Source organism: Motiliproteus sp. MSK22-1, from assembly GCF_001968815.1.
Lineage (GTDB): Bacteria > Pseudomonadota > Gammaproteobacteria > Pseudomonadales > Balneatricaceae > Motiliproteus.
The window spans coordinates 115344-173014 of the sequence record NZ_MIEQ01000078.1 but is presented as its reverse complement, the minus strand read 5'-3'; the positions used below and the strand labels follow the sequence as shown (position 1 = coordinate 173014).

Sequence of the window (57671 nt, the reverse complement as noted above, 5' to 3'; positions counted from 1 at the left end):
GATATCAGCAGGAGTATCTGCAACCTGCATCAGCAACTGACGCATTCGCTGCATGGGCTCTGCCTTACCAATAATTCGCGGTCCGGGAGAGTTATGTGCCTCTAATTCTTGTCGCAGATTTCTATTTTCCAGCGTCAGGGCACGCTTTTCCTGAGCACGTCTGACAACATCAGTGAGCAAATCAGCAGGAAACGGTTTTTCTATAAAGTCATAGGCACCATCACGCATAGCCTGAACAGCCATGGATATATCCCCATGACCGGTAATTAAAATAACCGGAAGGTCTGGTACCCGTGCCAATGCCTGCTGCATAAAAGAAAGGCCATCGGTACCGGGCATACTGATATCACTGACCACAATACCGGGCCAGTCCGGGCTTAAAAGTTCCAGTGCCTTATCTGCATTATCAAAGGCCGTAACCTGGTAGCCCGCTAACTCCAAAGTCTGGCTGCTGGCAGCTCGAATGTGTTTTTCGTCGTCAATCAAAATAACGGGTTGCGCTTGTTCGGGCATCATACTGGATGAACCACCATCAGGTTACTGGGCTACAAATGTGTTGGGTCGTAGATAAGACTTATCTCTAATAAGCTACCGGATAGTAGACGAAGTTAACCACCGAAAATAGTACACCTGCTTACATATGGCCCACCCAGCAAGACACTAGGTATTGAAAACACGCGCAGCCATATCAAGATCTGCACAGACATGAGCCCTCAACCAGTCATCCAATTGATCCACCAGTTCCTGAGCCTTGTCCGGGTTATCAATCAACGCTATTCGATCCACCTGATAGACCTGCTCAACCGACCAATCATGCATCTGCTTATGGCTGTCATACTCGGGAAAAGCAAGCTCAAGCATCAGTGCCTCTTCCGTAGCAAAGTGCTGAAGAGTCAACTCAATATAGCGATCCAGGAATGGAATCAGCCCTATGGGCGAAGCTCCTTCATCCAGCACTCCCTGCATCCCCTCAAGCAGCTCAGCCAGTTGCCGGTGCAAATTTCTTATATCATCGGGACCTATTTCATCAGAACTAAGCTCCCAGGCAGGTTTGAGCTTATGAGAATGCATGCGGTACTCCATTATCCGTCCAGTTTAGCGATAAGCTTTCAGCACAATGACCTACATCGAGCGTTCTCGCATGACTGCTTTTTTTATTAATGTGCATTCATTTTAGGCCAAATTTTATTCAGCAGGGAAGTCAGATTAAAATGGAATGGAGTTCGTACTACGTCAATAACGGTATAATTTTCCTGACGAGTATCTCGCTCCAGTGCCTTTGGTAAATGTTCTCCATCCACTGAAAGAATGGCAGAGACTGTCGGAAACGGGTGTCCTGACCCCATGCTGGAGACCACCCCTATTTCACCATTGTAAAGAAGAACCCAACTTCCGGGTGGATACATACCCAGAATGGCTACAAGAGCTCGAGCAACAATCGTATCAAAACGAGTCCCTCTATGAATAAATATCTCTTTCAAAGCCTCCTTAGGTGTCAACGCAGGTCGGTCCCCCCGAGGTCGGACTAAAGCCACATAACTATCCGCTACCCGCAGAATGCGTGCAGACTGATGAATCGCTTCACCACTCAACCCCTGTGGATAACCTTTACCATCAGGTTGCTCGTGATGTTGCTCTATGGCCGTCAACCAGAGTTCTGTATTGATATTAGCCCTTTTTATTAACAGTTTTCCGTCATGAGGGTGTCGTTTTATCTGTCTTTTCTGGGAATCAGTGAGAGGATTAGGCTGGCGATCCAAAACATGTTCTTGTAGCTCCAGCATAGCGATATCTTCGGTGAAAGCCGCGCAAATCAGATAAAGGCGGGAAGCAGACCCCATACCCAGCTCTTTCGCCAGCAACTCACAGAGCACTGCGACAAACAACTCCTTGGTTCTTTGATGCACAGTGCTTCGATTCAGTTGCAGCGCCGCTAGAATACCAACCGAATTCTGAGCACAAGCTTTTTGGATTATGTGGGCCAGATAGAGGCACCGTGAAACAACAGTGGAATAAGGCCCCTCTATTATTTTCTGGTGGGTTTCATTAAGGAACCTATGTTGAGCATCAACCCACTCGAACACCGTCAGCATTTTCTGATCATCATCGAGTTCTCTTGAAGAACCGCCGCCACCCATCCAGATCTCCTAGAAGTACAACCTCACCCGGACCCTACCAAGCAAGGCTCCAGCAATCTCTGTAAAGCCATCAAGTAAGCAAAAGATGTATTTACTACTGCTATGAGTATACCGCTTTATCCACATCCTACCGAATCAATTACTTACAGCCGAATAATCTGAGGTAAGCGCTTGAATGCAGTTAGATTAATAGCAAGCCATATAGTTCTATCGAATCGACTCTACACCACCAGTAAGCAGGCCTGACTTATGTTGATTACCGGAACACCACAGCGCGCTCTAGCCCTCACCCATTGACTAGCCCAGCATAGCGGTATCAGCATGGGTTGCACGTTTCAGCTCCAATATAAAAACAGCACCTCCGTCAGGATGATTATTAGCGCTTAAGCGCCCTCCCAGACTATCCACTATACGATGGGAGATTGAGAGCCCCAGCCCAAGCCCCTGCCCCATTTCCTTGGTTGTATAAAAGGGTTCGAATACTTTATCAAGGTCACCGGGGTTAATTCCCGGTCCTGCATCTCGGAACCTCAGTTGCACGTTACTTTCATCACTTTGGCAGGATATCTCGACCCGCTTATCCTCCTGCAACTCCATCGCCTGCATGGCATTGCTCAGAAGATTAACGGCAACCTGCTCCAGTCTTACCATATCCCCCATCACATACAGATCATCCAGTTCCTCTGGCCAGAGCACTTTGACCGACTCGCTATCCAGTCGACCATAGAGAATGGACATAGCACCCTCTCGGACTGACTTCAGAGAAATAGGCTCTACGATTCCAGAGGTTTTCCGGGAAAAAACTTTCAACGGAGCGATAATTTTTGACATCCGTTCGGTCAGGCCCGAAATTTCCTTGAGATTATCTTCAACAGGTTCCAGCTTCTGCATCTGCAAGAAGGACCGGGCATTGTCAGCATAAGCTCGAATAGCCGTCAAAGGCTGATTCAGTTCATGATTAATACCGGCAGACAACTGCCCCAGAACTGCCATCTTAGCGGTCTGGATCAGTTCATTCTGTGTGTTCTCATGCTCTTGAATTTCTTTACGCAACCGGGTATTTGCCGTTTGCAGATCGTTAGTTCGCTTATCAACCCGGCTTTCCAGTTCATCGCGGGCCTGCCGTAAATGTTCTTCATATTCTTTCCGCTCTGTAATGTCATGGATAGTGGCAACAAATTTTCGTTCCCCCTGATCTTCCATTTGTCCGATAGTTAACTCTATGGGAAAGAGTGAACCATTCTGGCGTTTTCCCTGAACCTCTATGACAGGCTCGTGATGGCCCGGCATGGGCAATTCGGGATGGGTGATCATTCTCCAACAGATAGCCCGGTCCGGTGTGTCTATTAATTGACTGAAATAATGTCCCCGCAGCTGTTCAAAACTGTATTCAAACAAAGACACGGCTGTCGGATTAAAAGACTCTATTCGTCCTTGGTTATCCAGGGTGATCAAACCGGCCTGGGTATTGTCGATAATGGCCCGCACCCGAGCCTCACTGGCTTCCAGCGCTTCAGTGGCATGCAGTTTATAGCGCAGACGCTCCAACACTATTTTCCTTCGCAGAAGAAGGAATGAAACCAATAACACGATGATCAGAAACCCAATGGCCGCTAAAACCACCGCATTCCAAACCTGACGGTTAACCGTTGTTAATTTGGCCATCGCAATAATATTGAGTTCAGCCTCCGGCATGTCAATGCCCATACGCATATACTCGACACCAGCCAGACCCTTTAAGGTTTTCGGGTCTGACTCATCCGTTTCAACAACAGTAATCAACTCACCATCGTCACTGTATTTTATCTGATTAATCACCGGTAACGACGACAGTGGCTGTTCAGCATACCGACGACTTTTAATGATTCGCCTCAACACTTCCTCCGACAGGGGGGCCAGTGTTTTAAATTTCCATTCCTTACGGGTACTGATAAAAATCACGCCGTCATCATCGGTCACCATCAAGTCCACCAGAGGATCACTCCACTGCTCTTCAATATCATTCAGATCAATTTTTACCACAATCACGCCATCCACCTGAGCAATGCCCACCGGGTGGGAAAAATAATAACCCCGCTTTTTAGATGTTGTTCCCAAAGCAAAATAGCGACCGGAACGCCCCTGCAAAGCCTGCTGAAAATAAGGACGGTAGTGAAAATTGCGGCCAATAAAAGAGTTGGTTTGTTTCCAGTTACTCGCGGCCAGAGTATCCCCTTCAGGAGACATCAAATAGATGTCAGAAGCCCCGGTAATCCGAGCCACTTCTTCCAAATACATATTGAGATAATGTACTTTTACCCGATCCGTCGGATCCCCGAGCACCTGTTCCAGACTCCCATTGCTGGCCATCAGCTCAGGTAAGCTACGGAACTTGTCTAGTTCATTTCTCAGATTGACGGCATAACGCCCCAGATCTGCCTCGAGTAGCTGATGAAGTTTACTCAGCTCATTTGACCGGACCCAGGATGAAACCTGCCACATTGTTATCGCAAACAGGATCAGCATAATAATCAGCGCAGGTATTCTCAGACTTTTATTATCGATAATTTGCGGCATGAACATTTCCTGTAACGATGATCTCGCAGTCTAAGGAATCTGTGAATAAGCTCCTCTGTGGACTTGCCCATAGGTTCCCTAACACCGGCTCGTTGCTGGATAACAACAAAACGGTTATAACATGACTCAGGAGAACCTCACTCAATAACATGACTCTCACCCTGCTTTACTAATAATAGGTTTCCAAAATAATAAGCCCACAAGCGGCGTCAAATCAGCAGCGTAACTCCGTTTAACCACATAGTTCGAAGTGTATTATTAATGCCCACAAAATGCAGCGGGGGAGACTGCTTTCAAAAAACCATCAACATCTTTAGGCCCTTAAACCTGAACATAGTTAAAACAAAGGCAGCAACGGGATATACTGCCTTATCTGGACCCGCAAGCATCCATATCAGGCCAGAGAACTTGATCCGTTTAGCCCAAAAGAAACCACTCTATGAAATCAATTTCCCAGCAGATCGCTGAGTCTATCAACGCTCAATCACAACAAGTTGACGCAGCCATCTCGCTTTTGGACGAAGGTGCAACGGTCCCCTTCATCGCCCGATACCGTAAAGAGGTCACCGGCGCATTAGATGACACCCAACTACGGCAACTGCAAACTCAGCTGGTCTACCTGCGAGATCTCAATGACCGACGTCAGGTCATCATCACAGCAATCGAAGAACAAGGGAAATTAACCCGAGAACTCAAACAGCAGCTACAGGAAGCCGAAACCAAAACGCGCCTTGAGGATCTTTATCAACCTTTCAAAAGCAAAAGGCGTACTAAGGCACAAATTGCGCGAGAAGCAGGACTTGAGCCCTTAAGTCAACAGCTGCTGACTGCACCTCAGCAATCCCAACAACCGGAGCCTCAACAGCTTGCTGTGAAATACTTAAACTCCGAGGCAGGCTTTGCAGATCAGGACGCTGTACTTGAAGGGGCACAGGCCATCTTGGTGGAACAATTCAGCGAGGCTGCCGAGCTGGTCGGAAAGCTAAGAAATATGCTCTGGAATGAAGGCCACCTGGAAGTCAGCGTTACAAAAGGAAAAGAGCAGGAAGGAGCTAAGTTTCGTGATTACTTCGAACATTCAGAGAGTATTCGAAAAATCCCATCGCACCGCTTGTTAGCAATTCTTCGTGGTAAAAAAGAAAGTATTTTAAAAACGGCTATACGCCTGCCAGAACAGATTCAACCGGAAAATCATATCAGTCAGTATTGGCAGCTGAATCACCGGGGACCAATCGGTGTGTGGCTACAAAATGCGGTTAATCAATGCTGGAAGCGCAAACTTCAGCCTCAGCTGGAGAAAGAGCTGATTAATCAGTCGAAATCCCAAGCTGAAGAAGATGCAATACTGGTCTTTGCACGCAATCTAAAGGAGCTTTTGCTGGCCGCCCCTGCCGGCTTCAAAGCAACACTCGGGTTAGATCCAGGACTTAGGACTGGAGTCAAAGTGGCTGTGGTTGACGGAACAGGGAAATTATTGGAACACACTACGATTTACCCGCATGTTCCCCGCAATAAATGGGATGAATCCATCAGTCACCTGGCTAGTCTTTGTAAGAAACATCAAGTAGAACTGATTAGTATTGGAAACGGTACCGGCTCCAGAGAAACAGACAAACTCACCTCTGAGTTACTCAAGAAACATCCGGAAATCAAGGCTCAAAAGCTGGTTGTCAGTGAAGCAGGTGCTTCGGTATATTCCGCTTCAGAGTTGGCCGCTAAAGAATTTCCGGATTTGGATGTCAGCATCCGTGGAGCGGTCTCAATTGCCCGAAGGCTTCAGGACCCTTTGGCTGAGTTGGTCAAAATTGAGCCAAAAGCCATTGGCGTCGGCCAGTACCAGCATGACGTCAACCAAAGCCAACTGGCACACAGCCTGGACAGCGTTGTGGAAGACTGTGTGAATAATGTGGGTGTTGATCTCAACACCGCATCAGAAGCACTGCTAGGTCATATATCCGGATTAAACACGACCCTGGCGCGTAATATTGTTGATTACCGTGATCAGCATGGTGTTTTCGCTAGTCGTACAGCCTTGAAAAAAGTCCCCCGTTTGGGGCCTAAAGCATTCGAGCAGGCTGCTGGCTTCCTCCGTATTACTCAAGGAAAGCAGCCTCTGGATGGTTCCAGCGTACACCCTGAAGCCTATAGCCTAGTGCAGCAGATTGCTGGTCAAAATCAACGATCTCTCGAATCATTAATCGGTGATGAGAGCTTTTTACGAAACCTCAATCCCTCTAACTATGTCAATCAGCAGTTTGGTGAATATACCGTCAAAGATATCCTCAAAGAACTGGAGAAACCGGGAAGGGACCCTAGACCGAGCTTCAAAGCAGCACGATTTGAAGAGGGTGTCGAAGAGCTGAAAGACCTGAAAGCCGGTATGAAACTGGAAGGGGTTGTTACGAATGTGACCAATTTCGGTGCGTTCGTAGATATTGGTGTCCATCAGGATGGACTGGTGCATATTTCAGCGTTAGCCGACCGTTTTGTCAAAGACCCTTATGACGTCGTTAAAGCAGGAGACATTGTGCAGGTTCGGGTGCTTGATATCGATATTCCGCGCCGACGTATTGCTTTGAGTATGAAAAGTGATAACAGCGAGACGAACCACCGAACCGATAGTCCAAAATCACCCGCAACACATCGTGACTCCAGATCTAAGCAATTATCGCAGCCAAATCAAAGACCCAAATCACCCTCACACTCTCAAGCAGGCTCAGCCAGAAAAGATTCAACTAAAGGAACGATGGCTGAACTATTCTCTCAGGCAAAGAAAGGAAAACGACTATAACCTAGACTTGGCCACTGCCAGTAAGGCAATGGCCAACAACCAAAAGCGATTAGTAACAAAAAGACCGAGTGCAGCGGTTAACGCACTCAGCCCTGTTCAGAGACAGTAATACCTCGAAAACCAATCACTTTTTATCGGTAGGAACAAAGCCTTCTGCCTGGTCAAACTCTTCGCCAGCAAAGAACTTATCCATCTGTTCCAATAAATAAGTGCGGGAACTCGGATCCATCATGTTCATATGCTTTTCGTTGATCAGACGAGTCTGATGTTCCAGCCACTCCTGCCAGGCTTGTTTTGAAACAGACTCAAAGACTTCCTGCCCTTTGGCTCCCGGATAAGGTGGGCGACTCAGGCCCTCCATCTCTTTCTTGTACTTCTTACACATAACCATTCGAGTCATAACAGAACCTAGCTCCTATCAAAAAAATATTAAGGGCAATAAGCTAACGCCCTGGGCAACAAAGACCCTAAGGGCCAAAAATCCAATGCCGAACATTCTAACTCACTGACTGTAACCTGAGTAGAACCGGATATAACCACAAGCAATGTTCAACACCGATGATCAACGGTAAAGTCAGCTGCCAGGATACTCCAGAACGCTGAGTCTAAATACCCAAAGCTTCTCGGGTGATTAGCGCCCGTGCACAGTTAGCAGATCATTAACCTGGAATCACTGATTTGCTAATCGGGTGATTAGACGCTTTACCGGTGCTGCTAAACCCACTTCAGCAGGATCAGATGGATCACACCATAAAGAGGCAGCCTGCTCCTGAACCTCCCCGGCTTGAACACTATCTTTTTGTACTGTTCCATTTTCGACCACTCTCTGTTGAATAGTCCTGTCCTCACCATTTACGGTCATGACCAAAGGATAAACCTTTAGCTGGTAATGACTGAAGGTATGGATAAAAGGTTTGAACGAATCATCTGTTTCACCCCCGGCCCCTAACACCCTGGCAGCTGTACGAAGCTCTGTCTCAGACGAATATTCTGGAAAACACCAAAGCCCGCCCCATATACCGGCTGGTGGCCGTTGCTGCAACAACACATGTTGATTGCTATTTTTCAGCAGTAGCATCCAGGTTGTTTTTTGTGGCACAACCTTTTTCGGACGAGGCTCAGGATACTGATCAACGCAACCCTGCTGATGAGCTTTGCAGGTAGAAACCAAAGGGCAAAGCAAACATAAGGGGCGGCTGCGGGTACAGATGGTAGCCCCAAGATCCATCATCGCCTGAGTGTAGTGGCCAACCCTCGCTTCGGGCGTATATCGGTCCGCATACGCCCACAGTTTCTTCATGACTTCTGACTTACCATACCAACCGGGAATGGTTTCAAAACGCGCCAGCACCCGTTTGACGTTGCCATCAAGTATCGGAGCCCTGATCCCACTGGCAATAGATAAAATAGCCCCTGCGGTAGAACGCCCGATACCGGGTAATGCCTCCATCTCCTCCAGAGAGCAGGGAAATTCGCCTTCATAATCCGCTACTACTTTGTTCGCAGTTTTATGAAGATTACGGGCTCTGGCGTAATAGCCCAGCCCAGTCCATAAGTGCAACACCTGATCCAGATCAGCCTCAGCAAGCGCATATACGTCCGGAAAACGCTCCATAAACCGCTGATAATAGGGAATGACCGTTGCCACCTGAGTCTGTTGCAGCATGATTTCCGACACCCATACACGATACGGGCTCAATTGCTGTTGCCAGGGCAGGTCTTTACGGCCGTGCTCATCAAACCAGTCGAGCACTGCCTGCTGAAACAAATTAGGTTGCATGATAATGACTTTAACTAGGTCTCTGTAAAAACAAGCAGCGCGTAGAAGCAAGTTCTTTAAAAATGCTTGGTCAGGTTAAATGCAAAGAGCCTGTCACTAACCAAGGAACAAATTAGCAGCACTCTCAGAGTCAGACATTCTATCAGCTCTGAGAACTTTACGATTGTCCATTAACAATATTAATCAGTGGATCAATCAAATAAATTTTTCAGTTTATCTTTTACCTTGGCGTCGACCTTCTCTTTAATGGCTTCCTTTTTAGCTTCGACTTTCTCTTTAGCTTTCGCTTTAATTTCTTCAGCACCTAAATCAGCCAGAACCTGCTTCATACCCTCCTTGTCCAGGCCACACATATCTGCTGGCTGATCATCAAACCCACCCGTACAACGCAACGGGAGTGACAGGTTATGAAGTTTATTGTCTATCTGACAATTAGGCCCTTTCAACTCCTGTAAAACAGTCAACGAGAGACCGTAGTCCAACGCCTCTTCAGGTAGATCAACCTGACCATTACCACCGAGGTTAACTCCAATCAGCGCCGCTTTAAGGTCAGGATTAACCAGCACCCCTTTATCCATGTTAACAGTACCACTGAGGTTGCTGAACTCCGTATAGCTGTCTGCTGCCTGAGTATCAGGGGTCTTGCCCTGCAATTGCAGAATACCACTGCAAAGCTTATCGATAAGATTAACGCCATTGAGTCGTCCATCCTTGACACTGAAGTCCAACTTCCCGTCCAGACTATGAACAATATCGTAGATAGAGTTACCACTGGATTGATAATCTCCCTTCATATTAAAGACGCCGGAGAAGGTATCCTTCTCCGCCAGGTCCTTCATAATGCCTCCTAGCTGCACCTGGCTGATCTGCTTATGAACGGATAGCTTTAATGGCTGTTTTCGTGCATCAATAACCGCACTGTTGTCAAAAGAACCTTCGTACAACTTCCCTGCCACCTTGCTGACTTTAACCAGGCCATTCTTAGCGTTAACCTGTAGCTTCAAATCAGACAGCTTGAGACCTGACACCTGCAGCTGTGATAAACCGAAGTCGACATCAAGATTAAACGCTTTAAGAGTGTCCAGCGGCAATAAAGGAGTCTTGGGGTAACGTTCCGCTGAGGTCTCAGATTGGACCTCAGGCTCCACTTGCTGATCGGCAGGCGGTAAATAGCGATCAAGATTAATCTGATCACCTTGCAATATCAGCTGTTGAGCACCTGTCGCCAGATCATATGAAATCTCACCTTTAAAGCGAGTGTCATCGAGCTGAAGGTCCAGTTCCTTCAACCCCAAGCTGTTAGCCGGACCTGACAGCTGAGTAGAAAGAGCCAGCTTCTTTAGTGCATCTGAATCTGAGGTGTTGATCACTTCCTGACCCAGGGCAGCCAGCAATTGCTTCAGGTCAAAAGCAGCAACCTGCAACTTGCCGGTCAGCTTCGGCTTGGCACTCATTTGTTGAATATCAATATCTGCCGTCAAGGCCAGATCGGCCAAATTCAAAGACAGCCCCTTCACTTCAGTCCGATCCGCAGCAATATCCGCCAGAAGGTCTGCCTGCAGGGAGATTGGGACCGTTTTATCTCCGAAAGCATCCCCCTTCAAGTCAACAGCAAGATCTAACTCGGTTGCTTTAAACAGGTTGTTAACTGTATCAACGAATATTTGGGTTCTTAGCTCAGCATCAATACTCATTGACGGCACATCTGAGCCCTTGTAGACAGCCAAATTAAACTCCATGGCTGCGGGAAAATCCTGTTGTGTCACGACATTTTCACCGCTGAAATTGAAATCTGTTAATACAAACTTCTGTCCTGTCTTCGGATCTTCATAACTGATATTGGCGTTGCGAATATCAACCTTACCAATATCAATGTGCAGCGCCTGAGTGCTCTCACCTCCAGCATCATTATTTTGCCCCGATGCTTCAGCACTTTCCTCTGAAGCAACAATAGCTAATTGCAGACCGTCAATCAGCACACCGTCCATCAGCACTTGACCCTGCAGCAGCGCAGAGAGCTTGACAGAGACCTGGGCTTTATTCAGGGACGCCAGCGGCTTACCATCCAGGCTTTTGGCATCGACCTGAGCCAACTCCAATCCAAGAGTGGGAAACAATGACCAGCCAATATCCCCGCCAATCGTGAGTTCAACGGAGGCCTTTTCACGCGCGAGGGTTTCAATTTCTTCTTTGTAATCATTTGGATCCAATAACAGACCAGCTGCCACGATAGTGACTACCAAAATGACAACTAACCCACCAATGACTTTTAACAACCCCTTCATGCCACACTCCTTAAACTTGTCACTAACTATCTAAATTCACAAAACCACTGGTCTGTACCTGATTAAACCTAAGTACGCTCTGGATCAGCGTTGTACCGTCTTACAATTCGTCCACACAATAAACAATCCATCAATACCGGCATTCATCTTAGACTGAATTATCCAATCAGGGTAGACAAAACGACTGAAAAACAATGACTTCACACCTTAATGTCGAACTCACACAAAGCATTCATTGATCTCCAACAAAGCTGTATAATGGCCCGCCTGCAACTATTTTTAGCACCGCAGTTTTTAACGCCACTCAACATGGCATCGCCCATAACAATGCAGCACCCTCAACGGGAGGACATCATGACAGAACGTCAAGCTGGGTCTGAGCGCCAGGCCAGCGTTACTCGTAACACCCTGGAAACTCAAATCACCGTCAAGATTAACCTTGATGGAACGGGTAGCTTCAGGGCTGATACAGGCGTTCCCTTTCTTGAGCATATGATGGATCAGATTGCCCGACATGGGATGATTGATTTGGAGGTTGATGCCAAAGGTGATCTTCATATTGACGACCACCATACCGTTGAAGATATCGGTATCACTCTGGGCCAGGCTTTTGCACAGGCAGTTGGGGATAAAAAGGGCATCACGCGCTACGGCCATGCTTATGTGCCCCTTGACGAAGCTCTATCACGTGTCGTGATCGACTTTTCCGGTCGGCCAGGCCTGCAGATGGATATTCCATTCACCCGAGGAAACATTGGTCGTCTGGATGTCGAGCTGTTCAGCGAGTTTTTCCACGGTTTTGTCAACCACGCCGGGGTTACTCTACATATAGACAATCTCAAAGGTAAAAACGCCCATCATCAGGCGGAAACTGTTTTCAAAGCCTTTGGACGAGCACTGCGGATGGCTTTGACTCCTGATCCACGAATGGCCGGTATTATGCCTTCCACCAAAGGTACGCTTTAAAACTCTATATTTGATAGCAGCTGTAGATATCGAAAGCCTTACTTATTACAACTGGAATGACCAATGAGCAGCGTAGCAGTTATTGATTACGGCATGGGCAACCTTCACTCGGTCGCAAAAGCCCTGGAACATGTGCAACCAGGTGTCGAAGTCCGGGTAACCGCCGATCCGACACTAATATTCAGCGCTGATCGCGTATTGCTGCCAGGAGTTGGCGCAATCCGTGATTGCATGGGTGAGATTCGCCGATTAGAGATTGATAAGGTCGTGCAACAAGTCATTGACTCTGGAAAGCCTTTTTTGGCTATTTGTGTCGGTATCCAGGCACTGATGCGCCATAGTGAAGAAAATAATGGGGTTGATTGCCTCAACTTTTTCGCGGGTAATACACTGTTTTTTGGCACCGACCTAAAAGATTCCAACGGTGAAAAACTTAAAGTGCCCCATATGGGCTGGAATCAGGTGTACCAGCGTACGGCTCATCCACTATGGCAAAATATTGACGACGGAAGTCGTTTCTATTTCGTTCATAGCTATTACGTAAAGTCAGAGCAGCCCAGGCAAGTCTCTGCTACTTGCGAGTACAGCGTTGAATTCGATGTGGCATTGAGTGAGAACAACGTCTTTGCCGTTCAGTTTCATCCGGAAAAAAGTCAGAAGCCTGGCTTACAACTGTTAAAGAACTTCCTTAACTGGGATGGGAAAGTCTAGATCTGCAGGACGGATAATTGATAGACCAGTATTCTATCGGCCAACATAGCCACTACGAAACAAATGGGTTACAACCATGGCATTAGCAAAACGTATTATTCCATGTCTGGACGTTGAAAACGGTCGGGTAGTAAAAGGAGTTCAGTTTGTAGATATCCGTGATGCCGGCGATCCCGTTGAAGTAGCCAAACGCTACGATGAACAGGGTGCCGACGAAATCACTTTTCTCGACATTACCGCAAGCCATGAAGACCGTGACACGATGGTCCATACAGTCGAGGAGATGGCCAGCCAGGTATTTATCCCCTTAACGGTAGGAGGTGGTATTCGGACCTGTGATGATATTCGTCGTATGCTCAATGCCGGGGCAGATAAAGTCAGCATCAATACTGCTGCGGTATTTAATCCAGAGTTTGTCAGGGAAGCCGCTGAACGATTTGGCTCTCAGTGTATTGTGGTTGCCATTGATGCAAAGAAAGTCTCTCAACCGGGTGAAACCGACAAGTGGGAAATATTTACCCACGGTGGTCGCAAACCAACCGGTCTGGATGCCATTGAATGGGCACAGAAAATGGTTGAATTAGGGGCCGGCGAAATTCTACTCACCAGCATGGATCAGGACGGTGTCAAAAATGGTTATGACCTGGGAGTAACTCGCGCAATTTCCGAAGCCGTAAGTGTACCGGTAATCGCCTCGGGAGGGGTTGGTAACCTGGATCACTTGGTTGCAGGCTGCATAGAAGGGAAAGCCGATGCTGTGCTGGCAGCCAGCATCTTTCATTTTGGCGAATACAGCATCCCTGAAGCCAAGCAATATATGCGCGAAAATGGTATTGAAGTCAGACTCTGATCAATGTCATCCTAGGGGGTCAATCTGGAACCCCCTGGAGCTCACATGAAATCGGTTGTTATCAGTGGTAGCGGTCTCTACACCCCTCCTCACAGCATCAGCAATGATGAGTTGGTAGAGAGCTTTAACCGCTATGTGGATAACTACAACGATCACCACCAAAGCGCCATTGCTGCTGGTGATTTCCCCTCTCTAGAGCATTCGAGCAGCGACTTTATCCACAAAGCATCGGGGATCAAAAACCGCTTTGTTGTAGAAAAATCTGGAATTCTGGATCCGGATTTTATGGCGCCTCGTCTTCCGGAACGAACTAACGATCAACCCTCACTACTCTGTGAAATGGCCGTTAGCGCTGCCCAACAGGCACTGACAAAAGCAGCCAAATCTGCTGACGAAATAGACCTGGTCATTGTTGCCTGTTCGAATATGCAGCGAGCTTATCCAGCCATAGCAATCGAAGTACAGGCAGCACTGGGTTGTCAGGGATATGGTTATGATATGAATGTTGCCTGCTCTTCCGCCACTTTTGGAATAAGTGCAGCCAGTGACGCTATTCGCTCAGGCTCCGCCCGCTGTGCCTTGGTAGTTAATCCCGAAGTCTGTTCAGGCCACTTGGATTTTCGTGATCGTGACTGCCACTTTATTTTTGGTGATGTTGCCACCGCCGTGGTGGTAGAGGCCGAAGAAACCTGCAACAGTGACGGTGCATTTGAGATTTTGGGCACCAGGCTTGCGACAGAGTTCTCCAACAATATTCGTAACAATTTCGGCTTTCTGAATCGTACACATCCGCAGTCTCGAGACGCCAGAGATAAACTGTTTGTTCAGCAAGGGCGGAAAGTATTTAAAGAACTATTGCCGTTGGTAACTCAGACTATCAGCTCTCATCTTAATGAATTGCAACTGTCGCCTTCAGACTTCAAACGTTTTTGGTTACACCAGGCTAATCTGACCATGAATATATTTGCCGCCAAAAAACTACTGGGGCGCGAACCCAGCACCACAGAAGTTCCCATCGTGCTGGATCAATATGCAAATACCAGCTCGGCTGGCTCAGTAATTGCGTTCCACCTGCATCAGCAAGATTTTCAACAAGGTGAGCTGGGGCTACTCAGCTCTTTTGGGGCAGGTTATTCTATCGGTAGCGTGGCATTAAAGAAAAAGTGAATGCCACTGCCATGACCTCGACCGCTTAGCGAGTTATCTTCTCGGAATTCCCGCATATAGTCCCAAAAAGCCATCCGATAGATTACAGACCCCAGATCATCAGGCAACGACAAGCGATTCCCCTTGCGCTGGACTCCGGGGGCTGCCGCCAGTTGATCAAAAGAAAGGGTCTTCAGATCATATTTTTTCATCAACTCCCGGGGTATGGAACGAAAAGTCTTAAACTGATAGCAGACATCGTGACGACATACACTATCCAAGGAACGCGGAGCTTTTCCTCCAATCTTCACCCCCTTCCACTTTTTACCCTGGATAAAGGAATAGGTCGTATCAGCGACGGCGACTTGACTAACAGACAGGAAAAACAAAACAGATAAGATTGCGGATAGGAATTTCATTGTAACACCTCCTGTGGGCATAATTATAAGAAAGCCCAACCACCGGAGAGTTCCCGCCATCCATGGCTGTGACTGACAAAAATACGTGCCGTCAGATACCATAAGACTCGCGGTACTGACGAATGGCGGCAACCTCCTGCTGTCGGTTCCCTTGTTCCTGCAGATACTCCAATAAATCTGCCAAAGAGACGATACTAACCACCTCCATATTAAAATCCCGCTCAACTTCCTGAATCGCTGAAAGCTCACCTTTACCACGCTCCTGACGATCCAAAGCAATAACAACAGCCGCAGGCGATGCACCGGCCTGATCAATAAGTGTCATCACCTCCCGTATGGCAGTTCCAGCGGTAATTACATCATCAATGATTAACACCCGGCCCTGCAGCGGCGCACCGACTAAATTCCCACCCTCACCATGATCTTTAGCTTCTTTACGATTAAAGACATAGGGAACATCTCTCTGGTAATCATTAGCTAAGGAGACGCAGGTTGTTGTTGCTAAGGGAATGCCTTTATAGGCAGGCCCCAGCATCACATCAAAGTCAATTCCGGAATTCTGGATAGCAGCCGCATAATAACGACCAAGACGAGCCAGTGCTTCACCCGTGTTAAAAAGGCCTGCATTAAAAAAATAAGGACTGGTACGACCAGATTTAAGACTGAACTCACCGAATCGCAGTACACCACGCTCTATGGCAAATTCAATAAACTCACGTTGGTAATCTTGCATTCGATCAGACCTCATTTCTCGCTATATAAAAACGGCGCCAATGATACACCATTCAAGTCCATCTCACATCGGAGATACACAGATGACAAACGACGGAGAAACTGTAGGCATGAGGTAAATGGCAATGAGATAATTGACTCTCATTAGATACCCGTACACTTTACATCTAAAGAAAGGTTGACAACTTATATTTCAGTTTTACTGTGGAACGCTATACAATCTCGCTTTAAATTCTCCGGCTGTTGAATAACAGCCACATGTGTAAGGTAATTCCCCCGATGCGTGTCATGACGCTGAATGTAGAAGGCATCCAGCAAGCTGCTGAAAAAGGCTTTTTTGATTGGATGGTAGAGCAAGACGCTGATGTAGTCTGTTTGCAGGACTTGCGTGCCAAAGAGTACGAGCTGGATGATTCTATTTATCATCCAAATGGCTATTACCCCTATTTCTTTGACGCCTTTGAAGATGGTTACAGCGGGGTGGCACTCTATTGCAAAACGCCACCGAAAGCGATTATGACCGGACTGGGATTCGAGCAATGCGACTTTCACGGCCGTTTCATCCAGGCGGATTACGATAAGGTTAGTGTTGCTTCGATGATGATCCCGTCAGGCTTGAAAGATGACGGTGCTCAATCAATGAAATTCCATTATATGGAAGAGTTTCTGGCACATTTACAGAAAACCCTGCGCAAACGCCGCCAGTTTATTTTTTGCGGTACCTGGAACATTGCCCACAAGACAACTGATTTAAGTAATTGGTATGTCAATCAGAAGAATTCGGGCTTCTTACCTGAAGAACGCCAGTGGTTGGATATGATTTTTAATGAGCTGGGGTTTGTTGATGCATTCCGAGAAGTTGATCATTCTGACCATCAATTCACCTGGTGGCCTTCTTATAATCGAGCCTGGACATTAAACGAAGGAGCACGGCTGGACTATCAGGTCACCACCAAAGGCTTAAGAAAGCTCATCCGCAACGCCGAGATCAGTCGAGAGCAGCGCTTTTCTGAGCACGCTCCGTTGACGATTGAATATAATATCTAGTCAAGCTTGTTGGTATTTCTGATATGTAAATAAGGCCCTTTAAGGGCCTTGTTTACATCCGTTCATTATTGCTTATTCAGCTAATGCAGCTTTCTGTATCTCGATCAGTTCTTTGATACCTTTTGATGCCAGTGCCAGCATACTGTTCAGTTCATCCTGATTGAATGTCGCGCCTTCTGCCGTTCCTTGGATCTCAACAAACCCCCCGGCCTCATTCATGATTACATTCATGTCAGTTTCAGCCTTGGAATCTTCTGCATAATCAAGGTCAAGTACTGGCTGCCCCTTATAGATCCCCACCGAGACTGCACCGAGTAATCCAGCAAAAGGATTTCCCTTCACTGCGCCATTCTTATCTTTACGTAAAACGTCAATGGCATCCTTCAGTGCTACACAGGCTCCGGTAATTGCAGCGGTACGAGTTCCGCCGTCGGCCTGAATAACATCACAATCAATAGCAATGGTATTCTCGCCCAGGCGATCCAAATTCATGATGGCTCGCAATGAACGACCAATCAGACGCTGAATTTCAACAGTACGTCCTCCTTGTTTGCCGCGGGCCGCCTCTCGATCCATCCTGGATCCTGTAGAGCGAGGTAACATGCCATATTCTGCCGTCACCCAGCCTTTGCCACTACCGCGGAGAAAACGAGGCACACCCCGTGTCACAGAAGCAGTACAGAGAACCCTAGTATCGCCAAATTCAACCAGAACAGATCCTTCTGCATGTTTGGTATAGTGGCGTGTAATACGTACCTCACGCAGCTGATCGGGCTGCCGTCCGCTGGGACGCATCGCATCCACACCCAGATTCTTCAGTTGTTCAGAAAGAGAAGAGCTCATGAAATACCCTATCGCGCTGTTAAAGCATCAGTTGTTAAATATTAATTCTTAGAAGCTCATTTTTTAGAACAAAAGCCATAAAGGTACCCAACACCAGACCACTTGATCATAAAAACTGAGTTTCTTAGGTAAAGAAAACTATTCTAGTACGTATTGCACCTAGGTTGTTAGAATAGTGCCCTTTGGATTCGCCGATTTTAATCGAGATTAGCCAATATGACACGCAGTATGACCGCTTTTGCTCGACAGCAAAGTGAACACTCTTGGGGAACCCTGATCTGGGAAATCCGTTCCGTCAATCACCGTTACCTGGAACCGATGCTTAGACTACCGGAAAGCTTCCGGGAGTTGGAAGGAGGCCTGAGAGAAACCCTTCGGAAACGCTTACAGCGCGGCAAGGTCGATTGCACCCTGCGTTTTTCTCCTTCAGAGCGAACAGATGCCCAACTAAGCGTTAATCTCGAGTTAGCAACTCAGTTACGAGATGCTGCTCAGCAGGTCACAAACCTTCTGGCAGATCCCGCTCCCTTGGACCCCCTTGACGTTTTACGCTGGCCAGGTGTACTCGCTGAAACCCAGGTCGATATGAAAGCCGTTCAGAAAGAAGCTCTGACACTGTTCGATCAAGCTATAGCAGAGCTGATCGAAAACCGTCAGCGTGAAGGCCTCGAATTGGAACAATTGGTCAACCAACGACTTGACGCCATCTCAGAAGTCGTTATTCAAGTCCGAGCCAAACTGCCGGAAATTCTGACGAAACAGAGAGAAAATATTCTAAACCGGCTGGAAGAAGCCAAAGTTGAATTGGACCCAAACCGAGTTGAGCAGGAGCTGGTGCTGCTTGCCCAAAAAGCGGATGTGGACGAAGAGCTGGATCGTTTGGACACCCATGTTACTGAAGTGCAGAGAGTGCTAAAGCAAAAAGGGCCTGTTGGCCGTCGACTTGATTTCCTGATGCAGGAACTCAACCGGGAAGCCAACACACTCTCCTCAAAATCGATCGTAGCAGAAACAACCCAATGCGCAGTAGAACTGAAGGTTTTAATCGAACAAATGCGTGAGCAGATTCAAAACATCGAATAGCGTTTCGAGCTGTTTCAGATTGTTTCAAGTTCTCACTTAAGCCCCATACTCTGGGGCTTTTCTATTTCTCAAGGTTTACTCTTATCGCCCTATGTTCCAAACTATTGGTGACAGATCTGGTGACAGGTTTCGCAAAACATTGTGATTGCTCTCCCAGTTTTGAAATCTGTCACCAATTTGGAAAAGGAGCGAGGAAAGATGACGGCTAGATTCAGTGATAAACAAGCAAAAGCTCTGCTCAAACAAGCAACACCAGGGAGATATACCGCCGGTAACGGGCTCTACTTTCGTGTGAGTAGTGAGGGGACAGGGTTCTGGGAAATTCGTTATAGCATCCATAACAAGCGACGACAGATGACCCTCAGCCGCTATCCTGATATGTCACTCGCGGATGCCAACGCGCAAGCCGCAAAAGCAAAGCAGGACGTTAGAAACGGTATTGATCCACTGGCAGAAAGGAAACGAGCAAAAACGCCCCAATTTAAAACCGTAGATGATTTGGCTGCTGATTGGATCAAAGATTGTGAACGACGCCTCAAGCACCCCAATATCCCACGGCGAGTATATGAAAAAGATATAGCCCCCAGTATTGGAGAGCTGGCAATTGGACAAGTGAACCCACGAGACATACGAGCCATCATTGAAGAAATAGCCAGTAGCCAAAGACCAAGTATCGCCAATGACGCGCTTATGTATTGTAAGCAGCTCTTTCGACACGCTATAAAGCTTGATTTACGAACGAGTAATCCAGCTGAAGCCTTTAACACCAGTGATGCTGGTGGAGTCGAAAAAAGTCGCACACGAGCGTTATCTCAAGAAGAGTTAGCAGTCGTTTTTTCTTGTTTCCGTGAAAATAGTGATCAATTCAAACGTGAAAATTATCTTGCAGTAGCTTTACTGTTAGCTCTCGGAGTTCGTAAAGGGGAGCTTATGTCAGCCAGATGGTCTGAGTTTGAACTAAAAAATGCTCTTTGGAAGCTTCCAGAAGAGCGTAGCAAGACCGGTAGCGGAATTACTATCCCACTCCCTCCTCTAGCTATTAAATGGTTGAAAGAGCTTCAAATGCGCTCCTGTGGCTCTGATTACGTTTTCCCCAACAGACGAGCAAGTAAAAGATTTGGGCACGTAAGCCCCGACACGCTCAACGCCGCAATCCAGAAGCTCTTTCGACAAGAGAAGCTAGAGATTGATCACTTCACCGTTCACGATCTTCGTAGGACGTGCCGAAGCCTGATGGCAAGCATAGGAATCCCCGGCCACGTTGCAGAGCGTTGCATGAACCATAAACTAAAAGGGGTTGAGGGAATCTATGATAGATACGATTACTTTGAAGAAAGAAAAGACGCATTAAATAAAATAGCTTTAATAGTAGAAACAATCGTATAGTTTTTATAAGAGAAACCTCATAAAACCCATGGATTGAATAAGATGGAAAAACATTAAAAACATTTCCCGTTAATACTGCTTTTTATAACTTTCAGATGGATTATGACCCTTCCTTCTTTGTTTAGTTATATCAAATAGAGGGCCTTTGTTTTGATATTTCAATATCTTCATCCAAATCAATCACCTTGGCAGCAGCCAGCAACAACCGCCAAGCAGCATAGGGAATAGGCTTATGATTTCTGTTTTCTTTAGAGGTTTCCCACTTACGAACGATTGAAGAGCCTTTCTCAGGTTTATAACTCACACCAGTAAACCGAGCACAAGCCACCTGCGAGAGCCCTAGATAATTTCTGAGGGCCTTTATCTCTTCTGGGCTTGGCACTTTGAATCCCGCATCATCTTTATGCTGGGCACAAGCAAGCTGAGAAAACGCCTGTATGTCAATGCTATCAGTAGTCTCGTATACCGGCGCTTCTTCGCTCATGGGCTTCCATCTCATGGTTTTGGTGGGGTTATAATAACCCCCTTTGAGCAAATGATATACTGCCTTGGGACCCAACAACGATATGATCAAGCACCCGAATATCCAAAAGGTTCAAGGCTTCTAAGAGCTGCTTTGTAAGGCTAATATCTGCTCTACTTGGTTCGGGGTTTCCAGAGGGGTGATTATGGGCAAAGATAACCGCTGCAGCGTTTTGAAAAAGTGCCTCCTTAGCAACCTCCCTTGGATATACCGAAGCACCATCAATGGTCCCTCGAAACATGTTTACACTCTCGATAAGACAGTGTTGATTATTGAGAAATAGAACAAAAAATACTTCATGCTCATAATGCAGAAGATTAAACTCACAATACCGAGTTACATCTTCAGGGCTACTAAATACATCATGAGTTAATATTTTTGATTCAATTATTTTAGCAGCTTTTTCTAAGGTGGTTTTTTCTTCAATAGAGTACATGGTTTTTCCCGTTTTAACGGTCATGGTTATCCAGACCTTTTGTTAATTATAGTTTATTTATTACAATATCGCTTTAAATAAGTAAGAATCAATCACCTTAATTACTATAACTTTACAAATCCATTTTTATGTTTATAGTTAAAAATCCTCGAGGTTTTATTTATTAAATATTTGTTTATGAAAAAGGAGAGTTTTTTGACGTCTATTTCCATGGATGTCTTCTATAATGCTTCACTACAAGCAGGCAGAAAAAACTGAGTAAAAACAAAGGTTTTTTATGATATATTCTATCTGACAAAGGATCAGATGAAGGAGGTTATAAAAATGATCAGACAGTTTTCTAATGACAATTGATCTTTAGTAATGGTATAGCACCAGTGATTGATTCGTTGCAATATGAACAACAGGGAGTAAAAAAATAACGCTAAGTAACCAGTGACCCATAGCTATAAAGTAGGTAAGGGTTGAAAACAAAATCTTTTATTTTATCCCTTTGCATAGCCGTTGTTGTTGTACGTAAGACGATCAATCAAAGATCACTTAATATCTAACAAAATGCACGATGATTCGTTTTTTTAGAAAATTGAAAAACATGTACTTTCATCGAAAGCTGTCCAAGAAAATGCCTCTGAGTGATAGACAGAAGCATATTTACATTACCTGAGTAACTGGATGCTGAAAGAGTGAACTCATAAAGCAGCTCATCTACCAAGAAATCATCAGAAAAAGAGCTTCAAGAGCGATTGTACTAATCGACCCGCATTGAGACATGGCAGGAGAAATAGCACGCTTCCAGGAGTTTAAAAAATCCCCTGCAAAAGACAGACTTGTCTTTATTGATCCTGCTCTCAAGGAAGATACGTTCCCATCCTTAAACCCGTTTATAGCTCATGACTTTAGTGAAAGAGGAGTCAGTATCATGGCGCAAGAACTCAAGAGGATATTAGATGTTCTGCTGAAATGAGCGGCCACCAGTAACCAGATGGATGCGGTCATCTATCCTTGCTTGAGTGTTCTTCTCGCAAGAAAGGGAAGTTCATTTATGGACCTACAGAGATTTATGGATGACGATAATAACCAAGACCTCATCGAACTAGGTACTCGCTCACCAAACAGGCAGCACCGATACTTTTTCCAACACAGGTTCACCAAAAAGTCACTTTGGATAACAAAACACGGAATCTATACGAGGCTGCAAGTACTGCTCAATGATCCAATATTTCAAAAACTGATTTCCGGTGTGGATACGATCCACCTAGAAAAACTCATAGCAGAAAAGAAGATCATCATCTTCAAACTCACTCTCTGAGAGCTGTGAAGCGAGAGTGTAGAGGCATTTGGACGCTTTATCGTTGCCCTCTTGAGAATCATTGCTCTTAGACGCAGCAAACAATCCTCATCGCAGCGCCCCCCCACCGATCTCTATATTGATGAATTCCAATACTTTGTGTCTGAGGATATCGAAAAGGCGCTCACCCAGTTACGTAAGTACAAGTTGTACCTAGTGCTTGCGAGTCAATACGTGTGACAGCGTGTTGATAAATACCTGCAAAAGGCCCTTTTTTCTGCCGGTGTCATCGTTGCGGGAAAGAACGAAAGCAAGAGTAGAAAGAATATTGAAGGGGAGACAGGGATTCCTGCCCAAGAAATGGAAGCACTACTAGTTGGAGAATTCTGTATAAAGTCAGGGACACGAAAGCCGTTTAAGATCAGGACGCCCAAATTTTTGCTCAGAAACTCCCACTCAATGTCTTTTCAAGAGTGGATGAAGTTGAAAAAACAGCAACTGAGAGACTATTACATCAAATCATCACCGAGCTATGATTTTGAAGAAAAAACGGTGGAACCGGATCGGAGAGGATTATTTCCTAAATACCAGCTCTAATGACTATACGAATTATAGAAATCTATATATTGGAAGCACTGGCTGCTTTCCAATACCTCACTGCCAAGCAGTTACTTTGAATATTACCCCTCAACGGAATTGCCTCTGTAAACCGTTATCTTCGTAGCCTGAAAGGGAGTTATAAACCTTTGATCAAGAGCCTGAAGTTTGGTTTTGAACCATGAAAGTGACCACTGGAAAGCGTGTATTACCTTTCTCAGATATGAGCTCAATACTTGGTTGAGAGACTGGGGTATAGTCCAGAAAATATAAGACGCCCACTGGGGAGAAGTTGTTTTTTTGCGAGCGATTATCATCATCGAACGACAACCATTGATTTTAAGATTACTTTTTATAAGTGGCTGTCTCGATGCGGCTATCATCTGAACTTCTTTCATTGTTACTTTGAGCGAGATGGAGGGAATAACTCTCACAGTTGAAGCACTTCAAGATCTCGTGCCGCAATTCAAGCAGGAGATTTTCAGATCATCCCCGATGCAGTAGTAGGCTATACAACTCCAAAGCGCTCTTATCTCTTTGTTTTTGAGTTGCATATGGGTAAGGACGCAAAGCGAGCCATCAAGCAAATTACCAATCATTGCCGGACCTTGTCCTTATGAGCCGTGAACAAGAAATACGGGAGCAGATTGGGGTGCAGAATTTGCTATGTGTTCGAAGATCGAACCTGTATGGAATCAGTAACTGATAGATTCTACAATACTGAGAGCTTTCGGCACTTTAGGGAGCATTTTTGCTTTGAGAGTGTGGATGATGTTGAGGGGCTGTTTGGGAGTTGGGTTGAGGAGGTGTAGGGAAAGTTATTTTAAAAAACACCGCAAATAAGCACATATGATAAAACGTAGCGTTACATATAGGACAGAGCTCTCTATACCAGTGACAAAGAGCTTTGCATGAGAAGTGGAGCATATACTTAGCAGCATGCTGGAGCTTATCCACTTCATGCTTTGTTGCTAGCCCCAACTAAAGCAAAAAACAATTAGGCACTAAATAACAAACAGTTACTCAGAACCCAGCATCATAAATCATTTGTCAATAGCATTATCAGCTTCTATATTTTCACGCTCTGTACTATTATACCCGCAAGTGAAAGCTACAGTTCTTATGAGATCTGCCGAAATTATAACTATGTCCACAAAAGCGAAGATTGAATTGACATGAACGTCATCCAGTTTAAAGCGAAGCGTAGTAAGCAGTCGTCATGCAGCAACATGGACGTGCTAACTCCCCTTTCTCAGCCCTCTCGTAACTCTTCTAAAGTTACGCACCTCGTCCCTTCAACCAGCAAAGAAAAACTTTGCCGTGAAGCAGCACTCGACATTCTGCTAAAAGAAGCAGAAGCATTAGACGAAGCATAATCTAATCAGATAGTTCCACAAAAGGATTTACCATCATGGCCGAAGCAGCCAAGGTTATCGCTGTAACTCCTCGTAAGTCAGGTCAAGAAATTATCGAAGAGCAGCGGTCTGAAGAGATCGTATTTGGCTTCGCTGGTGCCATTGGATGTGGAGTTGGCGATGTGGTTAAAAAGACTCAGGAGGTGCTTGAATCAGCCGGTTATGAAGTCTTTTCCATAAAGTTAAGTAGTGTTATAAAAAGTTTATATGGCTCTGGATGCTTGGGCCCTATCGATCAGCCTAATTACGAAAGCTTAGAAGGAAAAGAAAAGTACACATTCCTGCAAGATTTCGGCAACAGGATAAGAGAGAAGAATTCTCCTTGTGTACTCGCTGATGCAGCGATAACAGAAATAGCGATAATTAGGAAAACAAACTCTAGTAACCCCGATGGTAAAGATCAAATTGTAAGACGGGCTTATTTGATAGATCAGCTAAAGAACCCTGAGGAAGTGAAGACGCTTCGGTTACTGTATGGAGATAGTTTTTTTCTCTTAGGGGTGCTAAGTTCTACTGATGATCGACTTAAAAACCTCAAAAGTGAAGATATAGATGAGCTGGATGCAAGAGCGTTGATCCTGCGGGATAAGGAAGAAAATGATAAGAAGCATGGTCAGAGGCTACAAAAAACTCTGTTTAATGCTGACTACTTTATTAGGTATACCGATGGTGATAGTCAAGGATTGAAGATCCCTATTGAACGTCTCAACGACTTAATTCATGGGCAGAAAGGCATTACCCCCACTCTAGAGGAGTCTGGAATGTTCTCGGCCTATACAGCTTCTCTTTCATCTGCTTGTTTATCACGTCAGGTTGGTGCGGCTATATCTACTCCTGATGGAGTAGTGATCTCTACAGGGTGCAATGATGCTCCAGCTAGTGGCGGTGGGCTTTATACAGCGGATCACAAGCCCGACTTACGATGCTATAGAAAAGGAGGAGGGCTTTGCCACAATCATAAGAAGCAAGGCGAGTTGCGGGATGAGATATCAAAAGAAATACAAGGCTTTGGTATAGCTAAAAATACTGCCGATAAGATTTCTGATCAGATCAAAAGTAATACAAGAGTTGGTGCGCTGACTGAGTTCTCCAGAGCAATTCACGCCGAGATGGATGCTATCTTGAAAGTAGCCCGCCGAGATAGTACTTCGACTAAAGACTGTACTTTATATACAACAACTTACCCTTGTCATAACTGCGCAAGACACATCGTAGCAGCAGGAATGAAGAAAGTAGTTTACATAGAACCTTACGAGAAAAGTTTGGCTCTAGAACTTCATGATGATGCGATCACTACAGATGAAATGAAATCTGAAATTGATGGTTCTGATCGGAGAAAACTCGTTATTGTGCAATTTGAAGGTGTTTCACCAGCCAAATATGAATCATTCTTTAAGTACAAAAAAGATACTAAGGTTAACGGACGACTAAATAATATTCCGATTTCAGAGTCTAGACAGATGGATAGTCTTTTTGTTGAAGCATATCACGAAATGGAAAAGAGGATAATTAAGAGCTACAAAGAAAGAGTGAGTAGCTAAAACCCTTTACATTACAAACTTCATAGGCCAGCAAAACTTATCCGGTAGTAGGGTATCATTTATCTTTTGTTCTTCACTCAAGTGCATTCTTCTCTCTACAAATCTAGTACAGCAGATATAAATTAAATAAACCTGAGTCTAAACACTATTTTTGCGGCTTTCCTGAAGCCTCAAATCCACCAAATTTACGAGCTCAGCGGGAGTACAATTCAATATTTTCGATAGAGCAAAAACAGTAGCGAGGGTTGGCTGGTACTGTCCCTGCTCTAACTTGGAAATGTAGCTTCGATCTATACTGGCTTGAAGCGCAAGTTGTTCCTGAGAGATCCCTTTGCTCTTACGAACCTCTCGTAAGACCTGCCCAAAAACGATTCGTATATCCATGTGTTGGCACTAATAATTGAAGTGCCTGAAAGGATGTAATTTCGTAGCATATACTGCCACGGAGTATACTGCACAATACCAAGTAACACTCCAAAATATCTAAAACCTTCTAATAGTCGCGACCCTGCCCCCCTCCTCCTGAGTAATTTCCAAAAAACTATTCCCTAATTCATAGAAAGTCATCCAAGAAAGACGGCTTTCAGAACTACTATTTGTTGCATATACTACCACGGAGTATACTGAACATTTTTGATTTGGCCTTTCCATGGAGTGCAACATGAGATCATGCTGCTCAAGAATTAAGACCCTCTTTTTGACGGGAGTTTTGTTTTACAGCCTTCTTGCTGGAAGCGTATCTGCCCAAGATCGCTCAGCGGTGGGATTAGATTATCTTGCGATAACGCAAAACCCTCTTCTTGCTGAGGTAATGCAGGAACTAGAGCCAGGTCTTCTAGAGATCTATCAACGAAGAAATATGTCAGAGAAAAGAAAGTTTTGGGGGCTGCGCGGTATCGCTCGAGCTTTGAGAGATGATGAAATGTATAAGCCAATGCTAGAAGACTTAGAAGCAGTATCTCGCCCAGCCTTGCTCAAATTAGCCCGTCTGCCTGCTGAATCCTACCCAACACTCCATCAGGTTGTCGAATTGGTACGACTGAACATAGAGTACAAAGAAAAAACCGGTGTGGGATGGAGTAAGGAAGAATATGAGAGCAACATGAGGCTCTACCAAGCCTTACACGGCAAGAATTGACTATATCAAAAATAGTTTTTGATTCTTCAAATTATGAATATAATTTATCTATTACTTTTTAATATGCTGCTATGTCAATAGAAAAAAGGGGGGAGGCTCTTTGACCGGAACAGATAGCCCAAGAGAAAGAAATACAGACCATTTCAAGTGAGATGTCACAAAAAGCCCACGAGCGCATTTCAGATGCTCATCTTCAGAAAATGAATGAGAAGTACTTGTTACAAGCAGATCTCGCTCTGCATGAGGGGAGAGATCATAAAAGTGTGATGCAGGCATATAACAATAGAATCGATGCACTGGAAATGCTACAAGATTACTCAGGTGAAGCTCTTTGATTTGATGGATTTGCAGAACTTCTGTTGATTCAGAATATTTGAACGACAGATCATCTTCTAAATGTAGTCGCAAAGGATGTTCGCTTTTTTGAGTATGTAAGAATAAATGGCTTCCCGACTTCAGAGTTGGCGCTAGACCTGATGAACCAAGAACTCGGATTAGATCTGAGGTTTGAAGCCTATACCAGAACAGAAACTTTCAACACATACGAAGCCAATGTGGAGAGGCTGAAAGAGATCCACTCCGAGCTATGAAGCTCATTGGATTCACAGAGTAAATCTGCCCTATTACTGGAGAAGGTGGCACAGGGAAACAAAACAGCATACATCGAGCTCAGGGAGTTGTTGCTCAAAGATTCCGGTGAATTGGAACACTTACTATTGTCTGCCCAAAAGAGAGACCGTGAGACAGGCAGTTCGTGCTACGAACAGCTCAAATATACTTTGATCACCATAGAACCGGGGTTTGAATCATAGATACAGGCTTTCGAAGAAAGATACACGCCAAGCATCTCTCTTGAAAACGCGTATATAACAGCACTCTCAGGAACAGGGATTCAAAGAGATGGAGATGCAGTTCTTTCCTATGGCGAAGAATGAGTGTACATCGCTATTGATACTGGCAAAAACCCACCTCAGAGGTCTTTATCCCTAGAAGGAAGTGATTATCTTGTCGAAGCAAATCATCCTCTTACAGAACTGCACAAACCCAATACTAAGTTTCAGGAAACCAAGAATAAGCTCCTACCGCAAATCCAATCTGCCAATATTCTGAAAACCCAAGCTACACAAGACCATATCGTAGATATGCTAGAACATGGATTTTCTTTAGAGAAAGTAAAGGTTCAGATTGAACGTTGTTATATGGTAGATGTAAGTTATCTCACAACTCTCGATGACCTGAAGCCTGAAAGTTTAGAACAATTTGTCGCCCTCACGACCAAGGCTCTTGATCGTGCCCTTCTTGATTACCAAGAAGGGCTTAAGAAAGCACTGCTTATAAACAAAGATGAAGTACAAGAGGCAGATCGAGAGAAAAGGGAAATACTCGCTTTCATTCATTCAATATGCTTTGACCTCGTTGATCAACACCATACAAACGGACTGATACGAGAAATTAAGAGCAATAGCCTGTATGTTGAGGGGTTAAGTCTTGATCCTACAAGACTGGATATCGACTCCGGTTGCTTTGGTGAACCGGTGACGGAACAATGAGGAACCAAATGGAAAGAAAATCTCATCATGTTTTTTAACAAGATGATGAGCGGGAAACTGGATGAACCATTGTCTGTAGATGCCCATTTGTCCACATGAGGGAAGTCGGAAGACAGAACGGAAATGATCCATATTCTCAAGTCCTACTGAGTATTGAGTCGTTGAGATGGATTTAATATTGAAGTTGCTAGAAAGAACTTGAGGACGCTATAGAGCAAAAAATAGTTATTAGAGTTATATTATTTTTTTATAGAATTTATTATGTGAAATGTATTGTGAGAATGATCTTGGCCAGAGCTATCGGAAGAAAAAAGAAAGAAACTAGAAAAAAAGACTACTGATTTTCATCTAGGCCTTATTAGAGAAGCGAAAGAGAATAAATGAAAGATTTCCAATTGCATTATTAAAATAGGTGATATTGAAAAAGCCGATAATTGAGAGCCTGATAGCAATGAAAAATAAACTACAATGGACAGGAATAGAGAGAATCCTAGAGGAAGACGATCATCTCTATATAAAAAATGAAACTATTCATGGCTCTTTTGATATAGCGCTCATGGAGATCAAAATCTATGTAAGCAACGAAGAATTAGAAAAAATTGAAAAGGGCTTAGATCTATGGTCATCAAGTACCAATAAAAACAATTTTAGTCTAGAAGAAAAAGAGTTATTAGATTATTCATGGAGATACATGCAAACATATAATCATGAACTCTGCCATTTCTATCAGGTCTTGTCTTTCCCAACTGCTAGGATGAGACATATATTAAAGAAAAGATCACTCCAATTTGAATCAGCTACCATGTTGAGATATTTTGAACAAGGTGGAAGCTATATTATCGGTGTAGACAAGAGAGCCCTAATGGCCATAAATAAGGATAATTTTTCTATACCAAACAATGAATTAGAAAATTTGAAACAACTAGAACAACAATGCATTTCCCATGAAAAAGAATGGTACTCTGAGTTTAGAGGAATATCCTTATTTCAGATTGTTGAGAGTATGGCTCATATACTTTCAATCCAACTTTCGGAGGAGCAGTGTAATTATGTACCAGAATTAGAGAATGAACCTTTATATAACACACCATACAATTTATTTCTGAAAAATATAGATCAGGAAGGATTGAATGATAGGTGGAAATTTTTGTTATTTATTTATATCTGCTTCTTTTCTTGCCAAACCTTGAATCATTCTAATGATGGAGATCATGTTCTTCCATCAAAAATATTTCATACATTAATATCAAGAGCAGACCTTTACCTTAATGCTTTGACAACGCTAATCAAAAGATACGAAAGATACTCAAGAGATGAGCTAATTCAGCTAATTCGCTTTGGAATAACTAAAGAAGATTTAGCTGAAGCAACTACTGGTCAGATTGCGTCGATATATGGCTTCTTTGAACTCATTCCATGTATTCAGCAAGATTCTGAAAAATTATGTATTGAAGAAAAAAATGTTAATGATCAATTTATAGATAGTATTTGCTCATTTTTTAATGACAATGGGTTTGATATAAGTGATTATAACTTGCTAGCCCATCTTGCAATATTTCCATACAAATATGGCAATTTTTCAGATGTATATAAAAAACTGATAGATTCAAATAAACAAGATACTAGGTTTACTATAGGGAATGAAATTTATTTTTATAGATTTACTAGAAATTGCAATTCGCTATTAAATAGGCGTTTTCCAGCGATTGAATGTTGTGAAAAACATGGTAGTGTAGTGGGGCATGAGAAGATACTGAGCTGTACTTCAGAGGAAGGGTTAGCCTCAATACTAGAAAAGTTAACGGGAAAAACCGCTGCAGAGTTGTTCAAGGAGTAGGTAAAGATTATGTGGAATGAAGAAGTTGTACTTTGGCAAGAAAGCGATCATGTATGGAATGAATTTGGTATAAAAACTGAAGCACCTGATGAAGACGATGATTTTCTGTATGCTAAAGGTATAGTCATATGGAGGAAGTTGTCTTTTGGTGAACTTGTTGAAAGAATTCTAACAGCATTTGATGCGACTAATAGTTTTGTAGAGGATAAGAATATTCTCTCTGGTATTGCATTGGCAATTACCACAGTCAATTTGTTCCCACTTCATCTTAAAATGATAAAAGAAGACAAGATTGCAAATCAGTTTTTATCTTTGATTAAAAAGAAGGATGGAGAACACTATCTACTTAAAAAAGAAATTAAAGAATGTGACTTTGGAAGTTTAGATTCATTTAATGAACTAATTAGTTATTTTGTTGATAAATCCTTGCTTAATGAGAAGGATAACAGGTTTGTTGTGAATGGAAGAGTATTGAACGGAGCTCACTTGCAAGATAATTAGTAATTTTTTAGTTACATCGTATATATAATAACTAGAAACATATGACTCATCTAATCAAAACGGAGAGATTTAAAAAACATATAAGAAAGAAGATACAGATCTACATCAGTGAAGATTTTTTAAGGAGGTTGAACTATTGGACAGCCATTGTGTTTGGCATTTATACGGCGAATTAGCCGCATCTTTACATCTTAAATTTTCACTATGAACAGAGCAGTAATATATTTTAGAAAATCAACTGACAGAGATGATAAGCAGGCCAATTCGCTTGAGCACCAAGCGAATAATTGTAGAAGAACTGCGTCTGAACGATCAATGAATGTTGTTAAAGAAATCTCAGAATCTAGAAGCGCGAAGATTGAATTTTCCAGACCGTGATTCAATCAACTTATCGATATATGTAACCGTAAAGATATCGATTACATCATCATTGATGAGCCCAAAAGATTATCAAGAAACAACATCGATACATCCAGAGTCATAGATTTGCTAGACAAGCAAAAAATCAGATGAATCATAGGGACCAACCGACTCTACATGGCTGACAATTCAAGAGATAAGTTCCTACTCCAACTTGACCTATCGCTATCAAAAATGGATAACGAAGACAGGAGCAAAGACGTAAAAGATAAAATGACCTCCTGTACTCAAAGAACAGGGAGGTTCCTAGCTAAGGCCCCATTTTGATACCGAAATATGACAGTCAAGAAAGGCTATAAGGTAATTGAGGTGGATGATCTGAAGTCCAGGGTTGTGTTGGATTTTTTCTTACTCAGAGCTGAGTGAAAGGCATTCTCAGCAGTAGCAAATGAAGTAATAGAGAAGTACTGAAATCAGGTTGGAATCAGTCTCACCCCCACAAGCATCCAAAGAATAGTATCGAGCAGATTTTATTATGGGGTTTTCTCATGGGCTGGTAAGGATGTCATAGGAAGCCACACGCCTATAGTAAATAAAGAACTCTACGATAAAGCAAACTCGATTGGAAAATGAACCTACGAAATAGTCAACCCGGAGCCAAGCGCTCCGGTCACTAAAAATAGATACTTTTTGAAGTGATTACTAAGGGACCAAGCAAGAAAGCTTTTATGTGCCTATACCAAAAAATGACATACTTACTACATGTGTCAAGCAAAGAGTCCTGAAAGATTGAACATCAATGAGCAACTGATATTTGAGCAATTTGCTGAGAGGCTGAAAGCGCTAGATATCAAAACCGAGCCTACCGTTGAGTCTGACAAAACTTTCCTTACAACGATTCTCCGCTGAATTGAACAGGAACAAAGAAACAAAACTGCGTTACTGGAGAAGAAAAAATCAGATCTGAAATCTCAGCTCGATAGGCTGGTAGATATGAGACTCAATGGTTCAATCTCTGAAGAATTATTTACAGAAAGAAGTAACAAAATTGAAAATGATTTGTTTGAAGTATCAAGAAAATACAAGGGATTTGATGCTTCGGAAATAAGGAAAAAGACCCAAAAGGTGATCGAACTAGCTGGTTGCCTTTACAAAGCCTACCAAGGAGCTAGCGATACATTGAAAGCAAATATAATAAGAAGCGGTGTGATCGAACTTATTCTGACATGAAAAAAGAGCATGCTGATCAAGGAAAGTCCCATTCTGCAATGCTCTAAAATCGTTAATTTCTCGTATGGTACTCCTGATCAGATCGATGTTTTAACTTTTTCATCCTGACTATTAGAGATAGATTGAGATATCCTTGATAGGTTGCAGGGAGAAGTTAAATAAGTTTCGCTCGAAATTTAGAAGTTAAACTATAGAGGTGACACATAATTTTAAACAGCACCAAATATTATTGACATCTCTTCGGCAACGTAAGTTAATAATAAAGTCTAGCAATTATACCTCAAATTTCATCAGGTCAATAACCGATTTTATCGTGCCTCAAAAATAGCGGTTCTTTGACTCTTCGAAATTACCGGTTTACCATTACTACTTTATTAATTAATTTTTATGCCATGAATACTATAAATGAGCTACAAAGTTATTTTTGTCCATTTGGATACCTTGATGTAAAGAGAGTTTGTGAAATTTGAGATTCAGTATGATTATCTGAATTCATGATTTTTGAAATTATAGATGATTTTAGAATAAATATAGATCAAGACAGCTTTGAAAACATAGATCCTGTTTATTGCATTTTGGATCATATTCTTCAGGTAGCAAGAAATGAAATAATTGATAAATGTTGATTCGATTTTGTAAATGACCATGTAGGTTGATGATCAGAAATATATACATATTGAAACTACATGTGTAGCAGCTATGACTATTCAGAAGATGCTTTTGATGAATTGAAGTCTGCGATTGAATGAAATATGGATAATTTAGTAAAAAACATATATGTTCGATACATTTTTTCAGAGTTGTGATTGTTATAGAAGCAGCCTCTTAAAGGGGCTGTTATTTTAGTTGTCCTCTAGAAATAACAACAAGCAGAAAACACATTACTATTTCCTTGCTACCTCAGGACAAACCTGTAGAAAACCTATGATCAACATATTTTCACGTATTCTAAGAGCTATTACTCGAAAAATAGTACGCAACAACACCACCAATCAGAGTCCCTGCAAAAGCAAGAACTTCCGGGAAATGCGGATTTTTCGATAAGGCTAGACCAATTATCATAAACAACATAACGAAGACTATCACCACAGCCAGGATAGGTTTGGTCCGCTTGTTAATTCGTTCAGTATAAGGTTCCGCCATACCCAGTCCACCGCAAGCCCCACACAGCAGGCCAGAGTACTCCTTACCTTTTAGATCATTTCGTTTTACGCAGGCGGTACAGCTTGATCCATCACCGCCATTCTTACAGGTTCCTTTTCCCTCACAATGAGCACAGGGGTAGAGATTTACTTTCATGGATTCCATTCTTTAGTGTCCGAAATTTTATAATTTTCCAATGGTAGGGAGTGACTTCTTCGTCAAGGAATCAAGAACCAGATGCCCTACGTAAGCGGTCCCACCAATAATCAGAACGCTGCGTAAGACCTTTTTGAGATCCGTTTCAGGTTCCCAGTCATAAATCCTTTTGAGGCTATAAGTCATGGTTCCGAGTAACGCAACACTATGAAAGAATTGTCGGTGATTTGGATGAATTGCCGGTTCCAGCAGATCTGGTAATTTGCCACAGATACCACCAATCATAGCGGAGGTAACGGGGTTTATTACCGGAGAAGCCTCTGACTTCTTATCCAGCAAACAGACCCCTATTCCTGTACAAACTCCGGCGAGCTGATGAGCTACGCCATTTGGCATGGTTATTTCTCCTTTCTCACACCTTTGAAAGGTTTCTTGTCGGATGTCTTAACATCCATAAAGCGTCCTGTTTCTGTATCCCGTTTCACGTAATGCCCTGATGGGGTTTTCGTCTGTGAACGGCCTTTGACAGCACCATTACGATGCCCGTCTCCTGATGGAGGGTTCGTAGCCATGATTAAATCTCCTATGTCATTCATTAACGAGTTGATCCACCAATGCACCAGTGGCAGTTGTCATAGCCAAGACGCTTGGCCTCATTTGTTGTGGTAAAAGGTTTGTCATTTCCGGCCATGATTATTTTGTTAATTTGACAAGAAGCCTGCTCATTATCCAGATCATGTACCTCTGTTGTGTTGGTATTACCAAGGTAACGCTCACCGTTCATGTTTCCATTATGTCTTCGCATCTTTGATGCTCCTATAGTTATGATCACGAAAGCATCATATACTAATCATTATGATGATATCAATAGATACTTTATATCTTTATTGTTACGATAATGATTATCAGATACGATTCCTGCTATCGGTATCAGTGATGAAGTACGAGACAGGCTATGCAACAACCAGAATTACAAGAGTTATCCCAGACACAGAGAGAGCGTCTGTTCCACATAGACTTCAGGCTATATTTTCTGGGTACGGTAAACCGGAATGATCTGGTTAGTCGGTTCGGGATCAAGGAAGCCGCAGCTACGAGGGACATAGCAGCTTACAAGAACCACAAACCGGGCAATATCGTGTATGACAGCAAGCTCAAGAGCTATTTCAAGAGCAAAGACTTCATTCCTCTCTTTGATTACACCGCACAGCAAGCCCTCTCGGCTTTATCGCAAGGAATCGGTGATGATCTTGTGGGCACATACAAAGCGATGGTCTATTGCGATACACCGGCAAGTCTCAATCATCCATCCCTGAATATCCTTGCCGATCTATCAACAGCAATCCATCAAGGAAAAGCTGTACAGATTCATTACTGCTCGGTCAGCAGTGGAGAAACTAACCGTGAAGTGGTCCCTTTTGCTCTTGTTGATAATGGACTGCGTTGGCATATAAGGGGATATGACCGGAAACGAGATCGGTTCGGTGATTTTGTTCTCACCCGTATTACTCGAACAACAGTTCTAGATGGGGTTGTTTCAGACCATGAACGTAGAGAGCATGATATCCAGTGGAATCGGATTGTCGAGATGGAAATCGTTCCTCATCCTAACATTGCTAACATGCCGCACCCAGAGACAATAGAGCTGGATTATGGAATGAAAAACGGCGTCCTAAAAATCAACATCCGAGCCGCTGTAGCTGGCTATATGCTACGACGCTGGAATGTTGATTGCTCGGAAGATCACAGCAAAAAAGGTTCAGAATTTCACCTATGGCTTCGTAACTCACCCGCCCTTTTTGGCGTGAATAACCTTGCAATAGCGCCCGGCTATATAAAAGATAAAATTAGTTAGCCTAGGTTTAACCTCATGGAAAAATCATCATAAATATGGCTTAACATAAAAGTAAAGATCGTTGATACGTAGCACAGTGAACTTATAATATGAGTAATTGTTTTAGAATTAGACTACTCGTTAGATCCTCATAAAAAACCAGCTACATATTGAACTATTCATATCAAAAGGATGCTGTATGGAATTTTTTGTAATTGTCGCGGTAGTTACTGTTATTACGATTGGATTTCTTTCTTCAAAAAGCGCACGTATTGCTGGATTTAACACAGCTTTACTGCTACCAGTATTCTTTCTGGCCGTAGCAGGGATAAGTGCCATAACAGATACAACACTTGGTCGAGTACTAGCTTTTATTGGTATTACAATAGTTATTGTTATAGGTTGGCTATATCTCTCATCTGACAGTAAATCCACATAAACTCTAGCAAGAAAGTAAACTAAATCGCTCATTTGGAGATGACATTGCCATATCCATTTTCAGACAGCCCTTTTGAAGAATATTTCTTAGAACTTAGAAAGTTTCGAAAGTTGGAACGTGACTCTTACCGTACTTTATATTATACGGGCCTTAGTATCGAAGCACGTACTACATGGGCTAAAAGACTAAGGAACGCTTCAGATAATATTAAAAATCTAAAAGTTATGTACGAAATACCAGCACGAACTTTTGACATTTACCTAGGAAAAATTGACTATGCCCTGTCAAGTTTTGTTGCGGAGTTCCCCCAACCGGAGCTCCCCCCACCATGTAGTCATAAGTCTACAGAGATTAGATTAAGAACATATTCTAACAGTAGTACACATGTAGTAACTCAATGTCTAATATGTGGTTCATCAATAAAAGATCATAGAAAGTGTTCAATCGATAATTATGAACAATTACCAAAATTTGAGGAAAATATTAGAAGAGAACAAGATGTAAAGTATAAAAAATGGTGGAGATTAAGGGATCAGGTTATAGAAAAAGCGATTGGTGATGACGGAAGATACCCTCAGTTTAACCATGAAGAATTTTCTATAATTTATGAAAAAAAACACCCCAAACCTATATCGTCTACTGATTGTAAACATCTAAATAATCACCTAACTATTAGAAAATATAGTGAAAATAATACAGCTATAGTTCAACAGTGCCGGTCATGTGGAAAGCATATTAAAAATATATCAAAGAAAAATATTAGAGATTTAGAATATTTACCAGAATTTGATGAAAGTATAGAAAAATCTACTGAGAATGATGTCTCTCTGTGGTATGAGAAATATTCAACAGAAGTAAGAAAATCAAAAGAAATCTTTCATAGTGAGATAGTGAAAAAAATTTCTACTGGTGAGATTAATAGAGTGGATAAATCAACGTTTGGAACGTACTACACTTCAAAGGAATGGAAAAAAACAAGAAATAGAATACTCATACGGGATGATATGACTTGCCAAGCTTGCGGAAATCTAGCTGAAACAGTACATCACCTAATATATGATCGCATCGGCAGAGAGAATGACCTTGATCTAATATCGCTATGTAACCACTGCCATGCTGAAGTCCATACATATCAAGATATGAACGGGATTGGATATCGTTTAACGCCAAAAGAAATAGAAGCATTAATATTCAAAACCAAAGAAAACTACACTTAAGTAGCGCCTGTTCCACCTCACTGCAGAGTGATTAATAGAGGTTTCCGCCATGTAAGCATACTTATGTGCGAGCTTCGAATCTAACTTGAGCAATGCATTCCTGACTGAATATATAGGACTGAGAATCTAGGAAGTACATGGCATTGGCATAGGTGGTTAATACAAACTTTTTGCTCAATCATCGGAACTATGGAAACAGTATACAAAGCAATAATTTGAAAATTTACACTCATGCTTCATTGCTAGTGATTAGTGAACTATCTAGCCCCGTCATTAAGCCTCTTTAGATTCCAAACCCAACAAATCCCCACGTCAACAACCTATCTTTCATCCCCACAACAAAGCTATGTTATATACTGATTGCAAGATTGCATATTCCCGGGAACACGCCTCCCTGCAAATGCATCTTGCAAGGGGAGTACCCCTTGACCCCCGAAGCTCCCTGAGAAAAAATGGTATCGAACACTATGCTACCATTTACCTCTCAGAGCACACATTATAACCCACCACTACATGGCAGTAGGAACAAAAACATGGATAGAAAGGAGTACCAAAAAAAGATCAAGCAAGAGCGAAAACTCACCCACCCTCGTGTGGAGATTCAGCTCACTGCCAGCGAATACAAACGATTTGAGAAAATAGCCAAAGCAGAAAACACCACCGTCAACACCGTAGTCAAAAACATGGCTATAGCCTACCGAGATACCAAGTACCTCGTACCTACTCAGATTCAAGATTCACTCAACACCCTCACCCGCCTTGTTAGAAATATTGCAGGGAACCTCAACCAGCTTTCCCATACCTCCAACATATTCAGAGATATTGACCAAAACCTCGTCTTTGAGCACCTAGCTCAACTTGATAAAAAGATCGATGACTTCGTTCAGGGAAAACTCAAACAGCCATGATCATCAAGTCGATGTCCCGAAAGGACCCCAGCTTCACTCAGCTCTACGATTACATCACTAGAGACGAAGCCCACGACTACCACTACTCCTACACCAATAACTTCATCCTACAAGACAGAGATGCAATTATTCAGGAATTCCAGCGGAACGCTCAGCTGCTTACCAGACGTAAAAACGCCAACTACCTCTACCACGAAGTCATTTCTATCACCCGAGCTAATGGAATTTCCGAGCAACAGCAAAAAGAAATCCTACACAAAATTGTAGCTGAGTACGTAAACAGCAGAGCTCGAGATTGCTTAGTCTACGGTGGGCTTCATGATGAGAAAGATAACAACCTACACTTCCACCTCATGATAAGTGCCAACCGTTTAAATGAACGCTCAAGATATCGTCTCAGCAAGAAGCAATTTGATGAGATAAAAAAGGGGCTGGAGTCCCATGTACTAGAAAAACATCCAGAGCTGGAACAAGAACTCATTATCAACAGAGAAGCCAAGGAGACCCTCTCCAAGAATGCAGCAGAACTCAAACGCAGAACCGGCCAGATTCCAGAGCGTGATCTTCTCAAATCTAAGCTGGAAGATATCTTTAAATCCGCTCAAAACAAAACAGAATTTTTCAACTATCTGAGTAAACAAAAGCTAGAGATCTATATCCGCGGAAAAAATGTTGGTATAAAGGATACTCAGACCGGACGGAACCACCGTTTGAAAACCTTGGGGCTGCTTGAGCAATTCCAAGAACTCAGTCAGGCAATAGGACTGCAACTATCTCATACAAAGAGCTCTGAGGATCAAGCAAAAACTAAGAACCAAACAAAGCAGCAGAAATCACCACCCGAAACACAACAGAAAACCGAAGATAAAAAGAACGACAAAGAAAACCAAGAATCAAAAAATAGAGATCCAAAACCACAGACCCAAGCCACAGGAACACAAAGCGAAAAGCACACTCAAGATAGCCTCTCTACCAAACCAGAACATCAAGTTCCATCACGACAATGCAAGATCAAAGAGCTCAAGAAACAATTCATACGCCAAGCCAAACAAGAGCTACAATCAAAGAGAAAAACAAGGCAAAAAAAGCACAAGCCAAAACAAAAGGGAAAGCACTGAGTATCTGATAACACCATCAGACCAGAGAGGAAACCATGGAATTCTTAAGCGCTCTAAAAGTAGCCATCTTCGACATATTTTCTTATCCAAGCGTGGAACTCAACAACAGCGATAAGGAAAAAGAACCCAGAAAGTCCCCAGCAGATCCACATAAGGTTAATAACGCCAAAAAAGAGCTCCAAGCCCACAGAAGCAGCAGAAATAAACATAAGAAGTCAAAGGCCATGTCACGCTAATTCACAAAAGGAACTGTGAAACCCCATCATGATCTTCAAGAAACTCGGCTCAATAGCGTATAAAACAACAGAACTCTTCATCAAAGGAAAGATGCTCAGCAGCACACAAGGAGCTCAATTTCTTAAGGATGAACAAATAGCTGATTTTCTCAACCCATCAAACAAAGGCCTTTTACTCGATGGCATAAACCGTAGACTCTCTGTCAACGAAAGCTTCCAAAACGTATGCCTAACCGCAAGAGTAGGAGTAGGGAAAACCACCAAGTACATCATTCCAAACGTGCTTGATAAGGCCAATAGAAACGCTTCCATGGTCATACACGACCCAAAAGGAGAGGTCCACGCAAACACATCTGGATATCTCGAGCAAAATGGCTACGAAATAATTGTATTCAATCCTCAAAACATTTCAGCTTCCAACCTGTTTAATCCCCTCTTAGAAGCTAAAAACCAGATAGAACTCGAACAGATAGCAGAAACCCTCATCTGGTCAGGAAATCCTGGGGAATCTGATGCGTACTGGAATAATGGGGCAACCAGAATCTTAAGTGTTTTGATCAAGTGCTTAAGCTTTGGAGACCCAAAATACTTCAATCTTCCCAACCTCCACCACCTACTACAGAGCTTTGGTGATCTAGGGGAAGAAATAGAAGATTGGGTAGCAGAAAACTGCTGGGACCCAGAATACCCAAACGATAGATACATACTCGAAGAATGGAAAGGAGCACTCACAGGGAATAAAGAAGCAATACAAAGCTTCATCGGAATTTGCCTGACTTCCTTAAAGGCCCTCACTAATCGGGATCTGAGAACTTTCTTCAGCAAGTCAGACTACCAGCTTTCAGATCTGAGAAAACACAAGACTGCAATATATTTCATCACCCCTCCCGAGAACCAAAAATACTACAGCTTTGTAACCAGCCTGTTTTTCAGATCAATTTTTAATGAGTGCATGAGAAACCATCATCTCAGCGGAAAATCCCTCCCCGTGTATATCCTCTACGATGAATTTGGGAACAGCTACGTCAGTGATGTTGTGTCCGTTGCAAACACCATTAGAGGTTACGGTGTTTCGCTTTCGATCATCCTACAGTCTATCTCTCAGCTTTCCATGAAATATGGAAAAGACACCGCCGAAGCAATCCAAGGTGCCCTCAATACTAATATCTGCCTGAGTTCTTCAGATCCAGTAACAGCCAACTATTTTTCCGATCTGGCAGGCAAGGTAAGAGAGACACAGATAAGGCTAGAAGACGCCCATAGAGATTACCGGGAATACCATCTCCTCCATGCAAACGAAGTCAGAACCATGCAGGAGGAGCAAGCCCTCGTTATCTCAAAGAACCGCAATCCAGTAAAACTAAAGGTTACTGCGTTTTACCAGTACAGAAAATTCAAGAAAGCTTCGAGCTTTCCCCCTGTTTTTATTAATTATGGAAACCGCAGCATCAACGTTCGGTTGGTGAGGTTATAGATGGATTTTTGGATATTTGATTATCACTTCAACAATGCACTTCTCACAGTAATGGGAATATTCTGCTTCTTTGGGCTAACCTTTGGCTGGTTCTTTCGAAAAGGACTATCTATCTGGAGGGGGGTCATAGCCCTGTTTGTCTTTGCACCCATACTTGGCTTTCTCGTAGCCATTAATTTCTGGCCGCTCTCACTTGCATTTCTCGCGGGATTCTTAATACACGCAGCAAAACCTATCTATTACCAAGCCACAGGACGGGGCTAAAGCATGTTGGGGATAAACATTACAGAGTTAATAGTACTGGGAACATTTATATTTTCACTTGGCATGATCTTTGGTCGCCTCGTTCGAGGACTCAATCCATGGAAGATGCTACTTGCAGTTCTGATATTCGGCCCGTTCTATCTCTATGTCGATGAGTTAGACAATGTTATCTATACCGCTCTTTATGGAGTGGGATTTCTCGCAGGTTTAGGGAATGTCTTTGGCTGGATCATGATTCCATTTACTGAGATCAAGATGGGGTGGCAGCTCTCTCGGGCAAAGGCCCGCGCTAATACTAGGCGTAGAGATGAGTTCTCCCAAGCGGAAGAGAATCTATACCGGCAAAAAGAAGATATAGAGCAGGAGCTTCACCGACAGAAAGCGAATCATGATGAAGAAGTGTTTCGTCGTGCAAAACAAGCAGGGGACAAGTTAGCTCGTGAGAAGCTGGAAGCAGAAGAATACTTGCGTAAGCAAGCAGATGATTTGAATCAGCGTGAGGAAGCTTTTAGAAAGCAACAAGAGCAGTTTAACAATCAATCCTATGGCAACAATGTAGATGACTTCAGCTGGTTCTCTGACCGTTCAGTGTCAAATCATAAGAAATTTGAAAGAGCTTGTGAAATTCTTGGGATGGGTCCAGGGAAAGATATTAAAGAGTACAAGAAGAAACGTAAAATTTTAGTTTCTCAATACCACTCAGATAAGGTTGAGGGGTGTAGTGAAGCTATTAAAAAATATGCAAAAGAACAGACTCAATTACTTAATGTTGCGATGGATGTAATTGAAAATCATTTGAAGATTTAGATTGCATATATATTGGAAGAGTATTGTTGCTATCGTATTGGATCTTTTATTATCTCAATATAAGTCCATCAAGTTCACACAATTCCATTATACGGTCATGATATTTTTTTTCCTCCCAATATAGCTGAGTATCATTCTGGAATTTTTATAATATGCTCTTTAGGAGATCAAAGCCACTCAAATGTGTATTGCCTTGCTGTATAGTATCAGTAATGATTTTTATTCTTACTCCAGTATTTAGACTTAGGAATACTAGTGGTGTAGTATGAAAACTCAATTTTTATATCTTTTCCTGCAGGAATAGTATAATTCCAATTCCATTCATTTTGAATAACATATTGCTTTATTTTTCTATTTATTATTGAATTCGATACAAGTTCTCTTTTAGGTTCCTCTATATACAATTTATATTTTCTACTATGTCTAATTATCTTTCAATCAACCTCAATTTTTGGATATTTTATACCATAAGTTTCTCAAACAAATACAGCACCATCATAATCATGAGGATAATCTCTAAAATGTAGCAAAGGAAAATAATTTAAACGTAATTCTATATCATATTCTTTTGTATTCTTATAGTTATATATTTGTGTTACTTTAAAAGGATAAGTAATGGATTCATTAGCATCAAATCAAAGATAATTGTAATTTTCTGATTCATATCAGTTTTTATTTATAAAATTTACAATTTCTATATTTTTTTTATTTGGTACATATTTAGAAGAAATTGGATTTTTTAATACGTCTACATTTAATTCATAATCAATCAACGTTGGTTGAAAAGCCTTTCCATCTAAAAGTATTTTTTTATCTCTTATATCAATACGCATTCAGTTAGAGAATCAATATATATCCTGAATAAAAACAAAAGCAGCCGCAACAATAACAACTGCTTTTTTGAAAATTGAAATCATAAAAGCCATATTTACGATATAAACTATAAGTAATTTATTCAATAATTAAAAATTATCAACTATTTTCTAATTTACTTCAACAACGCTATAATTATTAGCATTTTCAACACCTGTTCTTGTATTATCAAAATAAATTCTATGATTCATTACAAAACCTTTACGATGTTCATCATTGTACGGATAAACATCTTCATTCCACTCACAGTTAGGACTTTGATTTGGTTCAGTTACTCCTGGAGGATCGACCTCTCTACTAGAAAACTCTGAATCAACTACAGGCGACCAATTCTGATCAATGACTTCGATCCAGTCTCCATTACCACTTTTTCCAACAACAATTGCTGTATGACCATAATCATAATCACCATTGTGATCAAAAGTCGCGATAGCTGTACCAATTTCTAAATGATCAAGATCAATCGTACTTAATGATTCTCCCTCACTCCAATTTGGAGTTGCAGTATTGTTATTTGTAATTTCTTTTACAAAAGCAACACATTGACAACTTTCAGTTCCTATTGTAGAAACATTAACATTTCTCCCTGATAAAGACGCTCCTTCTACTCGCCTAACTGTAAAACCTGAAAATGCTGTGAGAACTCGGCTTGTATTTTTCAATGCAACAAGCTGGATCGACTTATTATATGGTATTTCATTTCCGTAAATATCTTTTTGAAAACGGCTTTTGCTATACCATGCTCGCCAATCCAAATCGCCATAAGCATCTTGTCCATCGTCTGACCATTTCAATACATCAGAATAAGACAATGATGAAAATATTGAAATAGTAGTAGCAGCAATAATTTTTTTATATTTCATACAAATATCATCCTTTTATTTATATTGGTTTAATAATAAAAATTCAGTATATCTAATGCATTGTTAGCCTCCTCTTTTAGAATTATATTAAAATCATTATCCAGCTATAAATTCAACACCAATTTATAGCATACAGTCCAATAGTAAAATCAGAGACTTCAGCTTTTATTTTTTGAAATATATCAACACCAATAAGAAACATATATGTTTCTTATTTCAAACTATAAAGACTCTCTTATTAGCCTAGATAATAAAAAGTATCAAATTTTAAAAAATATCTGATCTATTTAATAAAGAGCTGCAGCATATAAAATATGCAAGATGAATCTATTAGAACATCCAACCTCTGACGCAGACACGAATCCATCTAATTTTTTCCTATCACTACACTCAAAATATGGACAAAAAATAACGCAAATAATAAGTTATGTATATTACAGAAAACTGGGATTTTTCAAAAAGGAATTAAAAGCGGCAGACAGTGGGGGGCGAAGACAGGAATCAAACAATACCCAAAACCACAGCGATAGCTACAGCCTGACATGAAGTGCGGGCTTTGAGTTTTTTCTTTATATCACGAATATAACCATTTACAGTGTCAGGAGATTTGTGAAACCTCTGAGCTATATCCTGTAAAAAAAGCCCACCGGATAGGCATTTTAGCGTTTCTTTTTCGATAGGCTTCAGTATTGGTAGCCCGTACTGCTCACTCTTTACAAACAGGTCATATTTAGAAAATTTCTGTGCAACCGTATGGAACAATAATGCAGCTTGATGAATATATTCTAGGTGTGGGTAAATATCACGATCAAACTCCTTGTCATCAATAGCGGTTGCACTGAGACCAATTCCTCCCCAGTTATCACTACCGTTTTCCTTTAAAGGAATAGACAAACCGTTAAGAATTTGATGGTCATATGACATATTTTCAACAATTTGGGCCTCAGGAGATAGGGATGAGTAGCGCTTCTTCGAATCCCACTTCAGTACGTTGTCCTGCTGTAAACACCAGTCAACAGAGTAATCATATTTTTCTCCCTTACAATCCAAGTAATCTGCCATAAAGCTATCAGAATAGTTGCTGACGGCGAGGAAAGTTGACTTATCTCCTTTCTCTCCCCCTCTACGGTTCATGGCATAACAGTATTGCCCGTGTACAAACCCCAAACTCTGCATATCGGAATAAAATACTTTCCAACACTCCTCATACGAAGAACAACGCATTAATAAGGTCAATAAATCAGTGAGTTGATTATTCATTTTCTTAAACGAAGCCCAGGTTATACAAATGAAGCAAAAGCAATATTTAGTCAAAAATAAGTCACAAAACCACCCACATACAGGTGGTTTTTCTTGACAGAATCGACATACATCTATCATATCTTATATATACTTCTAACATGCAAACAAAGATCATTATCTATGATTTGGATAGAATTTATCACTTCTGTTAACCCCTTTAGCTCTATATCAGATACTAATTCTACCGTTTTAATTAAAACACAATCACTTGAATACAAAGGAATAAGATATTTATATTTCATAATAAAAAATGTACCCTCAAAATGAGAGGTAGGTAAAAAAGACATTCGTTGCAAATCAAAAGCCGCCCTACCCCTCATATTGAGGGTAAGCCGAATGAATTTTCTACTTTTGATTTGCATTTACTTTATACTTAAAAACTGTATAAAATCAAAAAATTATTATGATTTTATACAGTTTTACTTGTGAGCTCATAACCCCTTATTTAATTTCGAGCTTTAATCTTTCATCATGTTCTTCTTTATAAGGGATATCTTCACATATAACCTCTAGTTTTTCGTTCTCAATATCTAAATACACATGAGTTATCAAGCCTTTTGGCTCTACTCTTTGATCATCTATGCCCCAATCATTTATTATTTCTGAATAGATAGGTTCGGTCATTGTAATCCCGCATTGATCATAGATGGGTTCTTTATCAAAAAGATTTAAAAACCCTACCTTATCTTGAAATCCAGTAACCACCTTTATTAAAAAATAGGATTTATTATCAATATTTTCTCTTATCTAAAAAGGACACCATATTAGACGAAATCCCACAGGGTAGTATTTATTGTCCATGTTATATTTTCTTCTTACATACAAATACCTGTGAGTCTTTCATTTATTTTTTACCTAATTTGTCATATAAACGAACCCATTGAGTTGGGCAGTTTTCATTAATGACATTAAGCAACTTTCTAGGATCAAACGTATCATAATACCTTAAAGTGTATTCTCTATTAGGACTCTTCACTTCTCTAGCAAACCAAGATAGAAATATGTTGATATGCTATTGATAAGAAAAACATTACAGCCAAAATACAGATAACATATTTCACAAAATTACTATTATATTTACCAAATAATGAAAATAAAAATAAATTTTCTGGAATAGCAAAAATAACTTCTACTCAGCAGGACTTGGTAGCTCCCATACAGTACGACCATCACTTAAAGATACAGCACTGTCTGACCAATTTATTCTTCCCTCTTGCTTACAGATATCAGTTAGCTTTTCATTTAATTTTTTTCCTGACTTTGTATAGAGTCGTACCCATTGAGCTCTGCACTCTCTAAAAGCAAGAGAAGTATTTGTTATATCTATTGTGTTATAATATTTCAAAACATACTCTCCATTAGGACTTACTACTTCTCTTCTATATGTCCCAATGTATAAATATATCGCAATAGAAATAACAAACAGAAGAATTATTGATGTTGATATGATCAATTTTTTTTTCATAGTTTTATAATAATTTATAGATTACATGTTATGGTTTTTCAATAAATTTCAAATACTTTTTTCTTTAATATATAGGAATAACAAGTGGTTTTAAGATTAGTTTTATAGGAGAAAAAGCAAAAAAATCTCCTCCCATTTTCTTCTTATCTCTGTATATTCTGAAAGTTTCGTTTGTTATTGACAAGTCTTTATTATCATCTGTGTCAGAGCTTCCCCATAAAGCATCCCAATTACTAACAAAAACCTTGTTATTAACTGTATCCCAGGTTCCTAAATATTGAGGTCCATTAAATTCATAAATATCTCCTGCATATATTCCTATATGACTCACACATATGACACTCTTTACTTGCTTATTTTCTAAGTGCCTCTTTATATTCAGATGCATAAAATTAGGCATTTCGCCAAACAAAGATGGTGTTTTTAATAAATCACTTTTGGTTGGTTTTGTATTTCTTTCATGTTTTGATAGTGCTTTATTTTCTCTATACTTTATAGCATTAATTGTATGCCCTTTATAAAAAGCATAGAAATTAAAATTATTGAGAGCCCCTACAAGATCATCAAGTTTATAATTATTATCCTCAAAAGGAGTTACTTCTTGGTATTGCATTTGATGATCTTTTATATACTTAAAATATTGATCTGGTTGCATTGAGTCAACCAGCCAGCTATTGAATGGGATTATCTGTGCATGAGATTGTTTGATACTGTTATAGCTATAAGGTGTTGAAAATCCATATGTCTTTTTTAGCTCCCTGATTACCGCTTTTGAATCCAAGTTTTTAAGTAGCGCATTGTACTTTTTATTGGCGTTTGGGAATTGATTTAGCCATTTCCACGAAATGGTATACTTTCTCATTCCAGAATTTATATTGTCTCCTATTGTTGACTTATCCTTTCCTGGTGCAGTTATAGCTGTTTTAGCAGTACCTTTTGCCCAGAAGTCCATTAAATTCTTTGATTCTTTCCAGCCCTTTGCTTCTAACACAGGGAACAATTCAGTTATATCAAAATAGTCTGTATCAGACATTGTGTATCCTTACTGAGAGTTTTCAAAAATAGGTATGGTGCGCGGTATGCTTCTACTCAACCCCTTGATCTGTGATACTCAGCGTGGTTTGCCAAAGCACACTTACAGCCACTTCGGGTATTTCACCAAAGCCATTGGATTGAAGAGCTACGATTGTTTGTTCAGAGAGTTTGCCTGATGGCGCAATCTTGGAATAAAACTCAGAAAGATTAAGCCCCGAGGAGTGAGCCTGAATGATCTGTTGCTGAAGTGACGCTATCTGGTTATCCATAACCGCCTATATCCTTGAGAGTCCTTTTTATTGATCCAAAATTAGGGGGCTAGTGTATATCCATTCACATACCCTGTCTATTCAGGGTCCCCAGTTCTAAAATTTTTTCTATTGCCTTTTGGGAGACTTCTTCTGGAATCCCTATATCAATACTCCACACCGCTTGTTCTTCTCGTATATGTCTGACAACTACACTTGCCCCAGTCTCACGATCTAAACAACGTACCCGAACCGACTCAGGATCTGGTTTTTCATTAGGAAACTGAAAACCACTGAAAGACAGAACCCAGCGCTGGCAACAACTCACAAAAAAGTGATCTTCTTCGTTTTGAGAAAGACCCAACTCTGCTTTACATTCCCTGAGTTGTTTACGAACCTCTAAGAGCTCTGAGTTCCGCGCTTTCAATTCAGAGTTCTTCGTAACGAGCTTCTTCTTATTCTCAGCTAGATTCTTCTTGATTCGTTCAGGATCGAGAGCCTTGAGTTTTTTTAGCTCTGACTTTGTCTCCCTAAGCTCCAAACGAGTCTTATCCAACTCCGATTGTATTTTGGCGGTTTTCTGATCAATAGCTACGAGGGCTTCAAACCGTTCAAGGTTTTCTTTACTAAGCATCAATGTTCACTAACAGGGTTGACTGGATGAATATTGCTTGAGAGGGGATGGCAGACTTCAAAGCCGAGACTCACTCTCTGAAATTTGGCGAATGTATATGACGAATCTTACCAAGGGCATTTTATTTTTTGAAAAATCCGTGAGTCTTTTGAGTTTTCTTTGTATGCGCCTGTCTATTTTGTCGTTGTTCTTGTAGCTCGGACTTTGCTTTTATGGCATTTATCTTTTTCAGATCATCAACTGAGAGCAAACCACGATCTTTCGCTTGACTCAACTCCGAAGACTGCAAACTCTTAGCAGCGAGAGACAAACTATTTTGAGTAACCATCTGGGCATAGCGAATCTCTTCTACAGAACCGAGCCTATCACCCCATTCCTCGTCATGTGCTAACTCAAGACTCCTTTCCACGTTTTGATGTGCTTGCATTACATTTTTGTACGCAGCCACACGTGACTCAAGCGAATCATCTGCAGGTGTAAAAATGTGGTCATCAGCTGGCATAATATGCAAATATAGGGTTGTGTATTGATTTGATTGTGGGCACTTTAATAAGGAAAATCAAACTGTTTTACCGCAACCAGCAAGGACAGGTAATCTAAGACGCTATGGAGCCGCCGTTTGATAACAATCTAGCGAGTATCGCCGACTCTCTTGGGATTGGACTATATCAGCGATTCAGTCTTACTGAGGCCTCCTTATTCCTCCGATGTCCGTTATCCGCATTGAAGAAACTGCAATCTCAAAAAAAAATTGGTTATATAGCGGTTCCTGGTGGAGAAGTTCATTTTTTCGGATACCAGTTATTAGAATATCTCCTGACCAGTATCGAGGACCAATCAAGCCCTCAGCCCCAGATCCCAACTGAAGATAGGATCGTCCGCATAAAAGAAGTTCAGTCATTAACAGGACTGTCACGCACATCACTTTGGCGGGAAGAAAGAGCTGGGAGGCTACCCTCTAGGGTCGCTCTATGTTCAGGAAGTGTGGGTTGGCGTCTCAGTGATATCCAAGAATGGATACGATCACGAAAATAGTTATAAAATTCCTGTAGCAGGATCAAAGCAAGCGGCCAAACTGTTCTTAAGTGTCTATGGTCGAACAGGTATCACTTATTGAAAGCCACTGATACTTGATCACCAGTCTAAGAATAAGAGAGAAAAAACCACATTTCTTACACGTTTATTCGAAATAACCAGCTTTAAGAGGTGAATTCTGAACGCTCAAAGGTAAAATAGTTGTAAAATCTATCCCTATTCATTCACCAATTCCAGCACCTTAGCAAATGGTGACAGAACTGGTGACTACATACCACAAAACCAACAAAACACTGTCTATGCAATTGATTTATAAATAATTTATTATCTCAATCGACAAACAGATCCAGAATATTGAATAACTCTTTTCGTCACTGCTTTACTACAATAACCAATTGTGCAGCTTGACGATATAACATCGCCAGGAAAGTAAGCTCTTTCCTGGCGATGTCCGTCATCAGAAAATTTCTTCTGTATTTACCGTATTGTTAGCTGCGGCTTCGGCAACAGCAGCCTGTTTAGGCGTATCTTCCTTGCGAAATACTTCAAAAACAGCGTCTTTCTGTCCAGGAAAGGCAAGCAGTCCTGATTTTGGATCAATACGCACACTAACGATACCTTCTGGGGGAATCAGTGGTGTTTCAGGCACTCCTTCCAGAGCATCCTCCATGTATTTTATCCAAATAGGCAACGCGGCAGAGCTACCGAATTCGCTTCGCCCTAAAGTTTTTGGTTGATCAAATCCAACCCAGACCGACGCCACAATTTCCTGATTAAACCCTGAGAACCAGGCATCTTTCTGATCATTGGTGGTACCTGTTTTTCCAGCTAAGTCATTACGACCCAGTACTTTCGCCTTTTTTCCGGTTCCCCGCTTAATAACATCCTGCATTATATTGGTTATCAAATAAGCCTCTTGTTCACCAACGATTCTTTCTGCGATGGGCAGGTCCGTGAGGTTTTCTACTGAAGGATCAACGGGGTCTTCAGATGAGGGCGGCCGATAGGTACAACCCTGACAAACAGTTATAGGCTTGGCTTCCTGTAGTCGGTTACCTTCGATATCCTCAACACGAGAAATCAGATAAGGCTCTATTTTATATCCCTGATTAGCAAAGGCTGCATAGGCTGTTACTAACTCCAAAGGTTTAACATCAGCACTTCCCAGAGCCAGAGACAAATTCTGCGGGAGCCGATCTTCCGGGAATCCAAAGCGCTCTATAAATTCCAACGCATTTTTAACGCCCAGCCTACGAAGAATGCGAATTGAAACTAAGTTTCGAGACTTGTACAAAGCTTCACGCAAACGAGTGGGGCCGTAAAATTTCTTACTGTAATTCTGTGGTCGCCAACTACTTTCAAGGCTACTATCCTCAAAAACTACAGGAGCATCATTAATCAGTGTCGCAGGTGTAAATCCGTTAGCGAGTGCTGCTGTATAAACAAAAGGTTTAAAGTTAGATCCTGGCTGCCGTGTACCCTGAGTCACACGGTTGAACTTACTGTGAGAAAAATTAAACCCACCCACCAAGGCTCGGATAGCACCATTTTTAGGAGAAAGCGCTACTAAAGCGGCTTGAACTTCGGGAATCTGTGTTAGCTGCCAACCCTCTTCGGAATCGATAACTCTTACCAAATCTCCAACAGTAAGAATATCTGTCGCCAGTTTAGGCTTAGGCCCCATTGAATTAACATTGATATACGGCCGAGCCCAGCTCATCCCCTCCCAATTTAAAGCAATTTCCTCCCCCCCACGCAACGCCAGGGTTGCCGTTTGCTGTTCCACTTTAAGTACAACAGCCGGTTGTAATGTGCTGAAAACGGGGGTCGAGCGAAGAGTTTTTAACATGCTCTCCAGCGACTCATCCGGGGTTAATTGCTTCTCAGGCCCCCTGTATCCATGACGTCTGTCATAATTAATCAGACCAGAGACTACCGCTCTATTTGCCGCCGCCTGGTCGGTACTGCGTAATGTGGTGTAAGCGTTAAATCCATCTGTATAGAGCTGTTCACCTAGAGTTGTTTGCAGCTCATTACGAACCATTTCTGCAACATAAGGGGCGTAAAGTTCAATATCAGAGCCATGATAGGTTGCAGTTATTGGAGCTTCGGTTGCACTATCGGCCTCTTCCTGCGTTACATACCCGAGTCCAGCCATTCTTGCGAGAATCCAGTTTCTGCGCTCTATAGCCCTGGTAGGATTGGCCAACGGATTGTAAGCAGATGGTGCTTTAGGAAGCCCTGCGATCATTGCCAGCTCTGCCAAAGCCAGTTGGTCAATATTGCGCCCATAATAAACATTCGCAGCGGCCTGAATCCCATAAGCGCGATTTCCTAAAAATATTTTATTAACGTAAAGCTCGAGGATTTCTTCTTTACTCAGTTCCTGTTCAATCTGTAAAGCTAAAAGAATTTCACTGAATTTTCGGGTAAAGGTCCGTTCGCGGGTAAGAAAATAGTTTTTCGCTACCTGCATTGTGATCGTGCTGCCCCCAGTCTGAATCCTGCCGGTGCTAACCAATTGATATGCAGCCCGGGCAAGACCTTTAACATCAACACCCAAATGATTATAAAAACGACTGTCTTCAGCGGCTAAGATAGCATCAATAAACTGCTGGGGTATTTCCGCATGAGAGATTGGGGTACGGCGTTTCTCACCGTATTCTGCAATAAGTTTGTTATCAGAGGAGTAAATTCGCAGGGGGGTTTGCAATCGTATATCACGAAGTTGGTCGACATCCGGCAAACCGGGTTTCAGATAATAATAACCACCGACTACGACCAATGCGCCCAATATAGCGCAGAAAAAGCCGAATTTTATAGCAAAGCCAAGCAGAGTTTTGATTTTGATCATGATAACCTAAAGTTGGTATATTCAACGTGATATACAATAGCTATATATAATAATGCCAGTTTTGATGCTAAATTCGAAATAGGATAGCGTTAAATATCCTATAATTGCCGGAAACAAACCGGAGCTCAGCCGATTGGACCACGTGGACTAAGGATTATTCGGTGACAAACCTTTTTAAAACAAAATCCAAACCATTGCTAGGAGTCGATATTGGCTCCTCCTTCGTGAAAGTCCTTGGACTGTCCCAACTTTCCAAGGGCTATAAAATTGACTCTTATGCCGTTGTTCACTTGCCCGAAGGGGCAGTAATCGATAACAACGTTCAAGAAGTACCGATTGTTGCCGAGGCCCTTAAAAAAGGCGTTCGTATTTCGGGGTCTCGAAATAAAATGGCTATCACTTCAGTACCTGCTTCTGTAGTGATTGTCAAAGACCTTGAGTTTAGCCGTTCGTTTACTGAGGATGAGCTGGAAGAGCAGATTAAAGTCGAAGCGGATCAATTTATCCCCTATCCTCTGGACGAAGTTGCTATTGATTTTCAGATTCGTGGTCAATCCGCCACAGACCCAGAGATAAATGACGTTTTACTGGTCGCCTGCCGTCAGGATAGTGTGCAGTCCAGAGAAGATTCGGTAAATGGCGCAGGTCTGCAATGCGATGTCATAGATATTGACACCTACGCCCTGGAACGGACATTTCCACTGCTCAGCGAATCCCATGACCTTGAAGGAAAGACCGTCGGCCTGATAGATATTGGTGCCAGTAGTATGTCTCTCTATGTCCTTGAAGAAGGGAAGGTTGTGTACAGTCGTGAGCAAGTCTTTGGTGGCAATGACCTTACCCACAACCTCAGTCAGGTTGCTGATATGAGTGCTGACGAGGTTGAACGGGCCAAAAAAGAAGGAAGCCTCCCTGAAGACCTTGTCAGAGGTTATGTTGAGCCCTTTAAACAAACCGCTGCACAGCAGATATCCAGATCCCTGCAGTTCTTTTATTCCTCAGGTACGCACGCTGAACTGGATATTCTATTGCTATCAGGAGGTGTGTCAGCATTATCAGATTTAGATAAAACAGTAGAACAAGAGCTGGGAATCAACACACAGGTGGCGAATCCGTTTAGCGGAATGAAGCTAGGTTCTAAAGTTAACCGAACCAAGTTCGAAGCAGACTCCAGCTCCTTACTGCTGGCCTGTGGCTTGGCATTGCGGAGCTTTGAGGGATAATCATGGCTAACACGCTTATCAATCTGCGCCCTTGGCGTGAAGATCGTCGAAAAGACCGACAACAGCGCTTCTCTCTTTACAGCCTCCTGTTTGTTATATTGGCAGGTGCTGTTGTATATGGAGCCGGTGCTTACATCGAATCCCAGACTATTAAGCAAAAACAACGTAACGATTACCTCCGCCAGGAAATGGCAAATCTTGATAGCAAAATCAAGGAAATAAAGGAGCTTAAGGAAAAGCGGGCACGATTGTTGGAACGCCTGCAGGCCATTCAGGATTTACAGGGCAACCGACCCGTCATTGTGCGTGTGTTTGATGAACTCGTTAGAGTTCTTCCTGAAGAGCTCTATTACACCTCCCTGTCCCGTAGTGGGAATATTCTTAAGGTAAACGGCAGCGCGCAAGCTAATAAAGATGTTTCTCAGCTAATGAGGAGCCTGAATCGCTCCCCCTGGTTTGGCGAGCCGAACCTTAGCAGCGTAGGTCAGGGAGAAGATCTAAAGAACTTCAATATGCAAGTTAGCCTTTCCAAGCCAAAGCCAGAGGAGGGTTCCTGATGCTGACCGGATTTAAAAATAGCTTCCGCGGTTTTGATATCAATAACCTGGATTTTTCTGCAGCAGGCTCCTGGCCTATCGGCGTTAAAGTTGTTTTTTACCTATTGATCTTGATAGCAGGGATTACCGGGGGCTATCATTTCTATATCAAGGACTTGGTTACCGCTCACGAGCAAGAAGTTAGAAAAGAGCCCGATCTCAAAGATCAGTATAGGATCAAGGCTTATCAGGTTGCGAACCTTGAAGCGCTCAAGCAACAAATGGTCGATGTGGAAGAACGCTTCTCAGAACTGCTGAAACAGCTTCCAACCGATACAGAAGTTCCGGGGTTGCTCGAAGACATTACCGATATCGGCCAGAACAGTGGTTTGAGCTTCGACGTTATTTCTCTCGCTCCTGAGAAAAAAGTGAAGTTTTACATTGAATTGCCGATTAATATTAAAGTAAAAGGAAGCTATCATCAGCTTGGTGAATTTGTCAGTGGTGTTGCTGCTCTGCCCAGGATCGTAACGCTACACGATTTCACTATATCCCCCATCAGCCGGGATGGAGATCTGAGTATGACAATCGCTGCAAGGACCTATCGTTATGATGACAAGTAGCAACATCGCTAAAATGTCAAATAATGCGGCGGAAAAAAATAAGAATAGCAACATGTCAGCGCTTAGATTATTTTCACTGATTCTGGTCAGCCTTATCCTGCAAGCCTGCATTCAAGTCGAAGGCCTTGATGACCTCCGCCAATACGTCAAAGAAACTCAGGAAACCCCCGTTGGCTCTATAGAACCCCTCCCGGAATTTAAACCCTATGAAAGCTTTCTTTATCGAGCGACCAGCTTAAGAGGCCCCTTTCAGCCCCTGATTCGGGTGGAGCCAAGCGAAGAGGAGGAAATAGTAAAGAATGACTTAAAGCCTGATTTCGAGAGGCCAAAAGAACCCCTCGAAGCGTTTAAAATTCTGGCTCTACGAATGGTCGGCACGATTCACATGCTTGGGGAAGGCGAGTTAATGGCCTTGGTAGAGGATGGCAATGGTGAGATCCACCGCGTGCACAAGGGTAATTATCTTGGCCGAAACTATGGCGAGATCACTCAGGTAAATGAAACCCAGTTGGATATTGTAGAGATTGTGCCCAATGGCCGGGATGGCTGGATGAAGCGTCCTCGGAATTTGGTGTTAGTCGAAAAAAGCGAATAGGCGGCTTGTGACTATGTTGATAGATAATGCGTTAATAAATAAAGTGTTAATAAATACAGCATCAGTAGACACGACAATAAAAAGCACAGCGTCAATGACTAAGAGAGCATCCATGGGGTCAGCTATCAAACAAACATACACTCATTTAACCTCTTTGATGGTACTGACCTGTCTTGTCTTTACCTTGAGCAGTATCACTCTTAGTAACAAAGTCCAAGCCGATGCAACAATCACCGATACCTCATTTGTTGCACTGCCAGGCAATAAAATGGAGCTTCGTATCGATTTTGATGCCCCTCCGCCAATCCCTCGCTCCTATATGATTGAAAACCCGGCAAGAGTTGTCCTTGATTTATGGGGCGTAAAGAATGGCCTTGGTACCAAGAACCTCGATATAAAGAGCGGCCAGGTGGATAGTGTCAATTTAGCCGAAGTAAAAGGTCGAGTCCGACTGATAGCCAATCTTTACGAAGCAACGGAATACGATGCCTATATTGAAGAAAACAGTCTTTTTATTGTATTTGGCTCGGGCACAGTCGCCCGATCATCAGATGCATCGGTATCCCCAAAGAAAACGTTAACCGCCCAAGCGGCTTCCGCCAGAACTACAATTCAAAGTATTGATTTTCGGCGTATCGAAGGGGATTTGGGGCGCATATTGATTACCCTTACGGACAGTAAAGCAGGTGTGGATATCGTTGAAGAGGGTTCCAACGTTATTGTCAATCTGATTGGTGCTCAGATTCCCGCCGATCTGGAGCAGCGCATAGATGTTCAGGACTTCTCAACTCCAATCACGTTTATAGACGCTATGGGGAATGGCAACAACACCAGCATACTGATCAAACCCTCTGCACAGCCTTATGACTACCTTGCCTATCAGTCAGAAAACCAGTTAGTAATTGACTTTAAACCAATTACTGATGCTGAAGCAGATCAGCTACAACGTGAAAAGTTTCCCTATACCGGAGAGAAGCTCAGCTTAAACTTCCAGGACATCGATATTCGCTCAGTACTTCAGATCATTGCTGACGTAACCGATCTGAATCTTGTAGTGAGCGATACGGTTGGCGGCAATATTACCCTTCGTTTAAAAAACGTTCCCTGGGACCAGGCACTAGAGCTAGTATTAAAAACCAAAAGTCTCGACAAGCGTGTTATAGGCAATGTCATGATGGTCGCTCCTGCTTCAGAAATTGCCGAACGTGAGCGATTTGAGCTGGAAACCAATAAACAGGTAGCAGAATTAGCTCCGTTGAACACTCTGTTTTTGCAGGTTAACTATGCCAAAGCAGCCGAGATCGCCGCTCTATTAAGCAGTGAACAAGGCATGCTATCTGAACGAGGCAGCATGAAACCTGATCCTCGTACCAATATGTTGCTGATTCAGGATACGGATCGAAACATCGCCAAAGTGAGGCGCGCGTTAAAGAAACTGGATGTTCCAGTCCGACAAGTAATGATCGAAGCACGAATAGTAACTGTATCCACTGACGCCACCAAAGATCTGGGAGTCCAGTGGAGCCTTGGCGGCGTAAATGACGGCAGTAACAGAGTCGTTATCGGTTCTGGAATGGATGATGTCAGACGAGCTGGCGGAGGGCTCCCCATTACTGAAATTCCAACGACTCTTAATGTCG

Annotated in this window: 58 protein-coding genes (2 of these 58 cut by a window edge); 31 read left to right on the top strand and 27 right to left on the bottom strand. The window is 42.3% G+C overall.

Annotation, left to right across the window (positions count from 1 at the left end; translation table 11 throughout):
- The 4 genes from BGP75_RS22310 to BGP75_RS22295 all read right to left on the bottom strand — a co-directional run.
- Positions 1–516, bottom strand: partial view of a sigma-54-dependent transcriptional regulator gene (locus BGP75_RS22310; protein ID WP_369832152.1) — the 5' end (the start) only. 849 nt of this gene lie to the left of the window's left edge; the window shows 516 of its 1365 coding nt (coding positions 1–516); the start codon lies at positions 514–516; the stop codon falls past the left edge of the window.
- Between the two features lie 144 nt (positions 517–660).
- Positions 661–1071, bottom strand: coding sequence for a hemerythrin family protein (locus BGP75_RS22305; protein WP_076721130.1), 411 nt, complete (start codon positions 1069–1071; stop codon positions 661–663).
- A gap of 86 nt (positions 1072–1157) precedes the next feature.
- Positions 1158–2138 (bottom strand): HD-GYP domain-containing protein, encoded by a 981-nt coding sequence (locus BGP75_RS22300; protein WP_076721129.1) that lies wholly within the window; start codon positions 2136–2138, stop codon positions 1158–1160.
- Between the two features lie 297 nt (positions 2139–2435).
- The gene (locus BGP75_RS22295; protein WP_076721128.1) at positions 2436–4694 is read right to left on the bottom strand and encodes an ATP-binding protein; all 2259 of its coding nucleotides are present in this window, start codon (positions 4692–4694) and stop codon (positions 2436–2438) included.
- A gap of 439 nt (positions 4695–5133) precedes the next feature.
- Between BGP75_RS22295 and BGP75_RS22290 the strand changes: the two genes are divergently transcribed.
- Entirely contained in the window at positions 5134–7485 is a 2352-nt protein-coding gene (locus BGP75_RS22290) for a Tex family protein (protein ID WP_076721127.1), read from the top strand.
- A gap of 124 nt (positions 7486–7609) precedes the next feature.
- On the opposite strand, the gene BGP75_RS22285 is transcribed toward BGP75_RS22290, so the two are convergent.
- The 3 genes from BGP75_RS22285 to BGP75_RS22275 all read right to left on the bottom strand — a co-directional run bounded on the left by BGP75_RS22285 (position 7610) and on the right by BGP75_RS22275 (position 11550).
- On the bottom strand, positions 7610–7885 hold the full coding sequence (locus tag BGP75_RS22285) for an oxidative damage protection protein (RefSeq protein WP_076721126.1): 276 nt from the start codon (positions 7883–7885) through the stop codon (positions 7610–7612).
- A 270-nt stretch (positions 7886–8155) separates the two neighbouring features.
- Positions 8156–9265 (bottom strand): A/G-specific adenine glycosylase, encoded by a 1110-nt coding sequence (gene mutY / locus BGP75_RS22280; RefSeq protein ID WP_076721125.1) that lies wholly within the window; start codon positions 9263–9265, stop codon positions 8156–8158.
- Between the two features lie 191 nt (positions 9266–9456).
- Positions 9457–11550 (bottom strand): AsmA family protein, encoded by a 2094-nt coding sequence (locus BGP75_RS22275; protein ID WP_076721124.1) that lies wholly within the window; start codon positions 11548–11550, stop codon positions 9457–9459.
- 354 nt (positions 11551–11904) lie between these two features.
- Here BGP75_RS22275 and hisB point away from each other — a divergent pair, with 354 nt between their 5' ends.
- From hisB to BGP75_RS22255, 4 genes are all read left to right on the top strand, one after another.
- Complete coding sequence (gene hisB, locus BGP75_RS22270; protein ID WP_076721123.1) at positions 11905–12516, top strand: imidazoleglycerol-phosphate dehydratase HisB; 612 nt, start codon at positions 11905–11907, stop codon at positions 12514–12516.
- Positions 12517–12579: 63 nt separating this feature from the next.
- The gene (gene hisH / locus BGP75_RS22265) at positions 12580–13227 is read left to right on the top strand and encodes an imidazole glycerol phosphate synthase subunit HisH (RefSeq protein WP_076721122.1); all 648 of its coding nucleotides are present in this window, start codon (positions 12580–12582) and stop codon (positions 13225–13227) included.
- Positions 13228–13303: 76 nt separating this feature from the next.
- Positions 13304–14077, top strand: coding sequence for an imidazole glycerol phosphate synthase subunit HisF (gene hisF / locus BGP75_RS22260; protein WP_076721121.1), 774 nt, complete (start codon positions 13304–13306; stop codon positions 14075–14077).
- A 45-nt stretch (positions 14078–14122) separates the two neighbouring features.
- Positions 14123–15244, top strand: a complete 1122-nt coding sequence (locus tag BGP75_RS22255) for a beta-ketoacyl-ACP synthase III (RefSeq protein WP_076721120.1) — start codon at positions 14123–14125, stop codon at positions 15242–15244.
- On the opposite strand, the gene BGP75_RS22250 is transcribed toward BGP75_RS22255, so the two are convergent.
- A complete protein-coding gene (locus tag BGP75_RS22250) occupies positions 15208–15642 on the bottom strand; it encodes a hypothetical protein (protein ID WP_076721119.1) in 435 nt (144 codons plus the stop codon). The two genes, BGP75_RS22255 and BGP75_RS22250, sit on opposite strands and share 37 nt — an antisense overlap.
- A gap of 91 nt (positions 15643–15733) precedes the next feature.
- Complete coding sequence (pyrE, locus tag BGP75_RS22245; RefSeq protein WP_076721118.1) at positions 15734–16375, bottom strand: orotate phosphoribosyltransferase; 642 nt, start codon at positions 16373–16375, stop codon at positions 15734–15736.
- A 278-nt stretch (positions 16376–16653) separates the two neighbouring features.
- Here pyrE and BGP75_RS22240 point away from each other — a divergent pair, with 278 nt between their 5' ends.
- On the top strand, positions 16654–17421 hold the full coding sequence (locus BGP75_RS22240) for an exodeoxyribonuclease III (RefSeq protein ID WP_076721117.1): 768 nt from the start codon (positions 16654–16656) through the stop codon (positions 17419–17421).
- A 72-nt stretch (positions 17422–17493) separates the two neighbouring features.
- Here BGP75_RS22240 and rph read toward each other — a convergent pair whose 3' ends face one another.
- Entirely contained in the window at positions 17494–18216 is a 723-nt protein-coding gene (rph, locus tag BGP75_RS22235) for a ribonuclease PH (protein ID WP_076721161.1), read from the bottom strand.
- A 264-nt stretch (positions 18217–18480) separates the two neighbouring features.
- Here rph and BGP75_RS22230 point away from each other — a divergent pair, with 264 nt between their 5' ends.
- A complete protein-coding gene (locus BGP75_RS22230) occupies positions 18481–19347 on the top strand; it encodes a YicC/YloC family endoribonuclease (RefSeq protein WP_076721116.1) in 867 nt (288 codons plus the stop codon).
- Between the two features lie 198 nt (positions 19348–19545).
- On the top strand, positions 19546–20733 hold the full coding sequence (locus tag BGP75_RS22225; protein WP_076721115.1) for a site-specific integrase: 1188 nt from the start codon (positions 19546–19548) through the stop codon (positions 20731–20733).
- A 130-nt stretch (positions 20734–20863) separates the two neighbouring features.
- Here BGP75_RS22225 and BGP75_RS22220 read toward each other — a convergent pair whose 3' ends face one another.
- Together BGP75_RS22220 and BGP75_RS22215 are read right to left on the bottom strand one after the other, a co-directional pair.
- The gene (locus tag BGP75_RS22220; protein ID WP_076721114.1) at positions 20864–21217 is read right to left on the bottom strand and encodes a DNA-binding transcriptional regulator; all 354 of its coding nucleotides are present in this window, start codon (positions 21215–21217) and stop codon (positions 20864–20866) included.
- Positions 21218–21245: 28 nt separating this feature from the next.
- The gene (locus BGP75_RS22215) at positions 21246–21716 is read right to left on the bottom strand and encodes a RadC family protein (protein WP_076721113.1); all 471 of its coding nucleotides are present in this window, start codon (positions 21714–21716) and stop codon (positions 21246–21248) included.
- A 745-nt stretch (positions 21717–22461) separates the two neighbouring features.
- Here BGP75_RS22215 and BGP75_RS22210 point away from each other — a divergent pair.
- The 3 genes from BGP75_RS22210 to BGP75_RS22190 all read left to right on the top strand — a co-directional run bounded on the left by BGP75_RS22210 (position 22462) and on the right by BGP75_RS22190 (position 26533).
- Positions 22462–22656 (top strand): hypothetical protein, encoded by a 195-nt coding sequence (locus BGP75_RS22210; protein ID WP_076721112.1) that lies wholly within the window; start codon positions 22462–22464, stop codon positions 22654–22656.
- Between the two features lie 2096 nt (positions 22657–24752).
- Positions 24753–24953, top strand: a complete 201-nt coding sequence (locus BGP75_RS26885; RefSeq protein ID WP_143821152.1) for a hypothetical protein — start codon at positions 24753–24755, stop codon at positions 24951–24953.
- A gap of 35 nt (positions 24954–24988) precedes the next feature.
- Positions 24989–26533, top strand: coding sequence for an anti-phage dCTP deaminase (locus BGP75_RS22190; RefSeq protein ID WP_076721108.1), 1545 nt, complete (start codon positions 24989–24991; stop codon positions 26531–26533).
- Positions 26534–26671: 138 nt separating this feature from the next.
- Here BGP75_RS22190 and BGP75_RS27820 read toward each other — a convergent pair whose 3' ends face one another.
- Positions 26672–26917, bottom strand: a complete 246-nt coding sequence (locus tag BGP75_RS27820; RefSeq protein ID WP_076721107.1) for a helix-turn-helix domain-containing protein — start codon at positions 26915–26917, stop codon at positions 26672–26674.
- A 277-nt stretch (positions 26918–27194) separates the two neighbouring features.
- Here BGP75_RS27820 and BGP75_RS22180 point away from each other — a divergent pair, with 277 nt between their 5' ends.
- The 7 genes from BGP75_RS22180 to BGP75_RS22140 all read left to right on the top strand — a co-directional run bounded on the left by BGP75_RS22180 (position 27195) and on the right by BGP75_RS22140 (position 33149).
- A complete protein-coding gene (locus BGP75_RS22180; protein WP_076721106.1) occupies positions 27195–27671 on the top strand; it encodes a hypothetical protein in 477 nt (158 codons plus the stop codon).
- Between the two features lie 935 nt (positions 27672–28606).
- Positions 28607–29221, top strand: coding sequence for a hypothetical protein (locus BGP75_RS22165; protein WP_076721103.1), 615 nt, complete (start codon positions 28607–28609; stop codon positions 29219–29221).
- Between the two features lie 418 nt (positions 29222–29639).
- Positions 29640–31058 (top strand): hypothetical protein, encoded by a 1419-nt coding sequence (locus BGP75_RS22160; protein WP_143821151.1) that lies wholly within the window; start codon positions 29640–29642, stop codon positions 31056–31058.
- A gap of 9 nt (positions 31059–31067) precedes the next feature.
- Positions 31068–31559 (top strand): hypothetical protein, encoded by a 492-nt coding sequence (locus BGP75_RS22155; protein WP_076721101.1) that lies wholly within the window; start codon positions 31068–31070, stop codon positions 31557–31559.
- A gap of 204 nt (positions 31560–31763) precedes the next feature.
- A complete protein-coding gene (locus tag BGP75_RS27815) occupies positions 31764–31937 on the top strand; it encodes a recombinase family protein (RefSeq protein ID WP_083704979.1) in 174 nt (57 codons plus the stop codon).
- A 465-nt stretch (positions 31938–32402) separates the two neighbouring features.
- Complete coding sequence (locus BGP75_RS27810) at positions 32403–32552, top strand: recombinase family protein (RefSeq protein WP_083704985.1); 150 nt, start codon at positions 32403–32405, stop codon at positions 32550–32552.
- A gap of 360 nt (positions 32553–32912) precedes the next feature.
- Positions 32913–33149 (top strand): hypothetical protein, encoded by a 237-nt coding sequence (locus BGP75_RS22140; protein ID WP_076721100.1) that lies wholly within the window; start codon positions 32913–32915, stop codon positions 33147–33149.
- Between the two features lie 948 nt (positions 33150–34097).
- Here BGP75_RS22140 and BGP75_RS22135 read toward each other — a convergent pair.
- The 4 genes from BGP75_RS22135 to BGP75_RS22120 are packed head-to-tail and all read right to left on the bottom strand — an operon-like array spanning position 34098 to position 35253.
- Positions 34098–34448: a molecular chaperone DnaJ gene (locus tag BGP75_RS22135; protein WP_076721099.1), complete on the bottom strand. Its 351-nt coding sequence runs from the start codon at positions 34446–34448 to the stop codon at positions 34098–34100.
- Positions 34449–34475: 27 nt separating this feature from the next.
- Entirely contained in the window at positions 34476–34844 is a 369-nt protein-coding gene (locus BGP75_RS22130; protein WP_076721098.1) for a metal-dependent hydrolase, read from the bottom strand.
- 2 nt (positions 34845–34846) lie between these two features.
- Positions 34847–35020, bottom strand: a complete 174-nt coding sequence (locus BGP75_RS27275; protein WP_198939513.1) for a hypothetical protein — start codon at positions 35018–35020, stop codon at positions 34847–34849.
- 23 nt (positions 35021–35043) lie between these two features.
- The gene (locus tag BGP75_RS22120; protein WP_076721096.1) at positions 35044–35253 is read right to left on the bottom strand and encodes a hypothetical protein; all 210 of its coding nucleotides are present in this window, start codon (positions 35251–35253) and stop codon (positions 35044–35046) included.
- Positions 35254–35403: 150 nt separating this feature from the next.
- Between BGP75_RS22120 and BGP75_RS22115 the strand changes: the two genes are divergently transcribed.
- The 7 genes from BGP75_RS22115 to BGP75_RS22075 all read left to right on the top strand — a co-directional run bounded on the left by BGP75_RS22115 (position 35404) and on the right by BGP75_RS22075 (position 42745).
- A complete protein-coding gene (locus tag BGP75_RS22115) occupies positions 35404–36303 on the top strand; it encodes a YafY family protein (protein WP_076721095.1) in 900 nt (299 codons plus the stop codon).
- Between the two features lie 178 nt (positions 36304–36481).
- Positions 36482–36721, top strand: a complete 240-nt coding sequence (locus tag BGP75_RS22110) for a hypothetical protein (RefSeq protein WP_076721094.1) — start codon at positions 36482–36484, stop codon at positions 36719–36721.
- 44 nt (positions 36722–36765) lie between these two features.
- Positions 36766–37938, top strand: a complete 1173-nt coding sequence (locus BGP75_RS26875; RefSeq protein ID WP_143821150.1) for an HNH endonuclease — start codon at positions 36766–36768, stop codon at positions 37936–37938.
- A 533-nt stretch (positions 37939–38471) separates the two neighbouring features.
- Entirely contained in the window at positions 38472–38846 is a 375-nt protein-coding gene (locus BGP75_RS22100; protein ID WP_076721093.1) for a hypothetical protein, read from the top strand.
- Positions 38843–39964: a relaxase/mobilization nuclease domain-containing protein gene (locus tag BGP75_RS22095; RefSeq protein ID WP_076721092.1), complete on the top strand. Its 1122-nt coding sequence runs from the start codon at positions 38843–38845 to the stop codon at positions 39962–39964. The genes BGP75_RS22100 and BGP75_RS22095 overlap by 4 nt, the downstream gene beginning before the upstream one ends.
- Positions 39965–40228: 264 nt before the next feature.
- Entirely contained in the window at positions 40229–41674 is a 1446-nt protein-coding gene (locus BGP75_RS22085; protein ID WP_076721090.1) for a type IV secretory system conjugative DNA transfer family protein, read from the top strand.
- 267 nt (positions 41675–41941) lie between these two features.
- On the top strand, positions 41942–42745 hold the full coding sequence (locus tag BGP75_RS22075) for a hypothetical protein (RefSeq protein WP_076721088.1): 804 nt from the start codon (positions 41942–41944) through the stop codon (positions 42743–42745).
- Between the two features lie 665 nt (positions 42746–43410).
- Here the strand turns inward: BGP75_RS22075 and BGP75_RS27105 are convergent.
- The 9 genes from BGP75_RS27105 to BGP75_RS22035 form a co-directional block, all read right to left on the bottom strand.
- Complete coding sequence (locus BGP75_RS27105) at positions 43411–43578, bottom strand: hypothetical protein (RefSeq protein ID WP_158070157.1); 168 nt, start codon at positions 43576–43578, stop codon at positions 43411–43413.
- Positions 43579–43728: 150 nt separating this feature from the next.
- Positions 43729–44481 (bottom strand): BPSL0067 family protein, encoded by a 753-nt coding sequence (locus BGP75_RS22070; RefSeq protein WP_076721087.1) that lies wholly within the window; start codon positions 44479–44481, stop codon positions 43729–43731.
- A gap of 501 nt (positions 44482–44982) precedes the next feature.
- Complete coding sequence (locus BGP75_RS22065) at positions 44983–45741, bottom strand: autoinducer binding domain-containing protein (RefSeq protein ID WP_158070156.1); 759 nt, start codon at positions 45739–45741, stop codon at positions 44983–44985.
- Between the two features lie 483 nt (positions 45742–46224).
- Entirely contained in the window at positions 46225–46407 is a 183-nt protein-coding gene (locus BGP75_RS22055) for a hypothetical protein (RefSeq protein WP_143821149.1), read from the bottom strand.
- A 505-nt stretch (positions 46408–46912) separates the two neighbouring features.
- Complete coding sequence (locus BGP75_RS26870; protein WP_143821148.1) at positions 46913–47248, bottom strand: hypothetical protein; 336 nt, start codon at positions 47246–47248, stop codon at positions 46913–46915.
- A gap of 64 nt (positions 47249–47312) precedes the next feature.
- Positions 47313–48281 carry a DUF6402 family protein gene (locus BGP75_RS22050; RefSeq protein WP_076721083.1) on the bottom strand — a complete coding sequence of 323 codons (969 nt, stop codon included), beginning with the start codon at positions 48279–48281 and terminating at the stop codon, positions 47313–47315.
- 52 nt (positions 48282–48333) lie between these two features.
- Positions 48334–48552 (bottom strand): hypothetical protein, encoded by a 219-nt coding sequence (locus BGP75_RS22045; RefSeq protein WP_076721082.1) that lies wholly within the window; start codon positions 48550–48552, stop codon positions 48334–48336.
- A 64-nt stretch (positions 48553–48616) separates the two neighbouring features.
- Positions 48617–49165 carry a hypothetical protein gene (locus BGP75_RS22040; protein ID WP_076721081.1) on the bottom strand — a complete coding sequence of 183 codons (549 nt, stop codon included), beginning with the start codon at positions 49163–49165 and terminating at the stop codon, positions 48617–48619.
- A 121-nt stretch (positions 49166–49286) separates the two neighbouring features.
- Positions 49287–49667: a hypothetical protein gene (locus tag BGP75_RS22035; protein WP_076721080.1), complete on the bottom strand. Its 381-nt coding sequence runs from the start codon at positions 49665–49667 to the stop codon at positions 49287–49289.
- 104 nt (positions 49668–49771) lie between these two features.
- Here BGP75_RS22035 and BGP75_RS27805 point away from each other — a divergent pair, with 104 nt between their 5' ends.
- A complete protein-coding gene (locus BGP75_RS27805; RefSeq protein ID WP_083704976.1) occupies positions 49772–50200 on the top strand; it encodes an AlpA family phage regulatory protein in 429 nt (142 codons plus the stop codon).
- A gap of 457 nt (positions 50201–50657) precedes the next feature.
- Here BGP75_RS27805 and BGP75_RS22025 read toward each other — a convergent pair whose 3' ends face one another.
- The gene (locus tag BGP75_RS22025; protein ID WP_076721079.1) at positions 50658–53054 is read right to left on the bottom strand and encodes a penicillin-binding protein 1A; all 2397 of its coding nucleotides are present in this window, start codon (positions 53052–53054) and stop codon (positions 50658–50660) included.
- A gap of 161 nt (positions 53055–53215) precedes the next feature.
- On the opposite strand from BGP75_RS22025, the gene pilM reads away from it, so the two are divergent.
- From pilM to pilQ, 5 genes are all read left to right on the top strand, one after another.
- Positions 53216–54277, top strand: coding sequence for a type IV pilus assembly protein PilM (gene pilM / locus BGP75_RS22020; protein WP_076721078.1), 1062 nt, complete (start codon positions 53216–53218; stop codon positions 54275–54277).
- A 2-nt stretch (positions 54278–54279) separates the two neighbouring features.
- Entirely contained in the window at positions 54280–54834 is a 555-nt protein-coding gene (locus tag BGP75_RS22015) for a PilN domain-containing protein (RefSeq protein WP_076721077.1), read from the top strand.
- Entirely contained in the window at positions 54834–55436 is a 603-nt protein-coding gene (locus BGP75_RS22010) for a type 4a pilus biogenesis protein PilO (protein WP_076721076.1), read from the top strand. The genes BGP75_RS22015 and BGP75_RS22010 overlap by 1 nt, the downstream gene beginning before the upstream one ends.
- Positions 55423–56031 carry a pilus assembly protein PilP gene (locus BGP75_RS22005; RefSeq protein ID WP_198939512.1) on the top strand — a complete coding sequence of 203 codons (609 nt, stop codon included), beginning with the start codon at positions 55423–55425 and terminating at the stop codon, positions 56029–56031. Before BGP75_RS22010 ends, BGP75_RS22005 begins: the two co-directional genes overlap by 14 nt.
- A 94-nt stretch (positions 56032–56125) precedes the next feature.
- Positions 56126–57671 carry the 5' portion of a type IV pilus secretin PilQ gene (gene pilQ, locus BGP75_RS22000; RefSeq protein WP_233153002.1) on the top strand. Its footprint extends 572 nt past the window's final position, so 1546 of the gene's 2118 nt are visible here — the first part of the coding sequence; its start codon is at positions 56126–56128; its stop codon lies off the right edge, out of view.

What these genes read in the sequence shown, in the direction of transcription:
- BGP75_RS22015 (WP_076721077.1), top strand. Translation starts at nt 54,280, where the DNA reads ATGGCTAACACGCTTATCAATCTGCGCCCTTGGCGTGAAGATCGTCGA.
- BGP75_RS22240 (WP_076721117.1), top strand. Translation starts at nt 16,654, where the DNA reads ATGCGTGTCATGACGCTGAATGTAGAAGGCATCCAGCAAGCTGCTGAA.
- BGP75_RS22285 (WP_076721126.1), bottom strand. Translation starts at nt 7,885, where the DNA reads ATGACTCGAATGGTTATGTGTAAGAAGTACAAGAAAGAGATGGAGGGC.
- BGP75_RS22025 (WP_076721079.1), bottom strand. Translation starts at nt 53,054, where the DNA reads ATGATCAAAATCAAAACTCTGCTTGGCTTTGCTATAAAATTCGGCTTT.
- rph (WP_076721161.1), bottom strand. Translation starts at nt 18,216, where the DNA reads ATGCGTCCCAGCGGACGGCAGCCCGATCAGCTGCGTGAGGTACGTATT.
- BGP75_RS22190 (WP_076721108.1), top strand. Translation starts at nt 24,989, where the DNA reads ATGGCCGAAGCAGCCAAGGTTATCGCTGTAACTCCTCGTAAGTCAGGT.
- BGP75_RS22250 (WP_076721119.1), bottom strand. Translation starts at nt 15,642, where the DNA reads ATGAAATTCCTATCCGCAATCTTATCTGTTTTGTTTTTCCTGTCTGTT.
- pyrE (WP_076721118.1), bottom strand. Translation starts at nt 16,375, where the DNA reads ATGCAAGATTACCAACGTGAGTTTATTGAATTTGCCATAGAGCGTGGT.
- BGP75_RS22070 (WP_076721087.1), bottom strand. Translation starts at nt 44,481, where the DNA reads ATGAAATATAAAAAAATTATTGCTGCTACTACTATTTCAATATTTTCA.
- BGP75_RS22300 (WP_076721129.1), bottom strand. Translation starts at nt 2,138, where the DNA reads ATGGGTGGCGGCGGTTCTTCAAGAGAACTCGATGATGATCAGAAAATG.
- hisH (WP_076721122.1), top strand. Translation starts at nt 12,580, where the DNA reads ATGAGCAGCGTAGCAGTTATTGATTACGGCATGGGCAACCTTCACTCG.
- BGP75_RS27105 (WP_158070157.1), bottom strand. Translation starts at nt 43,578, where the DNA reads ATGCGTATTGATATAAGAGATAAAAAAATACTTTTAGATGGAAAGGCT.
- mutY (WP_076721125.1), bottom strand. Translation starts at nt 9,265, where the DNA reads ATGCAACCTAATTTGTTTCAGCAGGCAGTGCTCGACTGGTTTGATGAG.
- BGP75_RS22130 (WP_076721098.1), bottom strand. Translation starts at nt 34,844, where the DNA reads ATGCCAAATGGCGTAGCTCATCAGCTCGCCGGAGTTTGTACAGGAATA.
- BGP75_RS27805 (WP_083704976.1), top strand. Translation starts at nt 49,772, where the DNA reads ATGGAGCCGCCGTTTGATAACAATCTAGCGAGTATCGCCGACTCTCTT.
- BGP75_RS22115 (WP_076721095.1), top strand. Translation starts at nt 35,404, where the DNA reads ATGCAACAACCAGAATTACAAGAGTTATCCCAGACACAGAGAGAGCGT.
- BGP75_RS22220 (WP_076721114.1), bottom strand. Translation starts at nt 21,217, where the DNA reads ATGAGCGAAGAAGCGCCGGTATACGAGACTACTGATAGCATTGACATA.
- BGP75_RS22180 (WP_076721106.1), top strand. Translation starts at nt 27,195, where the DNA reads ATGAGATCATGCTGCTCAAGAATTAAGACCCTCTTTTTGACGGGAGTT.
- BGP75_RS22085 (WP_076721090.1), top strand. Translation starts at nt 40,229, where the DNA reads ATGATCTTCAAGAAACTCGGCTCAATAGCGTATAAAACAACAGAACTC.
- BGP75_RS22045 (WP_076721082.1), bottom strand. Translation starts at nt 48,552, where the DNA reads ATGGATAACCAGATAGCGTCACTTCAGCAACAGATCATTCAGGCTCAC.
- BGP75_RS22210 (WP_076721112.1), top strand. Translation starts at nt 22,462, where the DNA reads ATGGCAGGAGAAATAGCACGCTTCCAGGAGTTTAAAAAATCCCCTGCA.
- BGP75_RS22295 (WP_076721128.1), bottom strand. Translation starts at nt 4,694, where the DNA reads ATGCCGCAAATTATCGATAATAAAAGTCTGAGAATACCTGCGCTGATT.
- BGP75_RS22215 (WP_076721113.1), bottom strand. Translation starts at nt 21,716, where the DNA reads ATGACCGTTAAAACGGGAAAAACCATGTACTCTATTGAAGAAAAAACC.
- BGP75_RS26885 (WP_143821152.1), top strand. Translation starts at nt 24,753, where the DNA reads ATGAACGTCATCCAGTTTAAAGCGAAGCGTAGTAAGCAGTCGTCATGC.
- BGP75_RS22010 (WP_076721076.1), top strand. Translation starts at nt 54,834, where the DNA reads ATGCTGACCGGATTTAAAAATAGCTTCCGCGGTTTTGATATCAATAAC.
- BGP75_RS22275 (WP_076721124.1), bottom strand. Translation starts at nt 11,550, where the DNA reads ATGAAGGGGTTGTTAAAAGTCATTGGTGGGTTAGTTGTCATTTTGGTA.
- BGP75_RS26870 (WP_143821148.1), bottom strand. Translation starts at nt 47,248, where the DNA reads ATGAAAAAAAAATTGATCATATCAACATCAATAATTCTTCTGTTTGTT.
- BGP75_RS22135 (WP_076721099.1), bottom strand. Translation starts at nt 34,448, where the DNA reads ATGAAAGTAAATCTCTACCCCTGTGCTCATTGTGAGGGAAAAGGAACC.
- BGP75_RS22055 (WP_143821149.1), bottom strand. Translation starts at nt 46,407, where the DNA reads ATGACCGAACCTATCTATTCAGAAATAATAAATGATTGGGGCATAGAT.
- BGP75_RS22035 (WP_076721080.1), bottom strand. Translation starts at nt 49,667, where the DNA reads ATGCCAGCTGATGACCACATTTTTACACCTGCAGATGATTCGCTTGAG.
- BGP75_RS22305 (WP_076721130.1), bottom strand. Translation starts at nt 1,071, where the DNA reads ATGCATTCTCATAAGCTCAAACCTGCCTGGGAGCTTAGTTCTGATGAA.
- BGP75_RS27815 (WP_083704979.1), top strand. Translation starts at nt 31,764, where the DNA reads ATGAACAGAGCAGTAATATATTTTAGAAAATCAACTGACAGAGATGAT.
- BGP75_RS22100 (WP_076721093.1), top strand. Translation starts at nt 38,472, where the DNA reads ATGGATAGAAAGGAGTACCAAAAAAAGATCAAGCAAGAGCGAAAACTC.
- BGP75_RS27275 (WP_198939513.1), bottom strand. Translation starts at nt 35,020, where the DNA reads ATGGCTACGAACCCTCCATCAGGAGACGGGCATCGTAATGGTGCTGTC.
- BGP75_RS22005 (WP_198939512.1), top strand. Translation starts at nt 55,423, where the DNA reads ATGATGACAAGTAGCAACATCGCTAAAATGTCAAATAATGCGGCGGAA.
- BGP75_RS22120 (WP_076721096.1), bottom strand. Translation starts at nt 35,253, where the DNA reads ATGCGAAGACATAATGGAAACATGAACGGTGAGCGTTACCTTGGTAAT.
- BGP75_RS22065 (WP_158070156.1), bottom strand. Translation starts at nt 45,741, where the DNA reads ATGAATAATCAACTCACTGATTTATTGACCTTATTAATGCGTTGTTCT.
- BGP75_RS22110 (WP_076721094.1), top strand. Translation starts at nt 36,482, where the DNA reads ATGGAATTTTTTGTAATTGTCGCGGTAGTTACTGTTATTACGATTGGA.
- BGP75_RS22040 (WP_076721081.1), bottom strand. Translation starts at nt 49,165, where the DNA reads ATGCTTAGTAAAGAAAACCTTGAACGGTTTGAAGCCCTCGTAGCTATT.
- BGP75_RS22050 (WP_076721083.1), bottom strand. Translation starts at nt 48,281, where the DNA reads ATGTCTGATACAGACTATTTTGATATAACTGAATTGTTCCCTGTGTTA.
- BGP75_RS22230 (WP_076721116.1), top strand. Translation starts at nt 18,481, where the DNA reads ATGACACGCAGTATGACCGCTTTTGCTCGACAGCAAAGTGAACACTCT.
- hisB (WP_076721123.1), top strand. Translation starts at nt 11,905, where the DNA reads ATGACAGAACGTCAAGCTGGGTCTGAGCGCCAGGCCAGCGTTACTCGT.
- BGP75_RS22075 (WP_076721088.1), top strand. Translation starts at nt 41,942, where the DNA reads ATGTTGGGGATAAACATTACAGAGTTAATAGTACTGGGAACATTTATA.
- BGP75_RS22095 (WP_076721092.1), top strand. Translation starts at nt 38,843, where the DNA reads ATGATCATCAAGTCGATGTCCCGAAAGGACCCCAGCTTCACTCAGCTC.
- BGP75_RS22290 (WP_076721127.1), top strand. Translation starts at nt 5,134, where the DNA reads ATGAAATCAATTTCCCAGCAGATCGCTGAGTCTATCAACGCTCAATCA.
- BGP75_RS22255 (WP_076721120.1), top strand. Translation starts at nt 14,123, where the DNA reads ATGAAATCGGTTGTTATCAGTGGTAGCGGTCTCTACACCCCTCCTCAC.
- hisF (WP_076721121.1), top strand. Translation starts at nt 13,304, where the DNA reads ATGGCATTAGCAAAACGTATTATTCCATGTCTGGACGTTGAAAACGGT.
- BGP75_RS22140 (WP_076721100.1), top strand. Translation starts at nt 32,913, where the DNA reads ATGAGACTCAATGGTTCAATCTCTGAAGAATTATTTACAGAAAGAAGT.
- BGP75_RS27820 (WP_076721107.1), bottom strand. Translation starts at nt 26,917, where the DNA reads ATGGATATACGAATCGTTTTTGGGCAGGTCTTACGAGAGGTTCGTAAG.
- BGP75_RS22225 (WP_076721115.1), top strand. Translation starts at nt 19,546, where the DNA reads ATGACGGCTAGATTCAGTGATAAACAAGCAAAAGCTCTGCTCAAACAA.
- BGP75_RS22155 (WP_076721101.1), top strand. Translation starts at nt 31,068, where the DNA reads ATGTGGAATGAAGAAGTTGTACTTTGGCAAGAAAGCGATCATGTATGG.